At 65.3% G+C, this 57,671-nt stretch carries 46 protein-coding genes and 1 pseudogene (2 of these 47 only partly in view); 21 read left to right on the plus strand and 26 right to left on the minus strand.

The window, feature by feature from the left end:
• Positions 1–127: the beginning of a hypothetical protein gene (locus IFT87_RS16900; RefSeq protein WP_146173412.1), read on the minus strand. 290 nt of this gene lie to the left of the window's left edge; only the first 127 of its 417 coding nucleotides appear in the window; its start codon is at positions 125–127; its stop codon lies beyond the left edge, outside the window.
• Between the two features lie 95 nt (positions 128–222).
• On the opposite strand from IFT87_RS16900, the gene IFT87_RS16905 reads away from it, so the two are divergent.
• Positions 223–465 carry a hypothetical protein gene (locus IFT87_RS16905; RefSeq protein ID WP_192191313.1) on the plus strand — a complete coding sequence of 81 codons (243 nt, stop codon included), beginning with the start codon at positions 223–225 and terminating at the stop codon, positions 463–465.
• Between the two features lie 9 nt (positions 466–474).
• Here the strand turns inward: IFT87_RS16905 and IFT87_RS16910 are convergent, their stop codons facing one another.
• The 3 genes from IFT87_RS16910 to IFT87_RS16920 all read right to left on the minus strand — a co-directional run bounded on the left by IFT87_RS16910 (position 475) and on the right by IFT87_RS16920 (position 4,368).
• On the minus strand, positions 475–1,650 hold the full coding sequence (locus IFT87_RS16910; RefSeq protein WP_192191314.1) for a hypothetical protein: 1,176 nt from the start codon (positions 1,648–1,650) through the stop codon (positions 475–477).
• Positions 1,643–2,647 carry a nucleoid-associated protein gene (locus IFT87_RS16915; protein WP_107955939.1) on the minus strand — a complete coding sequence of 335 codons (1,005 nt, stop codon included), beginning with the start codon at positions 2,645–2,647 and terminating at the stop codon, positions 1,643–1,645. The genes IFT87_RS16910 and IFT87_RS16915 overlap by 8 nt, the downstream gene beginning before the upstream one ends.
• A gap of 506 nt (positions 2,648–3,153) precedes the next feature.
• Positions 3,154–4,368 carry an MFS transporter gene (locus tag IFT87_RS16920; RefSeq protein ID WP_107955938.1) on the minus strand — a complete coding sequence of 405 codons (1,215 nt, stop codon included), beginning with the start codon at positions 4,366–4,368 and terminating at the stop codon, positions 3,154–3,156.
• Between the two features lie 114 nt (positions 4,369–4,482).
• Here IFT87_RS16920 and IFT87_RS16925 point away from each other — a divergent pair, with 114 nt between their 5' ends.
• A complete protein-coding gene (locus IFT87_RS16925) occupies positions 4,483–5,079 on the plus strand; it encodes a TetR/AcrR family transcriptional regulator (protein WP_107955937.1) in 597 nt (198 codons plus the stop codon).
• Positions 5,080–5,294: 215 nt separating this feature from the next.
• On the opposite strand, the gene IFT87_RS20535 is transcribed toward IFT87_RS16925, so the two are convergent.
• From IFT87_RS20535 to IFT87_RS16935, 3 genes and pseudogenes are all read right to left on the minus strand, one after another.
• Positions 5,295–5,598, minus strand: a 304-nt coding sequence (locus IFT87_RS20535; RefSeq protein ID WP_249403406.1) for a M24 family metallopeptidase, incomplete at its 5' end; no start/stop codon positions are given.
• 1 nt (position 5,599) lies between these two features.
• Positions 5,600–5,966 (minus strand): annotated as a pseudogene (locus IFT87_RS20540) (M24 family metallopeptidase); the annotation flags it as partial.
• A gap of 1 nt (position 5,967) precedes the next feature.
• Positions 5,968–6,174, minus strand: coding sequence for a ParD-like family protein (locus IFT87_RS16935; RefSeq protein WP_183935792.1), 207 nt, complete (start codon positions 6,172–6,174; stop codon positions 5,968–5,970).
• 398 nt (positions 6,175–6,572) lie between these two features.
• On the opposite strand from IFT87_RS16935, the gene IFT87_RS16940 reads away from it, so the two are divergent.
• The 4 genes from IFT87_RS16940 to IFT87_RS16955 all read left to right on the plus strand — a co-directional run bounded on the left by IFT87_RS16940 (position 6,573) and on the right by IFT87_RS16955 (position 11,469).
• Positions 6,573–8,024, plus strand: a complete 1,452-nt coding sequence (locus IFT87_RS16940) for a serine hydrolase domain-containing protein (protein ID WP_192191316.1) — start codon at positions 6,573–6,575, stop codon at positions 8,022–8,024.
• Positions 8,025–8,330: 306 nt separating this feature from the next.
• The gene (locus IFT87_RS16945; RefSeq protein ID WP_342211186.1) at positions 8,331–9,470 is read left to right on the plus strand and encodes an acyltransferase family protein; all 1,140 of its coding nucleotides are present in this window, start codon (positions 8,331–8,333) and stop codon (positions 9,468–9,470) included.
• Positions 9,471–9,688: 218 nt separating this feature from the next.
• Positions 9,689–10,006 carry an antibiotic biosynthesis monooxygenase family protein gene (locus tag IFT87_RS16950; RefSeq protein WP_192191318.1) on the plus strand — a complete coding sequence of 106 codons (318 nt, stop codon included), beginning with the start codon at positions 9,689–9,691 and terminating at the stop codon, positions 10,004–10,006.
• Complete coding sequence (locus tag IFT87_RS16955; RefSeq protein ID WP_342211183.1) at positions 10,003–11,469, plus strand: 8'-apo-carotenoid 13,14-cleaving dioxygenase; 1,467 nt, start codon at positions 10,003–10,005, stop codon at positions 11,467–11,469. The genes IFT87_RS16950 and IFT87_RS16955 overlap by 4 nt, the downstream gene beginning before the upstream one ends.
• Positions 11,470–11,565: 96 nt before the next feature.
• Here IFT87_RS16955 and IFT87_RS16960 read toward each other — a convergent pair whose 3' ends face one another.
• The 8 genes from IFT87_RS16960 to IFT87_RS20925 all read right to left on the minus strand — a co-directional run bounded on the left by IFT87_RS16960 (position 11,566) and on the right by IFT87_RS20925 (position 20,857).
• Complete coding sequence (locus IFT87_RS16960; RefSeq protein WP_192191319.1) at positions 11,566–11,766, minus strand: hypothetical protein; 201 nt, start codon at positions 11,764–11,766, stop codon at positions 11,566–11,568.
• Positions 11,763–12,860, minus strand: coding sequence for an aldehyde dehydrogenase family protein (locus IFT87_RS16965; RefSeq protein ID WP_249403421.1), 1,098 nt, complete (start codon positions 12,858–12,860; stop codon positions 11,763–11,765). Before IFT87_RS16965 ends, IFT87_RS16960 begins: the two co-directional genes overlap by 4 nt.
• Positions 12,743–13,165 (minus strand): hypothetical protein, encoded by a 423-nt coding sequence (locus IFT87_RS20545; protein ID WP_249403408.1) that lies wholly within the window; start codon positions 13,163–13,165, stop codon positions 12,743–12,745. The genes IFT87_RS16965 and IFT87_RS20545 overlap by 118 nt, the downstream gene beginning before the upstream one ends.
• A 1-nt stretch (position 13,166) precedes the next feature.
• Positions 13,167–15,974 carry a TonB-dependent receptor gene (locus IFT87_RS16970; RefSeq protein ID WP_192191320.1) on the minus strand — a complete coding sequence of 936 codons (2,808 nt, stop codon included), beginning with the start codon at positions 15,972–15,974 and terminating at the stop codon, positions 13,167–13,169.
• Between the two features lie 123 nt (positions 15,975–16,097).
• Positions 16,098–16,733 (minus strand): TetR/AcrR family transcriptional regulator, encoded by a 636-nt coding sequence (locus IFT87_RS16975; protein ID WP_056022419.1) that lies wholly within the window; start codon positions 16,731–16,733, stop codon positions 16,098–16,100.
• 38 nt (positions 16,734–16,771) lie between these two features.
• Complete coding sequence (locus tag IFT87_RS16980; protein ID WP_192191321.1) at positions 16,772–18,358, minus strand: GMC family oxidoreductase; 1,587 nt, start codon at positions 18,356–18,358, stop codon at positions 16,772–16,774.
• 22 nt (positions 18,359–18,380) lie between these two features.
• Positions 18,381–18,569 (minus strand): alpha/beta fold hydrolase, encoded by a 189-nt coding sequence (locus IFT87_RS20550; protein WP_249403409.1) that lies wholly within the window; start codon positions 18,567–18,569, stop codon positions 18,381–18,383.
• A 2-nt stretch (positions 18,570–18,571) separates the two neighbouring features.
• Positions 18,572–20,857, minus strand: a complete 2,286-nt coding sequence (locus tag IFT87_RS20925) for an alpha/beta fold hydrolase (RefSeq protein WP_342211184.1) — start codon at positions 20,855–20,857, stop codon at positions 18,572–18,574.
• Between the two features lie 64 nt (positions 20,858–20,921).
• Between IFT87_RS20925 and IFT87_RS16995 the strand changes: the two genes are divergently transcribed.
• The 4 genes from IFT87_RS16995 (at position 20,922) to IFT87_RS17010 (ending at position 25,650) form a co-directional block, all read left to right on the plus strand.
• Positions 20,922–21,557 carry a TetR/AcrR family transcriptional regulator gene (locus tag IFT87_RS16995; RefSeq protein WP_192191322.1) on the plus strand — a complete coding sequence of 212 codons (636 nt, stop codon included), beginning with the start codon at positions 20,922–20,924 and terminating at the stop codon, positions 21,555–21,557.
• 691 nt (positions 21,558–22,248) lie between these two features.
• A complete protein-coding gene (gene kdgD / locus IFT87_RS17000; RefSeq protein ID WP_192191323.1) occupies positions 22,249–23,187 on the plus strand; it encodes a 5-dehydro-4-deoxyglucarate dehydratase in 939 nt (312 codons plus the stop codon).
• 31 nt (positions 23,188–23,218) lie between these two features.
• Positions 23,219–24,109 carry a LysR substrate-binding domain-containing protein gene (locus tag IFT87_RS17005; RefSeq protein WP_243645704.1) on the plus strand — a complete coding sequence of 297 codons (891 nt, stop codon included), beginning with the start codon at positions 23,219–23,221 and terminating at the stop codon, positions 24,107–24,109.
• Entirely contained in the window at positions 24,106–25,650 is a 1,545-nt protein-coding gene (locus IFT87_RS17010) for a carboxylesterase family protein (protein WP_192191324.1), read from the plus strand. Before IFT87_RS17005 ends, IFT87_RS17010 begins: the two co-directional genes overlap by 4 nt.
• A gap of 154 nt (positions 25,651–25,804) precedes the next feature.
• On the opposite strand, the gene IFT87_RS17015 is transcribed toward IFT87_RS17010, so the two are convergent.
• Complete coding sequence (locus tag IFT87_RS17015) at positions 25,805–27,640, minus strand: hypothetical protein (RefSeq protein ID WP_192191325.1); 1,836 nt, start codon at positions 27,638–27,640, stop codon at positions 25,805–25,807.
• A complete protein-coding gene (locus IFT87_RS17020; protein WP_192191326.1) occupies positions 27,637–28,989 on the minus strand; it encodes an MFS transporter in 1,353 nt (450 codons plus the stop codon). Before IFT87_RS17020 ends, IFT87_RS17015 begins: the two co-directional genes overlap by 4 nt.
• Before the next feature lie 283 nt (positions 28,990–29,272).
• Between IFT87_RS17020 and IFT87_RS17025 the strand changes: the two genes are divergently transcribed.
• Together IFT87_RS17025 and IFT87_RS17030 are read left to right on the plus strand one after the other, a co-directional pair.
• Entirely contained in the window at positions 29,273–32,152 is a 2,880-nt protein-coding gene (locus tag IFT87_RS17025) for a TonB-dependent receptor (protein WP_192191327.1), read from the plus strand.
• A 112-nt stretch (positions 32,153–32,264) separates the two neighbouring features.
• Positions 32,265–33,878, plus strand: coding sequence for a family 43 glycosylhydrolase (locus IFT87_RS17030; protein ID WP_192191328.1), 1,614 nt, complete (start codon positions 32,265–32,267; stop codon positions 33,876–33,878).
• Between the two features lie 15 nt (positions 33,879–33,893).
• Here the strand turns inward: IFT87_RS17030 and IFT87_RS17035 are convergent, their stop codons facing one another.
• Together IFT87_RS17035 and IFT87_RS17040 are read right to left on the minus strand one after the other, a co-directional pair.
• Positions 33,894–34,886, minus strand: coding sequence for an alpha/beta hydrolase (locus tag IFT87_RS17035; RefSeq protein WP_192191329.1), 993 nt, complete (start codon positions 34,884–34,886; stop codon positions 33,894–33,896).
• Between the two features lie 78 nt (positions 34,887–34,964).
• Positions 34,965–37,967, minus strand: a complete 3,003-nt coding sequence (locus IFT87_RS17040) for a TonB-dependent receptor (protein WP_249403410.1) — start codon at positions 37,965–37,967, stop codon at positions 34,965–34,967.
• Positions 37,968–38,270: 303 nt separating this feature from the next.
• On the opposite strand from IFT87_RS17040, the gene IFT87_RS17045 reads away from it, so the two are divergent.
• The gene (locus tag IFT87_RS17045) at positions 38,271–38,657 is read left to right on the plus strand and encodes a cupin domain-containing protein (RefSeq protein WP_197975336.1); all 387 of its coding nucleotides are present in this window, start codon (positions 38,271–38,273) and stop codon (positions 38,655–38,657) included.
• Here the strand turns inward: IFT87_RS17045 and IFT87_RS17050 are convergent.
• The 6 genes from IFT87_RS17050 to IFT87_RS17075 form a co-directional block, all read right to left on the minus strand.
• Positions 38,654–40,213 (minus strand): carboxylesterase/lipase family protein, encoded by a 1,560-nt coding sequence (locus IFT87_RS17050; protein WP_192191330.1) that lies wholly within the window; start codon positions 40,211–40,213, stop codon positions 38,654–38,656. The two genes, IFT87_RS17045 and IFT87_RS17050, sit on opposite strands and share 4 nt — an antisense overlap.
• Positions 40,200–41,207 carry a sugar kinase gene (locus IFT87_RS17055; protein WP_192191331.1) on the minus strand — a complete coding sequence of 336 codons (1,008 nt, stop codon included), beginning with the start codon at positions 41,205–41,207 and terminating at the stop codon, positions 40,200–40,202. The genes IFT87_RS17050 and IFT87_RS17055 overlap by 14 nt, the downstream gene beginning before the upstream one ends.
• A gap of 142 nt (positions 41,208–41,349) precedes the next feature.
• Positions 41,350–42,105, minus strand: a complete 756-nt coding sequence (gene kduD, locus IFT87_RS17060) for a 2-dehydro-3-deoxy-D-gluconate 5-dehydrogenase KduD (protein WP_192191332.1) — start codon at positions 42,103–42,105, stop codon at positions 41,350–41,352.
• Positions 42,106–42,221: 116 nt separating this feature from the next.
• Positions 42,222–43,064, minus strand: coding sequence for a 5-dehydro-4-deoxy-D-glucuronate isomerase (gene kduI, locus IFT87_RS17065; RefSeq protein ID WP_133032375.1), 843 nt, complete (start codon positions 43,062–43,064; stop codon positions 42,222–42,224).
• 12 nt (positions 43,065–43,076) lie between these two features.
• The gene (gene uxaC / locus IFT87_RS17070; RefSeq protein ID WP_192191333.1) at positions 43,077–44,519 is read right to left on the minus strand and encodes a glucuronate isomerase; all 1,443 of its coding nucleotides are present in this window, start codon (positions 44,517–44,519) and stop codon (positions 43,077–43,079) included.
• A gap of 88 nt (positions 44,520–44,607) precedes the next feature.
• A complete protein-coding gene (locus IFT87_RS17075) occupies positions 44,608–45,645 on the minus strand; it encodes a LacI family DNA-binding transcriptional regulator (protein WP_192191334.1) in 1,038 nt (345 codons plus the stop codon).
• Between the two features lie 94 nt (positions 45,646–45,739).
• Here IFT87_RS17075 and IFT87_RS17080 point away from each other — a divergent pair, with 94 nt between their 5' ends.
• The 6 genes from IFT87_RS17080 to IFT87_RS17105 all read left to right on the plus strand — a co-directional run bounded on the left by IFT87_RS17080 (position 45,740) and on the right by IFT87_RS17105 (position 56,387).
• Complete coding sequence (locus IFT87_RS17080) at positions 45,740–47,218, plus strand: UxaA family hydrolase (RefSeq protein WP_192191335.1); 1,479 nt, start codon at positions 45,740–45,742, stop codon at positions 47,216–47,218.
• Complete coding sequence (locus IFT87_RS17085) at positions 47,215–48,654, plus strand: mannitol dehydrogenase family protein (RefSeq protein ID WP_192191336.1); 1,440 nt, start codon at positions 47,215–47,217, stop codon at positions 48,652–48,654. Before IFT87_RS17080 ends, IFT87_RS17085 begins: the two co-directional genes overlap by 4 nt.
• A gap of 73 nt (positions 48,655–48,727) precedes the next feature.
• Positions 48,728–49,522 carry a 2-keto-4-pentenoate hydratase gene (locus tag IFT87_RS17090; protein WP_243645702.1) on the plus strand — a complete coding sequence of 265 codons (795 nt, stop codon included), beginning with the start codon at positions 48,728–48,730 and terminating at the stop codon, positions 49,520–49,522.
• Between the two features lie 24 nt (positions 49,523–49,546).
• The gene (locus IFT87_RS17095; RefSeq protein WP_192191337.1) at positions 49,547–50,866 is read left to right on the plus strand and encodes an MFS transporter; all 1,320 of its coding nucleotides are present in this window, start codon (positions 49,547–49,549) and stop codon (positions 50,864–50,866) included.
• A 130-nt stretch (positions 50,867–50,996) separates the two neighbouring features.
• Positions 50,997–54,797 carry a LamG domain-containing protein gene (locus IFT87_RS17100; protein ID WP_192191338.1) on the plus strand — a complete coding sequence of 1,267 codons (3,801 nt, stop codon included), beginning with the start codon at positions 50,997–50,999 and terminating at the stop codon, positions 54,795–54,797.
• 150 nt (positions 54,798–54,947) lie between these two features.
• A complete protein-coding gene (locus IFT87_RS17105; protein WP_133032368.1) occupies positions 54,948–56,387 on the plus strand; it encodes a DUF885 family protein in 1,440 nt (479 codons plus the stop codon).
• Between the two features lie 236 nt (positions 56,388–56,623).
• Here the strand turns inward: IFT87_RS17105 and IFT87_RS17110 are convergent, their stop codons facing one another.
• Positions 56,624–57,235 (minus strand): helix-turn-helix domain-containing protein, encoded by a 612-nt coding sequence (locus tag IFT87_RS17110; RefSeq protein WP_192191339.1) that lies wholly within the window; start codon positions 57,233–57,235, stop codon positions 56,624–56,626.
• A 116-nt stretch (positions 57,236–57,351) separates the two neighbouring features.
• On the opposite strand from IFT87_RS17110, the gene IFT87_RS17115 reads away from it, so the two are divergent.
• Positions 57,352–57,546, plus strand: a complete 195-nt coding sequence (locus tag IFT87_RS17115; protein ID WP_192191340.1) for a hypothetical protein — start codon at positions 57,352–57,354, stop codon at positions 57,544–57,546.
• Between the two features lie 28 nt (positions 57,547–57,574).
• Positions 57,575–57,671, plus strand: partial view of a recombinase family protein gene (locus IFT87_RS17120; protein ID WP_192191341.1) — the 5' end (the start) only. 1,622 nt of this gene lie beyond the right edge of the window; the window shows 97 of its 1,719 coding nt (coding positions 1–97); it begins with the start codon at positions 57,575–57,577; its stop codon lies beyond the right edge, outside the window.

Genomic DNA, 57,671 nt, shown 5'->3' on the forward strand with positions numbered 1-57,671 from the left:
CTGGCGTAGTTACTAACGGTTGGCTCGAAACTGGAGATGGCTGTTTGACGACCCGCCGGGATGTTTCCTTTGGGGTATCAAGAGGACGCACACCCTCCATACTCATCATGCGCGCAAACTCATCCATCGCTGTTTCCTTAGTGGTGCCGCTCGGAGCGCATGGGCCTAACCACTAGTTCCTGCCAGTTGAGGGGATCGCTTACGCTCCTCATCGAGCTGTGGATGCCGAAGAACCGCCTCTTTCTCTACGCCCGCACGACGATCGCGATGCACGCTGCGGAAGGCAACGTCTTCACGAGGAAGAGCAAGCGCGCGGTGGGCAGTATGCTGCCTGGTGGACTACCGGACTTCCGTGACGCGGAACGGCAGGACGCGGCAATCGTGGCCAGGCTGCTCACCGACGACGGGAAAGTCTTTCGGACGGCTAAGGAGTTCGCCGCGGCGATCGAGGCGGTCACCGCCTGAGGCTCGGCCTCACAGGCACGCCGTGTAGGCGGACGGGGTCAACCTTAACCATGCGTAAGTGGCTCCGGCCGCTCCGCTTAGCGCCAGGATCAGGACGAACCAAAGCACCCGTCTGTGCCAGGTGATCCGCCCGCCCAGATCATCGAAAACGCCGACGAAGTCGTCTCGGACGGCTGCATAGTCGCGCTCCAGTCGCGAATTCTGACCGTTTATCTCCTTCTCGATGGCAGTGAGCGTGTGCTGCTGGTTGCGGATCGCCAGCCATAGCAGTCCAACAAAGATCCAGGCTCCCAGCACCACGCCCGCGTTCGCCCAGAAGGCGAGGCCGCATCTCTCCGGGGTCTTAAGCTGGGATGCGACGACGATGGTGGCCACGGGGATGCCGAGCAGCTGACCCTGTATATCGACGAGAGTCTTATGGATCTTGCCGACGTACTCGAGGCTTGCCGTCTCGATCTCCTTGCGTATCTTGGAATACGAGAAGCTGGAGACGAAGAGCCTGTAGCCTTTCTCCACCTCGTCACAGAGCTGGTCGAGGTGGCTGATCAAATGGCGGAACCGTTCCGCACGCCGCAGGCTGCGAACCGACTGGATTACGGCGGCCGACACCAGCTCTGTCTTCTCGTCGCCGTGCAGCGGTTCGCCGAAGATGCGGCTCAGTCTGGCGGCATTTTCGACCAAGCCCTCCGACAGATCGGCAGACGAGAAGATGACCGGCACGACCGTCTTCTCGTCGTCGATGAAGACCAATTCACGCTGCAGGTCGCTGACGTAGTTGGCAGCTTCACGAAGCACTGCGGTAACGGTCAACAGCGATCTGTATCTGGCAAGCGCGACCGGAACGGCGGCGTCGCCTCGGGCAAAACGCTCGTCGATTACATAGTAGGCCGGAGGCTCGTTCCACGACGCATCGGGCGCGTTGAAGAGCGCATCGAGATCGCGAACGAGCAATCCGAGTCTGTGATTGGGCGCCCTGATTGTGATCGCGACGTGATCCCCGACCGTGACCGCTCCCGGGGCGACGAGCGCGATCTGTGTGAGATCGTAGAGCGCATCATCGGCTTCGATCGTTCGGATCGCTTCCGCCACGGCGTTGCTCGCCACGTGCAGGACGCCACCACCGGCGCCGTCGAAGACGGTATTGCGGTAGATCACGATGAGGTCGGCGAAGCCGATCTCAGCCATGACCCAGGCCTTCGGCCTGCAACTGCGAGATAAGGTCGTCAGGCAGTCCCGTCAGGGTGATGGTGTTTGCCTCCGGATCGTAGATCACCGCGCGGCTGCTCACCGCGTCGCGGTCGAACTCCACCTTCCATTGCTTGGTCCCGCCCTTGAAGCGCACGAGCGAGGCCAGCGAGCGCTTGTCCGGCACGAACCGGTCGCTCAGTGCGCGGTCGGTGTCCCCAAGATGGTCGGTAAGGCGCTTCGGATTGTTCGGCAGCAGTTCGTTCGCCAACGCCTCGAATTCGAGCTCCTCGCGCTTGTTCGACGACCGCTCGCAGATGGCCTTGGCGCGAGCGAGGAACTCGTTGCCATCCTTCTCCGACATCTTCTCGGCAGTGACGAAATCCTTGAGCGCCGTAACCAGGTTGGACGTGTCCACCCGTGCCTCTACGACGGAGTCGCAGCCGAGGAACAGGCGAAAGTATTCGGACACATCGCCTTTCCCCTTGAGGAAGCTGATGTAACGCTCGGCACCCGCGGCCCAAGCGGTCAGGTTGATGCGGCCGGCGAACCGGAAGCCCTCGAGGTCAAGATGCTTCACGTCCTCCATCTCGTCCTGCGCCTTCAGGATCGCGCTCAGCTTGTCTGATACGATTGCGACGAGGAGGAAGTCCTTCTGGTCGCGCCGGAAGTGCTCGAAAAGAACGTGGCCGCCGGTCGACGCCGTGCGCGCCTGCGCCTGCTGACGGAGCGTCTCCATCATCCGCGTCGTCAGCCGAAGAAAATCCTTCTCCGGATCGCCGATGTAGTCTCGGATCTGCTCCTGCGTGGGATAGCCCTCGCTAGCCGTGAACTTGCCGTAGCTCTTCGACGCCCGCCGGTTGTAGAGGTTGTTTAGTTCGTCGACCACACGCTGCGTGGTGTCAGTGACCGGCAGTGTCTTCGTCGCCGCCTTGATCTGGTAGATGCCATCCTTCCGCTCGAGGTCGTGAACGGCTAACGCGACAATCTCGTTCAAGCCCGTTCCCTCCGCACGATGTCTCGCTCAGCAGAGACCAGTTTGACAGAACACAGTAGCAACTTTGCGTTGCTGAGCGCAACGGCTTCAAATGGCCATGAGGCAACAACGGGGGTTTATTGTCTCATCGTGGCCGGGCGGGTGCTCTACGGCGAGCGCTGACACACGCCGGCCGCCTGCTGATTGGGCACGACCTACCGGACTGTGCGGAATTGGATGGATGGTAGGCTCGCGCAACCGTTATGGGGCGCCTTGCTGCCGTCGGGCCAGGCCTGAACAAACGGCAGCTTCCGCCCAAGGGGTGCCGAAAGTGGCCATTCCGCTATTCCCGAAGCGGCTTCCGCTATTGAGGTTGATCGACCCAATCTCGGACATTCGCGGCGCCTTTACCGCCTCCCAACTTCTGCCGTCCATTCATGTTGGTAGCGGAGGAGTGCTGAACCAATAACAACTCGATGTCCGGCCGGTTTTCTCAATGGGGACGGTAGTCTGAGAGCATTTTAGGGTTAGCTGGCCGATGTTGAGCGGTGACCCGGTGGAAAGGCGAAACGGCGTGCGGCCAGCGCGATGAGGAAGGCGATCAGGGTCAGCGCGACGACAGCGGGCGGCAGCAGCGTGGTCCCTCCCGTCGTGAGGAGCACCCCGCCCAGCGCCCCGCCGACCGCGATCGCTAGGTTCCAGGCCGTGGTCACCATCGCCTGCGCCAGATCTACGCCGTCCCCCGCTGCGTCCGCCGACGCCGTCTGCATCATCGCCCCGGCACCACCGAAGCCAAGGCCCCAAACTATGGCTGCCGCATAGACGGCAAGGCCTTGCCCACCGGCAAACGTCAGAAGAACTGCAACGGCCGCAAACGATCCGATCGCGAGCAATACCAGCATGCGCAGCATCCGATCGACTAGTCGCCCGACGATCCAGATGCCGACGAGCGAGCTGATGCCGAACGCCAGCAGGACGAGATCGACCCGCACGGACGCGGCGGTTGCGAACGGCGCGATGTAAGTGTAGAGGGTGTTGTGGCCTGTCATCCAGGCAAGGATGACGAGCAGGATCGGTATGATACCCGGTGTCGCGACGACGCGGCGCAGAGAAGGACGATCGTCACCCGTCCGCCCGGCGGCATCCGGCACCTTAAAGATAATCCAGCCGATCAGCACGACACTCAGTGCCGAGAGGATCAGGAACGATCCGCGCCACCCAACCAAACCGCCCAGGAAGGTGCCTATGGGAACACCCAGTGAAAGCGCCAGCGGCACGCCGACCATGGCGAGGGCCATTGCCGGGCCGGTCTGATCGGCACGCACGATGCTGCGCGCGTAACCCGCAAGGATTCCCCAGGCGAGACCCGCCGCGCACCCGGCGACGAACCGCGCGACCAGTACGACCGTGATAGATCCGGCCCAAGCGGTCAGCGTGTTGCCGACAACGAAGCAGATGATGGTGGTAAGTAGTACCGGTCTTCTTCGAAGCCCCTGGGTCAGGCTCGTGAGCGGGATCGCTGCCAGCAAGGACCCCAGCGCATAGACGGCAACGAGTTGTCCCGCGATCGCCTCGGAGATCTGCAGGCCGGATGCGATCTGCGGGAGTAGGCCAGCAGGAAGCGTTTCGGTCACGATGCACAGAAAGCCACTGGCGGCGAGACCAGCAAGGGCCGCGGTCGGGAGTTTGGAGCGTGGAGCTACGCTCGCTTTAACGCGGCGTTTGTTGGAGGATGAAGGCATAACTGTCCTTGTGCATCGTTGATACCACCTCTGCGCCGTGACGAACCTGAGGCGTGGTCATTTCTATGAATGGCCACTATACAAATATGACTGACACAGGCAAGCGGTTGTGTAATGACCATTAACGAAAATAAGCGGCCACGGGGGCGGCCCCGGGGATTCGCGCTTGGAGCTGCGGTCGAAGCCGGGCAGCACCTGTTTCACGAGCATGGCTATGAAAACGTCAGCGTGGCGGCGCTGACCGAGGCGATCGGGATTACCCCGCCGAGCTTTTATGCAGCGTTCGGCAGCAAAGCCGCGTTCTTCAAAGAGACGCTTCGGCTCTACTCAGCTACCGTTGTGCCGCTGGATCGCTTTCTCACGCCAGGTGCAGCGCCGATGGCGGCGCTTGGCGACATGCTGCGAGCTGCGGCGCACGCTTATACCACTAGTCCGCAGCGGCGTGGTTGCCTGATCCTTGAACACGCAAAAGCGGGCACAACGGATTGGGGCATCGCAGCCAAACAAATTGCGGGAGAAAATCGCAGTAGGGTGGCGCAATTTTTGGACGATGCGGAAATTAAAGCTTCCGGACGTGTCGCAGATTACGTTGCTACGACAATGCTCGGCCTATCGGCTGCAGCGCGAGAGGGATGGGACCAGCCAAGACTGCTTGCCGTCGCCGACACGGCAGCCGAGGCTCTACTTTGTCGCTCAGCTCTTGAGGAGTGAACAGGTTTCTGCTTGGGCCGGCTTTCCCAGCTGGGGACCTGTGACCCAGTTCCGGACGTTCGAGAGGCCATCGCAGTCTCCCAACTTCCGCCACTTGTTCATCTCGTTAGACGGCAGCTTTCCGCGACGGGATCAGCTGTCTGCACGTCCTGAAAAGGGAGAGATGGGGTCTGGCCACACTTGGGAAGACAGCAGCAAAAGCAGACGTTCCGGGGTCAAGCCACGCCCGCTGCCATCGGCCTCTCGTCTTGCCGAAGCGTCAGAACCTCAACCCCATCCTTAGTAACCGCAACCGTATGCTCGAATTGGGCCGACAGCTTTTGATCGTTGGTCACGACCGTCCACCCGTCTTCCTGAGTAGAGACCTTCCGGGTGCCTTGGTTGACCATGGGTTCGATCGTGAAAACCATGCCTTCGCGCAGCCGCACCCCCGTTCCCGGACGCCCGAAATTCATGACTTGCGGCTCCTCGTGCATCTCGCGACCGATGCCGTGCCCGCAAAATTCGCGCACGACCGAGNCCAGCCGCTTCGCAGCGGGCGGCGCGTCGCCAACCATATACGTCTTGCTCGAGTCCGCGATGAAGCCGTTCTTCTCCAGTGTGATGTCGAGATTGATGATGTCCCCGTCGCGAACGATCTCGTCGTCCTTCGGCACGCCGTGGCAAACGACATGATTGATCGAACAGTTCAGGACGAACTTGAAGCCGTACTGCCCTTTGCTCGCAGGGCGTGCCGCGAGCTCAACGGTGATGAAGTCCTCGACTAGATCGTTGATCTGCAGCGTCGACATTCCGTCTAGGTCCTGCCCGTCGAGCATCTCGAAGACCGAGGCTAGCAGTTTGCCGGAGACGCGCATGAGCGCAAGTTCGTCAGAGGTCTTCACCATGTCAGGCAGCTTCCGCTTCGATCAGGTGAACATGAACGGTGGCCAACTGTGCCTTGACGAGTTCGTTAAACGACAGGGTCGGGTTCGTTTCGGCAAGCATACCGATCTTCATCCAGAACTCAGCCTGCGCATTGATGGAGCGGCACATCACGGCGCTGGCCTTGCGAGCTTCTTCGTGTAGCGCGCCGTCAATCTTCACAATGCCCATAACCGCTCTTTCACACCGACCATACGAAGCATATACGTATCGTATGCTGCATGGTCAATTGGGCGTGATGAACGAACGACTGAGTTAGGGCTGCGGTTGGCTGGAAAAGATGACAAGTTCTGGGGGACGTGCCCGTGCTCCACGGCTTCCGGCCAGACCCAAACCTGGTCATTTGCCGCCTCTTTTCGGCCCACCACCTTCTGCCATTCATTCATGTTGGCTGCGTAGGAAGTACTAAGCGTCGGCCCTGCCTGCTGCCATGCCAGCCTTCTCAAAGAGGATGGCAGAATGAATCTCGGCGCAGGAAACCATTCAAAAGAAACCAAAACACTCGGAGGACACTTGCTACGGGATAGCATCATGCGTATTGCCAATGTAATACACTTGGTGGTGAGGCTATGAGCAAGTTCGTTCGAGTGGCGTACATGATGGCCCTGCTGCCCATGCCCGCAGCAGCCAAAGAGGCTGCTCCCACGCCATCTAAAATCGCTGTGGTCGAGCAGGGGCTGACGTCGGCTGTTGTGCTGGCGGGTGCACCGGCACCGCGCCGCACGATCGAAGCGGAGATGCGACGTCTGAATGTGCCTGGGGTCAGCGTTGCCGTTCTGCATGGCGGTGCCGTAGAATGGTCTAAGGGATACGGGATCACGCGAGTAGGTGGCTCAGCCGTAACGCCATCTACGCTGTTCCAGGCGGGCTCGATCAGCAAACCGATCACGGCGCTCGCTGCGTTGCGCCTCGTCCAGCAGCACCGCTTGACGCTGGACGAAGATGTTAACGCGCACCTCAAAAGATGGAAGCTGCCGACGCGGCCCGGTGAACAGGTCACGCTGCGCGAATTGCTGTCGCATACGGCGGGAACCACGGTGCATGGCTTCCCCGGCTACGCTGCCGGGGTCGCGGTACCGAGCGTCGACGACGTGCTTGCCGGCCATGCCCCCGCAAACACCAAACCGGTTGTCGTGGATACAAAACCCGGGACGATGTGGCGCTACTCCGGCGGTGGCTACACGGTTATTCAGAAGCTGATCGGCGATGTGACGGGCAGACCATTCGCCGAGGTTCTCCAAGACGAGGTGCTTCAGCCCGCCGGCATGACGCGCAGCAGCTTTGCCCAGCCGCTCGACGCCGCTTCGCTGGCGACCGCCGCATGGCCGCATGACGGGTCGGGCAAGCCCATACCCCGCGGACCATACACTTATCCGGAATTGGCCGCCGCTGGTCTGTGGAGCACGCCAAGTGATTTGCTGCGTTTCACTATCGCCGTGCGAGACAGTGCGCGCGGTGAGAAGGGCAGCATTCTCGATCAATCGCTAGCAACAGCAATGCTGACGCCCGGCAAGGGGGAGTGGGGCCTCGGCCTTGAAGTCCACCCGACCCCTGCCGATCGCGCCTTCGCGCATGGCGGCAGCAACGAGGGATATGAGAACTTCGTGGTCGCCTATACGGGGTCGGGCGACGGGGTGGCGGTCATGACGAACGGTGCCCAGGGAGGCGAGATTGGATCGGAAATTACCCGCAGCGTGGCCGCCGCCTACGGCTGGCCGAGCTACCACAGCATCGAGCGCGCGAGCGTGCCGATCCCGGCCGACATCCGCGCTCGTCTGATCGGAACCTACACCGTCTCCGATCTCGGCTCCTTTTCGATCACCGCGAACGGTACGGGCTTGGCTATCTCACTCAAGGAGGGTGTCAGCGAACCTCTCTATGCTTCGGCACCGGACAGCTACTTCGTCCTTTCAACCGACTTGGTGCTGCGTATGAAGGGCGGTGAGCCTAAGGCCACTGGGCGGCTCGTTATGGGATCTTTCGACTGGCCGTTCGCGCGAGAAACGGATGCCAAACCCTGAATTTTGACCTTCCCTACTGGGAACGTTGAGCTGGACAATTCCTTCTCGACACGGATCCTGCTCCGGGCATCATCGGGTTTGGTCAAAAGGGGGCCGCCCTGCCCTATTGCCCCCCACGACCCACAACCGGTCATTCAGCCCCGTTTGTTGCGTATCCAACTCTCGCCGTTCGTTTATCTGCCAGATGCGCTAACCTGGGGGCCTTCCGCTGGCTGCGATCCATAGTTGTGGTCAAACGGTCCATCGGCCAGCGTAGCGTTCAGGTACGACGGGAGAACAAGCTTGGCGGGAGTGGCGCGATTGGCAGTGGCGGATACATCAACATCGCCGCCCGGCGTTCCAGATGCGGCACCGGACCAGACAGCGACGGGCAAGGAGCATTTCGAGGTGCTCGACGGTCTACGCGGCACCGCTGCCATGCTCGTTGTGCTGTTCCACATTCAGGGCATCACGGTGATGTGGGATGCCTCCAAGGTCATTCTTCACCACGCGGTTCTGGCCGTCGACTTCTTTTTCCTGCTATCGGGTTTCGTGATCGGTTACGCCTATGACGATCGCTGGGACCGTATGTCGGTCCGCCATTTTCTGACCTTGCGACTGATTCGGCTGCACCCGCTCGTGCTCTTCGGCGTCGTGCTGGGCTTCGTAAGCTATCTGTTCGACCCATTTGCCGGGAGCGCGCAAGCCGTACCGCTGGGCAAGTTGCTTGGCGCGTTTGCTCTTGGGCTGTTGCTGCTGCCTGCCGGACCGCTCCCTAATCGTTGGAGCGACACGCACCCGTTCAACGGGCCGTGCTGGAGTCTGCTTCAGGAATATATCGGCAATGTCGCCTACGCGCTGCTGCTTCGTCGCTTGTCCGCGCGCGCGCTGCTTGCGATCGCGATCGCAAGCGGGCTCGGCCTCGTCGCCTGCGGGCTCCGACTTGGCAGTATGGATCAGGGCTCGGCCTGGGATAGCTTATGGATGGCACCCGTCCGGCTGTGCTTCCCGTTCGTCATGGGGCTTTGGCTTTTTCGTATACGAGGCCGACTGCCGTTCTTCCGCCTTAACTATCTGTCGCTGACGGTCGTCCTGATCGCGGTGGCCGCGTTCCCGACGCTCTCGAACGTAGGCCCGGTCAAGCTCAACGGTCTATACGAGACGGGGTGCATCGTCGTCGTATTCCCGGTCGTCATTTTGGCCGGCAGCCACTCAGAAGCGGGCCGCGGCATGATGGGGCTGTGCAAGTTCGCTGGACGCATGTCCTACCCGATCTACATGACGCATTTCCCATTCCTGTATGTCTGGATGAACTTCGTAGCGAACGACCATCCGACCCAAGAGATGCTGGCAGTCATCGGGCTGGCGCTCGTTCCCTTCCTTATCGCAGTTGCATGGGCGTCGTATACATTCTGGGACGAGCCGATCCGTGCTCGGCTCCGTATCGCACTTGGCGGTCATCGTTAATTCGTGCTGGACAACAAATTCGATTCCGGTCTGTCGCCCGGTTTCCCACCAGTACGATAAACGACCTACATCCGGCCATTCAGCTATTCTGATCGCCTTCCCCTTTTCGGACATTCGTTCAGTTGAGGCTTTCATCTCTCATAGGGCGTCATCGCCCTCGCATCCCGTCCTGCTACACCCCACCTTAGCCCTGCCCAGTCGACGCAGGAGCTTGCCCCATGTTCATCGCTATGAACCGATTTCAGGTGATCCCTGGCGAAGAGGAGGCGTTCGAGCAGGTCTGGCTGTCGCGCGACTCTTACCTTGCCGGCGTCCCGGGGTTCGTTGAGTTCCACATGCTGCGCGGGCCGGCGGCTGACGATCACGTCCTCTATTCGTCGCATACTGTGTGGCTGTCGCGCGGGGACTTTGAGAATTGGACCAGGTCCGAGGCGTTTCGCGCGGTCCATCGAGGCGCGGGCGACCACAAGCTGTTGTACCTGGCGCCGCCTCGCTTCGAAGGCTTCGACGTCATCCAGACCGTGACGCCATCGTGACGGTCACTCGGCGTCCGACGTTCGCCAGCCGGGTCGAGCAGTCGATCGACAAGGTCATCGGCGCAATCGCATCGCCGATCGTTACAGGCATCGCCGCGTTCAACAAGAGCCGCCTGCCGCCCCGCGATGCGCCGCATCCGCTGCTTACGGGCATCCACGAGCCGATGACTGAGGAGCTGACCCTCACAGACCTCGATGTCGAGGGTATCATCCCGTCCGAGCTCGACGGCCGCTACGTTCGCATCGGACCAAACCCCGCCGACGCCGACCCACGCTCCTACCACTTCTTCACCGGCGACGGGATGTTGCACGGCATCCGCCTCCAGAACGGGCGAGCCCGGTGGTATCGGAATCGCTGGATCCGATCGACCGATGTCGCGGCAGCCAGGCTTGTGCCGGCGGCACCAGGGCCACGGCACATCTTCGATACCGTCAACACTAGCGTACTGGACCATGCCGGCAGCGGCTGGGCGCTGGTCGAAGCCGGCAGCACGCCGGTCCGCTTCGACGAGCATCTGGAGACGCAGCGCTACGATGATTTCGGCGGCACCCTGCCCGGCTCCTTCACCGCCCATCCGCGCCGCGACCCAGCGACCGGCGAGTTGCACGCACTGTGTTACGAGGCGACCGATCCCAAGCGCATTCGCTACAACGTCGTCGATGTCGCCGGCCGGGTACGACGATCAGTGACGATCCCGGTGTCGCACGGGCCGCTGATCCACGACTGCGCGATCACGCAGCGCTACGTCGTCGTCATGGACCTGCCCCTTACCCTGTCGATGCGCACGGTGCTGGCGGGGCACGGTTTTCCCTATCGGTGGAACGAGAAGCATCCGGCCCGGATCGGGCTGCTGCCGCGCGACGGCGAGGCGGAGGATATACGGTGGTTCCCGCTCGATCCCTGCTTCGTGTTCCACACCGCCAACGCTCATGATCTGCCAGACGGAAGCGTGGCGCTCGACGTGGTCGCGTACGATCGCATGTTCGCCGGCGACAACCTGGCACCGGACGAGCAGCCGCGCGGCCTCGAGCGATGGACGATCGACCCCATGACCGGATCGGTGGTCCAGCGCGCGATCGACCCCTCGCCACAGGAACTGCCGACGATAGACGAGCGGCGCACCGGCCGCCCCTACCGCTATATCTATGCGCTCGGCCTGCCCGAACAGATGACGGAAACGCTGGTTGGAGAGGCGCCGCTCATCAGGCACGATTTGGAGGATGACGCGCGACGGCTTCACGAATTCGGACCGGGACGCATCGCGGGCGAGTTCGTGTTCGTGCCGCGCTCGCCGGATGCTGGCGAGGGTGATGGCTGGCTCATCGGGCTCGTGATCGACGCCGGGGGGCACACCACCGCGCTGGAGATACTGGATGCCCGGAACTTTGAGGCACCGCCCGTGGCATCTGTCCGCATCCCACACCGCGTGCCGCCCGGCATCCATGGCGCATGGCTGAGGTAACGTGATTCACGCAGCAGCCGCACATTCTTCCCGCCTTACACTCGACCGATAGTCGGCTGTCCGGGTGGGGCTACAAAGCCGAGTAGGCTAGAGACGTTAACGATCCGTGCGCTGTTGCTCGCCCGGGGCATTGGCGACGTCGAGCGGGTGTCCGCTGATCGTCGGGCCAGCGCGGCAGAACGCCGCCGTCTCGCCGAGCTCGCGTTCTGACAGCCCGATCGTCAGCGCGGGACCGATGGCACTCGCGACGCCGGTGATTAGCGCGGTGCAACCCCGGATCGTGGACGCCAACGTCATTTTCCCCGTGGCAGCAGCGATGCCAGCACGCGCGCGACGCCGCGGCCATATGACGGGCCGAGCCGTTCCAGCAGGTTGAAGCGACCGGCGCGGAAGAAGGCGCGTGCGTGACTGAACCGCTGGAAGCCGGCGTGACCGTGATAGGCGCCGACGCCGCTTTCCCCGACGCCGCCGAAGGGCAGCTGTTCCTGGGCGATATGGAGAAGCGTGCCGTTGATCGTGACGCCTCCCGACTGGGTCCGCGACAGAACCGCGTCGATCTCCGCGCGGACGTCGCCGAAGCAGTACAGGGCCAGCGGGTGCTCTCCGTCGCCGACCAGCGCGATCGCCTGATCAAGCGTGCGATAAGGAATTATCGGCAAAACGGGCCCGAAGATCTCGTCGGCAGCGAGCAGGCCCGCGGTGGGCGGCGCCAGCACGATCGTCGGCGGGTAGCGCCCTCCAGCACCGCTGTCGGGGTGGCGGAGCACGATCGCGCCGGCCTCCTCTGCCTGCTTCACCGCGTCGTCCAGCCGGCTGCGGGCAGAGCGCGGCAGAAGCGCGGTATAGTCTGGATTGTCGCCAATGCGCGGATAGGCGCGCACCGCCTCCGCCAGCACCGCCTCGGCAAGCGGGCGGGCGAGATGCTCGGGCGCGAGGACGTAGTCGGGCGCGATGCAGGTCTGGCCGGCGTTGACGAACTTGCCGAAGGCGATGCTGCGCGCAGCGCGCGCGACGTCAACGATGGGGCACAGGATTGCCGGCGACTTGCCGCCGAGCTCCAGCGTTACCGGCGTCATCGACGCCGCCGCCGCCTTCGCGACCTCGCGGCCGACGCGCGTCGAGCCGGTGAACAGCAGATGGTCGAAGCGTAGCCGTGTGAACGCGGCCGCAACGTCAGGGCCTCCGGTGACGACCGCCACCTCCTCTTCGGCGAATGCGTCGGCGATCGCACGTGCCAGGAGTTCGGAGAAGTGCGGCGTCAGCTCCGACGGCTTCAGGATCGCGCGATTGCCCGCAGCGAGAATGTCGACGAGCGGCGAGAGCGCGAGCTGAAGCGGGTAGTTCCAGGACTGACGATGCCGACGACGCCGAGTGGCTGGTAGCGAACCCAGGCGCTGCCGGGCTGGAAAGTCAGCGCGATCCGGCGTTTTTCGGGTTTCATCCAGCCCTTCAGGTGGCGCCGGGCGTGGCGGATCGCGCCGCGCACGGGGGTTGCCTCCATCAGCCCCGTCTCGATGCGCGAGCGGCCGCCGAAATCTTCGTCGATCGCCACCGCGAACGCGCGGTGGTGCGCGAGGACGAGGCTGTCCAGCCGCGCCAGCCGATCCAGCCGCTTGGCGAGATCGGGCGCGCCGTCCCGGCGGAAGCTCGCGCGCTGCACATCGAGCAGGCGCGCGGCGTGATCCTTGCCTTCCATCTCAGAACCGCTTGGTGACGGATACGCCATAGACGCGCGGATCGTTGATGAACGCTTCTCGCGTCAGGCCGACCGCGTCCGACTGGACGGAAAAGCCGGTGATGACGTCGCGATTGGTCAGGTTCTTGGCAAATCCCTGCACCTGGAGGCCGAGCGGCTCACTGTCGAAGGTGAGCGTGACGTTGACGTTCTCATACCCGCGCAGCCGGTCGGAGGGCGAATTGAAGAAGCGCGCGAACGACCGCGTGGTGCGGTAATAGTCGCCTCGCAGCGTCAACAGATTACCGGCCGAAAACTCGATCCCGTATTCTGCACCGCCGCCGAACGTCCAGTGTGGCGAGTTGGGCAGTTCTTTGCCGTCGAGATCGACGGGTACGCCCGCCGAAGTCGGCACCGATATGCCAAGCGCCGCCAGCGGATTGCCTGCACCCGCGAACAGCCCGTCGCCATCCGTCGCTGTCGGACAGGCGCCGATCAACGCCTGCGGCCCCAGACCCGGGATGCCGAGCTGGGTCGCCCGGACCAGCGCAGCGACGCCAGCGGTGGCCCCAACGCATGCGGTTTGCGGCGTCTTTAGCAGCGTCAGGGCGGCATTGCCCTGCGTCCGGTCGAACGGATCGACCGTGCTGCCACCGGTGATCTTGGTGTGGAGATAGCCGACCGTGCCGTTGAAGCGCAGGTTGCGGACGGGCTCGACCACCGTCTCCAGCTCGGCGCCCCAGATCTTGGCGTCGGTATTGGTCGTGGACGAGGTCAGCGCATTGATCTGGCTGATCTGATATCCCTTATAATCGTAGTGGAAGGCCGACGCGTTCAGCGTCAATGCGTTGCCGAAGAACCGGTTCTTGGTGCCGATCTCGAACGCGTCCACGACTTCGGGCGCGTAGGTGGGTGTGGTGGCGATGATATCGGGCGGATTGAACCCGCCGCTCTTGTAGCCGCGTGAATAGGACGCGTAGAGTAATGAGCTCTGGGTCACCTGCCAGTCGGCCGTGGCGCGCCACGTTAGCTTGTTGAACGTGGCCTGCTGGCGCAGGCGGGCGGGGAAGCCCGAACCCGGCGAGAGCAGCTGCGTCGAGAGCACGTCGAACTTCTTGTTGTCGCTGGTGTAGCGCGCGCCGCCGGTCAGTCGAATGTCGGGCGTGATCTGGACGTACACCTCACCGAATGCGGCGAGCGAGTCGAGCACGTAGGGGTTGCGGCTGAGGAAGTAATTGTGCCCGATGCCGGTCGGCACCGCATTGGGGTCGATGCCGATCTGCGCGGCCGGATTGGCGGCGTTGATCGTGTTCTGGATCACCGCGTACAGCGTGTTGCCGTTGCTCGGGAAGTAAACGTCGTTGAGGCGTTTCGAGTTGAGATAGATCCCACCAAGGCTGAAGTTGACCGGGCCGGCGAAGCTCGACTGGAGGCGAATCTCCTCACTCAGCTGCTTGGTCGACAGGTCATCGATCCGCTCGCCCTGGAAAAAGCGCGACGCGCCCAGCTGCGGATCGGTGAAGACCCCGCCGGGGGTGAAGGGCGTGGTGTTGAACGGCACGACCGAAGCGACGCTATCGCCGATGCGGCTGAACACGCGGTCGTTCGCATAACTAAACAGCGACGACAGCTGGAGCGTCGGTGTCAGATCGCCCTCGACGTTCAGCTGCACGAGGTCGTTGGTCGCCTCGTACTGTGGCCGACGGCGAAACTGGACGTCGCGCAGGCCACCCGTCGTCCCCTGCGGATAGACGTCGCCGGGCAGCACGCCGGAGAGCAGGAGCAACGTACCTGGCAAGGTCGCACTGCTGTTGACCGCGCCGTTGGCATTGGCGTCGAAGACCGAACCGAGCCCGCAGCCACGTGACAGCAGCTGCTGCTGGAGCGCGGTGGTCGGCACCCCGCCGACCGACGTCGGCCCCCGGTCCTTGATGCACAATTGCTTCAGCCCGCCGGTGCGGTCGCTGTCTTCGTGGAACCGATCGTACATCAGCGCCATGCGGAAGTCGTCGGAGGGGCGGATCGCGACCGTGCCGCGCAGGGAATAGAGATCGCGACCGTCGGTCCGCTCGCCGGACACCGTGTTGCGCTGGAACCCGTCGCGCTTCAGGTAGCTGCCCGCAACGCGCACAGCGACCACGTCACCGAGCGGCACGTTGATGAAGCCCTTCAGCTTGCGAGTATCGTAGCTACCGTATTCGGCATTGAGCGAGCCGGCGACTTTGTCGAACTTGGGTTGCGCCGTCAGCACGTTGATGACGCCGCCGGTGGCGTTGCGGCCGTACAGCGTACCCTGCGGCCCGCGCAGCACCTCGACGCGCTCGATGTCGTAGAATTCGGCGTCGGACAGGCGGTTCACCGCGATTGGCGCGTTGTTGACGTGGAAGCTGACCCCCGCCTCGCCCGTGGTCGAGACGATCTGATAGCCGATGCCGCGGATCTGGAAATTGTTGGCGCCGAAGCCTGCGCGAGACACCGAGAGGTTGGGAACCACGCGCTGCAGGTCGTAGCCGCCGTCGATGCGCTGCTGCTCCAGCGCCTCGTTTGAAAAGGCGGAGACGGCGATCGGGACACGCTGGAGCGACTCCGAGCGGCGCTGCGCGGTGACGATGATGTCGTTGCTCGCTGGATAACCGGTCGGATCGGCAAAGCGCACGCCGGCGGGTGCCGGCGCGGTGGAGTCAGGCGCTGTCGCAGGCGACGCGGGCGCGGTGGTCGGGGCTCCGTCCTGCGCCGCGCCCGTGGTCTGGGCCGCCGCCGGTGAGGCCATAGCCGCGGCGAGCGCCACGATGCTGGCGGTGCTGACGAAAGCGTGGCTCTGGCGTGTCATGTCGATCCTCTCCTGTCGCGGCCTTCATGGCCGGTCGCTCGGCGGATCGCCTCCGTGGGGCGGTTCCTTGTCCGAGGGAGGATCAGACAGTGTTTACAATCGGCGGTCAAGCATGATTGCCGATCATCGGTCCTGTGCGATCAGCGATGCCGCCGAAGCCGAGCAGAGCCGCTTCATGCGTTCGAAACCGCGCAGGACGCTGTGCCGATCGCCGGTGAACATCAACTCGATGACGAAACCGTTCAACGCCGCAGTATCGTGCTCGACGATCTCCTCCACCGCCGCGCGATCGTCGATCCCGGCTTCCTGCGCGATCGCGAAGATCAGGTCGTGGCGGCGGCGCTTCAACGCCATCGCCACCGGCTGGATGCGCTCCGCCAACGACGGATGGCTGCGCGTCGCCAGCTGGATCTCCAGGAAGGTGATGGCGGCAGGGCTCTGCGAGTCGCCCCACACCACGTCGGGCAGCGCGAGCCAGCGCTCGACGCCGGCGGGAATGTCGAGCAGACGCGCCGTGCGTGGCGCGTCGATGACGTCGGCGAGATGTTCGATAAGGCCGACGACGAGGGCCTCCTTGGTCGGAAACTGCTGCTGCAGCGCGCCACGGCTGACCCCCGCCTCTTCGGCGGCGCGCGTCGTCGTCAGCGCAGCGTAGCCGTGGCGGTAGATGACGTCGGTCGCGGCCGCGAACACGCGCGCGCGGGTCGCCTCGCGGCGTTCGGCATGACTACCGCGTCGGACCAGCTCGCTCCTATCCATCGCCGCAGACTATCGCGATGCCGCGGCGATGTCAGCCCTCAGCGCAGATCCTCGGCGATGAAGCGGGCGCAGCGCTCGGCGATCATGATGGTGGGCGCGTTGGTGTTGCCCGATACCAGCCGCGGCATCACCGAAGCGTCGGCGACGTAGAGGCCGGCGACGCCGTTCACGCGAAGCCGAGGATCGCACACCGCGGCCGTGTCCGAACCCATCCGGCACGTGCCGACAGGATGGTAGACGGTGTCGGCCCGCGATCGGATCAGCGCGTCGAGCGCCGCGTCGTCGCGCAGGTCGACGGGGGTGCGATCCACCGGCGTCCACGGCGACAACGCGGCCGCCGTGCAGATGCGATGGGTCAGGCGTACGCCTTCACGCAGGGTCGCGATGTCGCGCGGATCCTGCAGGAAGGCGGGATCGATCAGCGGGGCGACCGCGGCATCGTCGCTCGCCAGCCGCACCGTGCCGCGGCTCTCCGGCCGCAGCACGCAGACATGCGCCGAAAAGCCGTGTCCCTTTACCGCGACGCGACCGTGATCCTCCAGGATGGCGGGGACGAAATGCCACTGGATGTCAGCGGCCGGCGCGTCCGGGTCGATCCGCCAGAAGCCGCCGGCCTCGGCATAGGGCGTCGTCATGGCACCCGTCCGGCGGCGCCGATGCTCGACGATCGCCTTCAGCGTTCGCCAATAGCCGCCGAGCGAACGGCCGAACAGGTCGCCGCGCGGGGACGCGAAGGTCGAGACATAGTCGGGATGGTCCTGCAGGTCGCTGCCGACCGCGGGCCGATCGATCGCCACGTCGATACCATGGTCGCGCAGGTGGGCGCCGGGGCCGAGGCCCGACAGCATCAGTGTCTGCGGCGTACCGAACGCGCCGCCCGCCATCACCACCGCGCCCCGCGCGCGCAAGGTGCGGGAACCACGACGGTCGCGCACGACGACGCCGGTGGCACGGCCATGCTCGACGACGAGGCGCTCGACCATTGCCCCGGTGCGGATGTCGAGGTTCGGCCGGCTGCGGGCGGGATTGAGAAAGGCGCGCGCCGCGCTCCACCGCTCGCCGCCGCGCTGGGTGACCTGATACAGGCCGACGCCGTCCTGCCGCGGGCCGTTGAAGTCGGCATTGGCGGCGATCTGCAGGCTTTCCGCCGCGGCGACGAAGGCGCGGCTCGCCGGATTGACGTGACGCTGGTTCGATACCGACAGCGGCCCGCCCACGCCGTGATACTCGTCCGTGCCCTCCTCATTGTCCTCCGTTGCGCGGAAGAACGGTAGCACGTCCGCATAGGACCAGTCCGTACAGCCCAGCGCCGCCCAATTGTCATAATCCCAGCGGTTGCCGCGGACGTAGAGCATCGCGTTGATCGCGCTCGACCCGCCAAGGCCCCGGCCGCGCGGCTGGAACCCGCGGCGCCCGCCGAGCCCGGCTTGCGCGACGGTCTCGAACGCCCAGTTCGAGGCTTTCGGCGCCGCCGCCATCATGCCGGGCGTAGTGATCCGCCAGTCGGCGTTGGTGCCGCCCGCCTCGATCAGGCAGACCGTCAGTCCCGGGTCCGCGCTCAACAGGCCAGCGACCGCGCTGCCCCCCGATCCGCCACCGACCACGATCACGTCGAACTCGTCCATGCGCTTTTCTCCAGTGAGCCGGTCAGCGCCGGATGGTCGCGCCCTGCGTCCGGATCCAGGCGGCGGTCTCGTCGGGCCTCGTCACCGGGATCATATGGCCACCGTCGATTAGCGTCAGCGTCGCTGCCGGCACCGCGTCGGCGAAGCGCCGGCCATGGACCTGCGGGTCGAGGATCCGGTCGTCCCGGCCGTAGAGGATGCCGACCGGCACGGTCAGGTTTGGCGCGCAACCATGGCGGGCAGGTCGTCATTGGCAGCGACGAGGTCGGCAGAGGCAGCCTCGAAGTTGCCCGGCCGCGCGACCAGCGCGCCACCGCCGCGAACCGCGAAGTCGGAGGGGACGGGCTCGGGCGAGAAGGCGGCCTTGGCCCCCTTCTCGCCAGCGAGGAGCGCAGCGGGTGTGGCGAGCGTCCAGGCGACGGCCCTGCGCGCGACGGGGGACATAATGGCCAGCGGATCGAACGCCGACGGCACAGTGTCCATCGGCTGGGTCAGCGGCGCGATCAAGGCCAGGCCGCTCACGGCTTCCGGATGGTCGAGCGCCAGCGCCAGCGCGACGGCGCCACCGAGCGAGTGGCCGACCACCAGTGGCCGCTCCAGCCCCAACGCCTCGATGAAGCGTGCGACCTGCGCCGCCTGTGCGCGGACGTTTGCTGTAGCGCCCGGGGCTGAATAGCCGGAGCCCGGTCGGTCGAGCAGGATCACGCGGTGATCGGTCGCAAGCCGCTCGAGCAGCGCGTAGCTGAAGTTGCGCATCTGTCCGGCCAGCCCGTGAATCATCAGCAGCGTCGGCCCCTGTCCCTGGTCCAGATAGTGCATCCGGCGCCCGTCCACTTCGACGAAGCGACCGTCGGCCGGCACCATCCGCTCGATACGCCGTTCGGTCAGCTTGGCGAAAAGCGCCAGGCCGCCGACGGTGGCGACCGCCGCCGCCGCGGCCATCGTTCCGACCCGTACGGCGGAACGCGGCGCAGGGGAGGCCGGCAGCGGCAGGGCCGCGGTGTTCGCGCTAGCGCCCTGCCCCACTCTGCCGAAGTGCATCGTGCCGTCCTCGAGCTTGCCGAATTTTAGCGCAGCGAGGTCCAGCGCGTAGTTCTGGTGGACCTTCCACGGCGCCTTCGATCCTTGGTTCGGCAGGATGGCATTGGCGCGCTGGACGTAGCCGGAGGTGAAGCCGAGCATCGGCTCGGCAGTGACCGACGGATCATCGAGCGTCGGCGTGCAGGCCGTGTAGCCGTGCGTGTCCATGTGGCGGATCAGCCGACAGAAATAGCGCGCCGACAGGTCGCATTTCAGCGTCCACGACGCGTTGGTATAGCCAAAGGCGAGCGCCAGATTTGGCACGCCGCTGAGGCTCATGCCCTTGTAGATCAGCCGGTCGGCGGGATCGACGACCTTGCCGTCGACGACCAGCTCGACCCCGCCCATCAGGCGCATGACGAGGCCGGTGGCGGTGACTACGATGTCCGCAGGCAGTTCACGTCCCGACTCCAGCGCGATGCCGCCTTCAGTGAAGCGCGTGATATGGTCGGTGACGATCGCCGCCTTGCCGCCGCGCATCGCCTCGAACAGGTCGGCGTCGGGGACGAGGCAGATGCGCTGGTCCCACGGCGCGTAGCGGGGCTCGAAGTCGCGTTCAATCTCGTAATTGTCGGGCAGCTGCGCCCGCACGCCCTTCAGGATGAGCGCCTTCATCCGATCGGGTTTCTTGCGGGCATAGGCGTAGGTGGCGATGCCCAGGCCGACGCTCTTCCACTTTGTAGCGGCGTCGGCGAGCGATTTGGGCAGCACACGGTGCGCGGCACGCGCGAAGCCGTCCTGCGACGGGCGCGACACGATGTACGTGGGTGATCGCTGCAGCATCGTCACATGGGCCGCCTTCTCCGCCAGCGACGGGACGAGCGTCACCGCGGTCGCGCCGCTGCCGATCACCACCACGCGCTTGCCCGTCCAGTCGAGGTCGTCAGGCCAGTGCTGCGGGTGCACGACCCGGCCGGTAAACTCCGCCAGCCCTGCAAAGGAGGGCGTGAAGCCGGCTGCATAGTCGTAATAGCCGCTGCCCATATACAAGAAGCGGCAGGTCATGCGCTCGGCCCGGCCGGCGCGCTCGACCTCAACCGTCCAGCGTGCTTCAGCGGAGGACCAGGCGGCGCGGACGACGCGGGTCTGGAAGCGGATATGGCGGTCGATGCCGAACTCGGCCGCGGTATCGACGATATAGTCGCGGATCGCCTCGCCCCCCGCGATCGCCTGGTCGCCCTGCCAGGGGCGGAAGGGGAAACCGAGCGTGTACATGTCGGAATCGGAGCGGATCCCGGGATAACGGAACAGGTCCCAGGTGCCACCGATCGCGTCGCGTGCCTCAAGCACCGCGTAGCTCTTGCCCGGACAGTCGGTCTGTATCCGGTAGGCGGCGTCGACGCCCGACAGGCCGGCGCCGACAATCAGCACGTCGAACGTCTCGGCCGCGCTGTGGGTTGACGCTGCACTGGTTGCCATGCGGGGATGCTCCGATAGAATGACGCGACGATGATCGCGCTGATCTGGAAACGGAAGTTATCACTTGAAGTTGGAGACAGCAAGCCGCGACGGTCGGCGATATGGCGGCGCATCGGCGGTCGAGCGCCACGCCGATCGACGCGAGCGTTTGATCCGCGCAGCGATCATGCTCTATGGCGAACAGGGCTACCGCCGCACGACAGTGAACGCGGTCTGCCGCGCAGCCGGGCTGACGCCGCGCTATTTCTACGAGGCGTTCGACAACAGCGAGGCGCTGCTGTTGGCGACGTTCGGCGAGGTGACGCACTTCGTGACCCAGCGCGTCGCCGCGGCCGCCGACGCGGCAGGGGGCACGCCAGAGGACCGGCTGGCAGCCCTTCTCACCGCCTATTACGACCTGCTGCGTGACGATCCGGCAAGCGCCCGTGTGTTTCTGCTGGAGCTGTCCGGCATAGATCCGCGGGTCGACGCCCTGTTCGCCGGATCGATGGCCGCCTTTGCCGACCTGATCGCCGATACGCTGGCGCCAGGGCAGGCCAGCGATGCGACCGAGCCGCTTTGTCAGGCGGGCGCGATGCACGGCCTTTTGGCGGTGGCGCGCGACTGGGTGGCACGGGGCTGCAAAGAGCCGATCGTGGAGGTCGTGCGCATCGCGGAGCCGCTTTGTCGCATGCTCGTGAAAAGTGACAGCGTTGCCTAGCTTCGACATCCACAGCAGCGCGAACTTTTCGACCGGTAGAATCGCGGCTCTAACCATCAGCAAAAATCGCGCTGACAACATATGTTAAAAGTGTAACAGCGTTCACGATACGGCCAGGCAAATCTCCGAGCTTACCGTGCGGGGATCGATCGCGGTTCAGTCGCTAACTGCAACGAATTGACCAACCTGCCCTTTGCCGCGCCTCCTGAACGAACGTCCGCTTATGCCGGTCGCGGCCTGAAACCGGACAGGCCGCTTTCCACCAGAAGGGCGGCAGCGGTCCTTAAAAGACAAGATTAACCCGACATTCGCGCGCTCTTTCCCGCTTCCCTACGTTGGCCGTTCGTTCATTTGGTTGGACGTCAACTCGCTCCGCTTTCTGTGCGGTACACATGGAAGGCAAGCAGCCATGGCAGTCGTGGGGCGACATATTTGGGAACGCCGATTGCCGACCATCGGTGGATTGTCGTCCAATCTCGATCCCACCGATGAATAGCGTCAAGATTGCGTTCGAATTCACATGCTGCCAGGCGCCGTGCGGAAGAAGCGCTGATGCCTCAACGAGATTGAGCTACCAGACGCATCGATCGAGCGCGCCTTTGGTTTGGACCCGCACGGCCCCGCAACCTACCAAGATCCTCGACATGGCCGCGACACGAACGCGGACCAGACGATCGAGGGGATGCACGTTATGACGACCATGAGCCCGACCGAGATGGCGCAGCGCCTTGGCGGCGGATTGCTGTCGTTTCCCGTCACGCATTTCGATGCGGACGGCGCATTCGTCGAGGACGCGTATCGCAAGCATTGCGCGTGGATGCTCGAACACGAACTGTCCGGCCTGTTCGCGGCTGGCGGCACGGGCGAGTTCTTCTCGTTGACGCCAGCCGAAGTGGCGCAGGCCGTTGGCGCCGCCGTGGCCGAAGCCGGCGGGCGTCTGCCGGTGATCTCAGGCTGCGGCTACGGCACCGGGATCGCGACCGGGATCGCGCGCGATGCGGAGAAGGCAGGCGCCGACGGCCTGTTGCTGCTGCCGCCCTATCTGGTCGGATCAAAGCAGGAAGGGCTTGCCGCGCATGTCGAGGCGGTCTGCAAGGCGACCGGGCTCGGCGTGATCGTCTACAACCGCGACAATGCGATCATCGACGATGAGACGCTGGCGGGCTTGTGCGACCGCAATCCCAATCTGGTCGGCTTCAAGGACGGCGTCGGCGACATCGAGCTGATGACGCGCGTCTATGCGCGGATGGGCGACCGGCTGACCTATATCGGCGGCCTGCCGACCGCGGAGACGTTCGCGACGCCGTATCTGACGATGGGCGTCACGACCTATTCGTCGGCGATCTTCAACTTCCTGCCGGAATGGGCGCTGGCCTTCTACAAGGCGGTGCGGGCCGACGACCGGGTCGAGGTGCTGAACCAGTTGCGCGATTTCGTGCTGCCCTACATCACGCTGCGCAACCAGGGCCGCGGCTACGCGGTGTCGATCGTCAAGGCGGGCATGCGCGTCGTCGGACGCGATGCCGGACCGGTACGTTCGCCGCTGACCGATCTGTCGGCAGCCGAGGACGAGCGGTTGCGGGTGCTGATCGAGAAGGTCGCCCCCGCTGCACTTGCCAAGGCGGCGTGACAGCGGGCGAAAACCAACGGATAGTCCGGCGATGATGTTCGAACTGAGCCAGCTTCGCTGTTTCGTCGCCGCCGCCGAGGAACTCCATTTCGGGCGCGCAGCCCAGCGCCTGAACATGACGCAGTCGCCGCTGAGCCGGCAGATCCAGTTGCTCGAGCGGATCCTCGACGTGACGTTGCTCGAACGCACCAGCCGGCAGGTAAGCCTGACGCCTGCCGGTCGCGTGTTCCTTATCGAGGCGCGGCGCATTGTCCGGCTGTCGGAAAGCGCGGCGCTGTCGGCGCGGCGAGTGGCGAAGGGCGATGCCGGGCGGGTCGCGATCGGCTTCACCGCGGTCTCGGGGTATAATCTGGTGCCGCAGATCGTCGCGCAGGCGAGAGCGAGTCTGCCCAATATCGACCTCGAGCTGCGCGAGATGGTGACGACCGACCAAGTCGATGCGTTGTTGACCGGGCTGATCGACATCGGCTTCGTCCGGCCGCCGCTCGATCGCCACGAGTTCGACACCGCGTGCGTGCAGGTCGAGCCGCTCGTCGTCGCGCTGCCTGCCGGTGATCCGCGACAGGCGAAGGCGGTCCTCGAACTCAGCGATTTCGATGGCTTGCCGCTGATCATGTATGCGCGGCAGGGCGCGGGGTATTTCCACCAGATGCTTATCGGGCTGTTCGACGGTGCGGGGGTGTCGCCACACTATGTCCAACACGTGACGCAGATCCATTCGATGCTGGGGCTCGTACATGCGGGACTGGCTGCTGCGATCGTGCCGGAATCCGCATCGGGGCTGCACATGATCGACGTACAGTTCCGCCGGCTTGCGACCGAGCCCGAAAAGCCTGTCGAGCTGCACATGGCGTGGCGGCGCGACAACAGTAACCCGGCGCTGGAGCCGATGCGGCGGCTGTGCGCTGAAACCGCGGCGTGATCGATCGGCGCGCAGTGCTCGCCGGTATCGCGGCGACACCGGCGCTGGTTGCGGCGCGCACACCGGGCGATCCGGTGGCGACGACGCGCTACGGTCGAGTGCGCGGGACGGTCGACCGCGACGTGCTGGTCTTTCGCGGGGTGCGCTATGGGGCGGATACGCGCGCGCGCCGGTTTGCGCGCGCGGTGCCGCCGACGCCTTGGACCGACATTGCCGATGCCACGCGGTACGGCGCCGCCTCCCCACAGACGAAGGTGACCGAGCCGACCAGCGAGGATTGCCTGTTCCTCAACGTCTGGACGCCCGCCCTTGACGCGGCGCGGCGGCCGGTCATGGTCTATATCCACGGTGGCGCGCACGCGCATGGGTCGGGGTCCGATCCGCTGTATGACGGCGGCGCTCTGGTGCGGCGCGGCGACGTGGTGGTCGTTACGCTGAACCACCGGCTGGCGGCGCTGGGCTATGCGTATCTCGCGCAACTGAGCGGGCCGGCGGAATCAGGCAATGTCGGCAATATCGACATCATCCTTGCGCTGCAATGGGTGCGCGACAATGTCGCCGCGTTCGGTGGCGATCCGGGGCGGGTGATGCTGTTCGGCCAGTCGGGCGGCGGCGCCAAGATCGTGACTCTGATGGCGATGGCTGAGGCGCGGCCGCTGTTCCACGCAGCTGCGACGATGAGCGGCCAGCACGTCACGGCCGCCGGGCCGAACCACGCGACGATCCGCTCGCGTGCGCTGATGGCGAAGGCCGGCGCTGGCGATTTTGCGGCGCTCAAGGCACTGCCGGTCGAGCGGCTCGTCGAGGCGATGGCGATGACCGACCCGATCGAGGGCAAGGGCGAACTCAGCTTCACCTCCACGCTCGATCATCATGTCCTGACGCGTCATCCCTTCTATCCCGACGCCCCTGGCGAGGCGGCGCATATCCCGCTGATCGTCGGCAACACGCATGACGAAACCGGGTTGTGGATCGGCGAGATCCTGAAGCGTGGCGACACGAGTTGGGAGAATCTTCCCGAGCGGCTCGTGCGCGAGATGACCAAGGACCTCGCGCCCGATCACGTGATCGCGCGCTATCGCGAACTCTATCCCGATCGAACGCCGGGGCAGATCCTGCTGGCGGCGTCGACTGCGGGGCGGTCGTGGCCCGGGCATCTGATCCAGGCGGAGGAGCGCGCGAAGATCGGCGCGCCCACCTGGATGTATCAGCTCGACTTTCCCTCACCGGAAGCGGGCGGCGTGCTCGGTGCGTTCCATTCGCTCGATATCGGGCTGGTGTTCGATAATACGCGAGAGCCGAGCGCGCGTACGGGTGATGGCCCGGAGGCGCGGCGACTTGCCGGGCGGATGGCGGATGCGTTCATCGCGATGGCACGCACGGGTGATCCGAACTGCGCGAGCGTGCCGGCTTGGCGGCGCTATGACCTAGCGCGGCGCTCGACGATGATCTTCGATCGGACGGTGCGGATTGAGGACGATCCCCGGCGTGAGGAGCGGCTGCTGTTCGCGGTTGCGCAGTATATCAAGCCGGGCGGATAATCTTCGATCCTCCCCTCCAAAGGGGGGGGTGGCACCGAAGGTGACGGAGGGGAAAGACACGGAACCTCTGTTTCGCTTACCTCCCCCTCCGTCTGGCAAGGGTCTGACACCTCCCCCCCCCCCGGCGGGGGAGAATTATAGAATGCGGCGATTATTACCGATCCCACGGAAACGCGAGCGTCGGGCGGTTGGCATAACGCCGCATGCGCAACGCGAGCCGCGCGCCACAACCGGGTTCGAGCCTCAGCATGAACGCCGCGCCGGCGATATCGACCGTGCGGCCGTCGATGTTCACGGCGTCGATCCGGTGCTCGGCATAGGCACCACCTTGGACCACCACAGTCCGCGGATGCGAAGTGCTCAGGTTCACTAACGTCACCTCCGCCGTCGTGTCGCCCAGCATATGCACCAGCGCCGCGACGTCTTCCGGCACACCCGCACGTTTGCGGTCCGCGTCGAAATAGCGGAGCCGGCAGTGGAGCGGCACGCCGCCCTGCGAGGGCGAGGTCTTCGACCAGGGCGGACGGGCGATGTGCAGACCGCCGGTCATCAACTGGACGAGGCTGGTGACATTGGCGGGGTTGATGTCGATCGGCCAGTCGGCAAGCCGGGTTTCGGGTGTCGTCGGATCGGCGAGGCGCGCAGCGACGCGGTCGGCGACATTTTTCAGATCGGCACGCAATGCGGTCACGGCGTAACTGGGGTTCGAACCTTCCAGGAAGCTGACCCACGGATGATCGCCGGCTGCGGCCCGATCGGCCGGCGCTTGCGACACGTACCAGATCTCGAAGCCATTGGTCTTGAACGGACCGGGCTGCCAGCCATACCAGCCATCCGCACCGTGCATCGTCGGCGTCGACAGGACCCCGTCGATCGTCTTTGCCTGCCCATTGATCCGCGCGGTCTGGCGGCGCCAGACGTCGATATACCCCTGATCGCCGGTCAGCAGGGTGCCGGTCATGAACGCGGTGATCGAACGGGGCACACGGTTGCGGTTTTCGCGCTTGCCGGTTTGCGGCACGATCGGCGAGAAGCCCCAGCCATAGACGCCGCTCCACCAGTCGCGCGGCACGACACCGTCGAGACCGACCCGGCTGGGGATGATGTCGCCGTTCGCCTTGGCGCGGCCGACCCAGGCGTCGAGATAGTCAAGTGCCCAAGTCCGGTATCGCTCCCCTGCCCCCAGCGCATACGCGTTGAGCCCGAGCGCCGTCGCCTGCAGGTTGAGCGGGTTGTCGCCGACGACGTCGCCATATTCGGCATAATGCGCGAGCGTCTGCGCGTAGGTCGTTTCGCCGTGCTCCATGTGGAAGCGTTCGCCGGCTGCGAACGGATCGCCGGCCCAGTCGAGTTCGGTCGCGCGGCGCAGCATCGGGCCCCGGCTGCCGTTCATCAGGCTGCGCATGATCCGCAGCTTCGGATCGTAATTGCGCGTGGTCAGATCGCGGCCGGTGTAGAAATCGGCGTAACGACGCGTCCGCTCGATCAGCTTCAGATCACGCGGGCCGGACAGCCCCATCAGGTTGAAGGTCGTCAGCCCCTCCGCATTGTGCTGCCAATCCATCTGGACGGGAAACTCGCGGAAATACATACCCGCGCGAGCGATCGGCACGTCGACCGTTCGCGCGGCGGTAAACTGCTTGAGATGCCCTTCCCACGCCCGTGCATACAGATCGCGGATGCTATCGGGGCCGCCGAGCGCGTGCAGGATCGCCCAGTCATTCGTTGCTTCCGCCGCATCGTCGGGACCATCGTTCGCACCCCATCGCTCGAACACGCGCAGCCACCCGCGGTTATCGACATACTTTGCGTAGAACGCCTCGCACGCCTCCGCATTGGCGGCGAGCAGCCGGCGTTGCAGAATCGCCCATTCCGGCGCTGCCATCGGTGTCTTGACCCGCAACGTCGCAGACGCTGCTCGGGCGACGGCAGGGAGCGTGGCGAGCGCGGCGGCGGCACCACCGAGCAGCGTGCGGCGATCGACGGTCATGCGGCCAGCTCGACACGGCGGATCGGGCCGACGATCACCAGGAACGAGAAGATCGTCAGCAGGCAATGCGCGCCGACGAACACCAGCGCCCAGTCGAACGATCCCGTGGCGCCGACGATGAAGCCGATCACGATCGGCGTGACGATCCCGGCGACGTTGCCGAACATGTTGAACACACCGCTGGTCAGCCCGGCGAGCTGCTTCGGCGCGACATCCGACATCACCGCCCAGCCGAGCGACGCGACTCCCTTGCCGAAGAACGCGACCGCCATCAGCGTGACGACCAGCCATTCCGCCTCGACGAACACGCACGCGATGATCAGCGTCGCCAGCAGCATCCCGAACACCAGCGGCACTTTCCGCGCGATGTCGATCGACCCGGTACGCTTGAGCAGCAGGTCGGACGTGTAGCCGCCGACCAGCCCGCCGACGAACCCGCAGAGGGCCGGCGCCGCGGCAGCGAAGCCGGCCTCCATGATGTTCAACCCGCGCTCCTTCACCAGGTAGATCGGAAACCAGGTGACGAAGAAATAGGTCAGCACGTTAATGCAATATTGGCCGAGATAGATGCCGAGCAGCATCCGGTTCGCCAGCAGCTGGCGCAGGTTCATCCACGAAAACGCCTGTGGGCGATTGGCGGCATCCTCCATCCGGATCAGCCCGCCGCCCGCCTCGATATGCGCGAGCTCGGCGGCATTGATCTTCGGGTGGCGGACCGGGCTGTGGATGTAGCGGACGAACAGCGCGGTCGCGGCGAGCCCGATCGCGCCCATCACCCAGAACACCGCGCGCCAGCCATAGCTGTGCACCAGCCAACCCATCAGCGGGGCGAAGGCGACGAGCGAGAAATACTGCGCCGAATTGAAGATCGCTGACGCGGTGCCACGTTCTGCGCCAGGAAACCAGGCGGCGACGAGGCGAGCATTGCCCGGAAACGACGGCGCCTCGGCGAGACCGACGAGGAAGCGCAGCGCGAACAGCATCACGACCGCGGACACGCCCGCGATCAACCCGGTCAGCCCCTGCGTGGCCGTGAACAGCGACCAGGCCAGGATCGCGCCGGCATAAACGCGCTTCGTACCGAAATTGTCGAGCAGCAGCCCGCCGGGAATCTGCGCAAGGACATAGGCCCAGGCGAAGGCGGACAAGATGAAGCCGGTTTGCACCGACGACAGCCCGAGTTCGGTCGATGCGGCCGAGCCAGCGATCGAGAATGTCGCACGGTCGGCATAGTTGATCGACGTGATCAGGAAGATCAGCGCGATCACGCGGTAGCGCACCGCGGTCGGGCGCGCGGCCACGCCTCCTGCAACCGCTTCTTCGGCGGGGGCTGCTGCGGCGATCGTCATGCTTCGCTCTCCTGTCCGGCACTCGATCTACGCGAGTGTTCCAGTCCGGTGTATCGAGCAGAACGGGGGCGGTCCAAGTCCGAAAACGGGTTGATCCAGCCAAACCACGACTTGATCGGATGACTGAGCAAGATGCCGGTGCCGCATCAGTGCATCGTTCGCATCGATCGATGTCGGAATGAGATTGGCTTAGGCGGCCGCACCCGGCCTAACACAGATTGCGACAGACCGGCTCCAACGAAGCCGGCAGCAGGCACATTGTGCCGGATTTAGGGGAGTGAGTATGACCGGGATTCGCAGGTTCAAATCCGTGCTGGCCGTGTCGAGTGCGATCGTCGCCTGCTCGCTGGCAACGATGGCCCATGCCCAGAGCGTACCGGAAACGACCGCGCAGAAAGAGGCGCGTGCCGCCGGCAGCACCACCGATACCGACGCGCCTCCCGCCTCCCCTGCCCTGCCGCCCGAGCAGAGCGTGACCGATGCGCCGCTGGCCGCGGATGCGCCGGATATCGTCGTCACCGGGTTTCGCGCAAGCCTCAACAGCGCGATCAACATCAAGCGCACGCAGACCGCGACCGTCGATGTCATCAAGGCCGAGGACATCGCCGAATTCCCCGACCTGAACCTCGCGGAATCGCTGCAGCGCATCCCCGGCGTCTCGATCAGCCGCGTCAACGGCGAAGGCCGCAACATCTCGGTCCGCGGCCTAGGGCCCGATTACACGCGCGTGCGGATCAACGGGATGGAGGCGATCGGGACTACCGGCGGCACCGACAATTCGGGTGGCGTGAATCGTGGCCGCGGCTTCGATTTCAACATCTTCTCATCCGACCTGTTCAACAGCATCGCGGTCCGCAAGACCGCCACCGCCGACGTCGAGGAGGGCTCGCTGGGCGGCACCGTCGACCTGCAGTCGTCGCGCCCGTTCGACTACAAGAAGGCGACCGCGGTCGTCTCGGCGAGCGCCAGCTACAACGATCTGCGCGAGAAGGTGACGCCGAAGATCTCGGGGTTGATCACCAAAACCACGGATGACGGCCGGTTCGGCGTGCTGCTGTCGGTCGCGTACGAAGAGCGTGCGATCAAGGAAGAGGGCGCGAACATTACGCGCTGGACTTATGGCGGGTTCAACGCCGGGTTCAACGCGGCCTCGACCTTGCCGGGCAAGACGCTCGGCCAGATCAACGATCCCAACCCCGCGACCGGGCTGTACCATCCGCGCATTCCCGGGCTCGTCAGCTACGACATCTTCCAGAAGCGGCTGGGCGCTGCTGGATCGGTCCAGTTCCAGCCGACGCCCAAGACCTTGATCTCGCTCGACGCGCTGTATTCGCGGCTCGACGGCACGCGCAAGGAATCGCAGTTGCAGGCGATCAGCTTCAGTCGGTCGGGGACGGGCAAGCCGCAGACGATCATCCGCGACGGCGTGGTCGACGGCGACAACAACATCATCAGCGGCACGTTCGACAATGTCGATCTGCGCACCCAGTCGCGCTACGACAAGCTGGTCACCGATTTCTATCAGGTGACCGGCACGCTCGACCAGAAGTTCGGCGAGAACTTCAAGGTCGGTGCGGTCGTCGGCTACGCGGATTCGGCGTTCAGCAACCCGATCCAGTCGACCGTAACGATCGATGCCGCCAACACGCCTAATTTCTTCTACGATTTCAGCACCCGGTTTCCGACGATCAAGCCGGGCGTCGACCTGACCAACCCGAACAGCTTCGCCTTCACCAGCGGCACGTCGGAAGTCCGCATCCGCCCGCAGACCGTCAACAACAGCTTCACCAACGCGAAAACGTTTGCGGAATGGACGGTCAATCCGTTGCTGAAGCTGAAGGTCGGCGTCGACTGGCGCCGGTTCGATTACAGCTCGACCGAGCAGCGGCGTCTGTCCGGGGAGTCCGTCGTGCAGACCCTGACGCCCGCGCAGCTCGCCGCCGCGACGACGCTGTTCTCGGGCTTCGGCAAGGGGCTCGACACGCCGGCCGGTACGCCAACGGCATGGGTCGTCCCCGATCTCGCCAAGTTCGCCGAACTCTACGGCATCTATTCGAACCCGCTCTACGCGACCGGTGGCGTGACCAACGCGAGTGCGCGCGGATCGTACATCACCGTTCGTGAGGACGATATCGGCGGCTGGGGCATGGCGGAGTTCAACTTCGCCGATCGAGGCCTGCCGATCCGCGGCGATGTCGGCGTGCGCTACGCCAATACCGACCAGCGCTCGACCGGCTATGCGGGACAAGGCGTCGCGACCAACCTGGTCGTCGCAGACCGCAGCTATCATCGCTGGCTGCCGTCGGGGAACCTGGTGATGGACGTTACCGATACGCTGCTGGTCCGGTTCGCCGCCGCCAAGACGCTCGCGCGTGCCGGCATTTCGGCTATCGCGCCGGGCGGCAATCTCAGCGTTTCGGGTGGCAATCGCTCCTTCAGCAGCGGCAACCCCGATCTGAAGCCGACGGAATCGGACAATCTCGACGTCTCGGTCGAATGGTATCCGACGCGCGGCGCGATCTATGCGGTGTCGGCGTTCCAGAAGGACATCGGCACGTTCGTCCAGTCGCTCAGCACCACCGTTCCGTTCAGCAGCCTGGGACTGCCTGATTCGCTTCTTGCCGGCACGAGCGCATCGCCGACCGATCTGTTCATCGTCAGCCAACCGGTCAATTCGAGCGGCGGCCGGCTGAAGGGCTTCGAGGTGAACGTGCAACAGCCCTTCAGCTTCCTGCCGGGGTTCCTGTCCAATTTCGGCGTGCTGGCGAACTACACGCACGTGACGTCGAACATCCAATATCTGACGTCCGCGACCGGTGGAGCGTCGGTGACCGCGCCGCTGATTGGGCTGTCGAAGCATGCCGCCAACGGCACGCTGTATTTTGAAACGGCCAAGTTCCAGATCCGCGGGTCGATCGCCTATCGCTCGCGCTATCTCACCGCCGTACCCGGGACCGAGGGAAATTCGTATAACGGCACGAGCGGCACGACCAACGTCGATGCGCAGATGTCCTACAACCTCACCGATAATCTGAAGTTCAGCATCGAGGCGATCAACCTTACGGATCAGGTCAACGACCAGTTCGTCGACGAGTCCAACCGCCTGAACGTGCTGACGCATAGCGGTCGCCAGTTCACGGCGGGAATGCGGTTCTCGTTCTGACGGTTCAGCGATCTCCGCTGCACCTCGGCAATCATCGACCTCTGGAGCATCATGCTGGTACGACAGGTTTCGACATTCCGGTCACGACGCCAAATCAGGACAGGACATGCGCATGACCTATAACCGCCGCGAGACCTTCGGACTGGCATTGGCGGGCGGTGCGGTCGCACTCGTGCCGCCCACCCCCGCGGTCGCGGAGCCTCCCAAGCCCGATACGTGCGTACAGCGGTTCGAGGACGACTGGCGGCGTGGCTTCGACGGCCAGCGGGTGGCCGATCTTGGCGACGGTCGCTTTCTCAATCCGCTGATCGCCGGAGACCATCCCGATCCCGCCATCCTGAAGGACGGCGCGGACTATTACATGACCTTCTCCAGCTTCGATTCCTATCCGGGCTTGACGATCTGGCACAGCCGCGACCTGGTGAACTGGCAACCGCGCAAGGCCGCATTGACGAAGAACATCGGCTCGGTCTGGGCGGTCAGCCTCGAGAAACACGACGGCCGCTACTTCCTGTATATCCCGGTCAAGGCCAAGCCGAACGCGATCCACGTGATCTGGGCCGATCATATCGACGGCCCGTGGTCCGACCCGATCGACCTCGGGCTGCCCGACCATATCGATCCCTGCCACGCGGTCGGCGAAGACGGATCGCGCTGGCTGTTCCTGTCGGGCGGCGACCGGATCCGGCTCGCCGCCGACGGCCTGTCGACGGTCGGCAAGGTCGAGCATGTCTACGATCCGTGGCGCTATCCCGACACTTGGGACGTCGAGGGCTTCAGTCCCGAAGGACCGAAGATCGTCCGCCACGGCGGCTGGTTCTACATGATCACCGCGGTCGGCGGCACCGCCGGGCCACCGACCGGGCACATGGTGATCGTCGCCCGCTCGCGCTCGATCCACGGTCCCTGGACGAACGATCCCGCCAACCCGGTGGTGCGAACCGTGAGCACCGACGAGAAATGGTGGTCGCGCGGTCATGCCAGCCTTGTCGAGGCGCCCGACGGCAGCTGGTGGTCGATCTATCACGGCTTCGAGAACGGCTATTGGACACTCGGTCGGCAGGCGCTGCTCGATCCGATCCGCTGGACCGCGGATGGCTGGTTCGCGATGACCGGTGGCGATCTGTCGAAGCCGCTTGCGAAGCCGAAAGGCGGCGCCGCGCTACCCCACGGCCAACCGCTCTCCGACGACTTTCGCACGCTACAAATCGGCAGCAAATGGAATTTCTTTCGACCAGGGCCTGACGAACGCAACCGGGCACGGGCCGAAGGCGGTGCGTTGATCCTGAAAGCCACCGGCACCGCGCCGGTGGATTCGTCGCCGCTGATGCTGATCGCCGGCGACCAGGCCTACCGGTTCGAATGCGATGTCGAGATCGCCCCCGGCGGTACCGCAGGACTCGTGCTGTTCTACGACGACAAGCTGTATTGTGGGCTCGGCTTCGACGAGCGCCGGTTCGTCACGCACCAATATGGCAACGAGCGTGGGCGTCCCGCCAATCCGCACGGACGCCGCATGCGGATCCGGATCACGAACACGCGTCACATCGTTGCGATCCATACCAGCGGCGATGCGGGCAAGAGCTGGCACCGCTTCGACCGCGGCATGGAGGTTTCGGGCTATCATCACAATGTCCGCGGCGGGTTCCTGATGCTGCGCCCCGGCCTGTATTCGGCCGGCAGCGGCGAGGCCCGTTTTCGCCACTTCCGGTACCAGGCGCTCTGACCGCGGCGCGCTTGGCTACCCAAGGCCTTGCGCGCGCGCCCATTCCTCGAACAGCGTCGGCCAAAAAGCTGCCGGCTTGCCGACCGCTTTGCTCAGGCCGAAACCATGTCCCCCGGTCGCGAACAGATGCGTTTCCACCGCCACGCCGGCCTTGATCGCAGCCGCTCGAAACGCCAGCGTATTGTCGACGACGACGCTCCGATCGTCTTCGGCGTGGACGAGGAAGCAGGGCGGCGTCGCCGACGTGACGTTCGAAGCGGTCGAATGCGCGTACTCCAGGGCGGGCGTCGGCGACGGTCCGAGCAGCAGCGTACGTGACCCGGGATGCGCGAGCGGCAAGGTCATCGATTGCACGGCGTACATCAGCGCAGCGATGTCGGGCCGTGGGCTGCCTCGATCTGTGCTATCGACCGGCGGGTAGGTATTCTGCGCGAACCGGGTCGCCAAATCGCCACAGACATGGCCGCCCGCCGAGAAGCCCATCGCAGCAACGCGGTCGGGCTTGATTCCGTATGTGCCAGCGCGTGCACGGATTAGCCGCATCGCCCGTTGCGCATCGGACAAGGGAACGTCGGGCCCGGCCGCCCAGCCATCGCCGGGCAGCCGATAGAACAGCACGAACACCGTCCAGCCACGATCCGCCAGCCAGCGCGCGATCTCATACCCCTCGCGGTCGACGACGATCCGGACATAACCGCCGCCCGGCATCACCAGCACCGCCGATCCGTTCGGCTTGGCGGGCCGGAACACGACCATGCGCGGACGGGCGATACCGTGGACGGCGCGATCGGTAGCCGCGGCACCGGTCGCCCGGTCCTCGACAATCTCGACTGGCAGTCTCGATGGCGCACCCGGCGCTCCGGCTGGCCATAGGTCGATCGTTTCGGTCGGGTCCGGCTGCTTCGGCCCTCGCCCCCCGACCTGCTCGGGCGGTGGAGTCTGCGCATCGACGCCGGTCGACAGACCGACGGCCAGCGTCCCCAGGATTGCACTCCGACGATCGATCATGCGCTTCGGCCCATCAAAAAAATGGGCGCACTCCGTGAGGAATGCGCCCGAGGAGAGGAGAAACTATGCCCGGTGCGCCTACATCTTGAAGCGCGCGCCGACGAGGAAGGTGCGGCCGAAGTGGTTGTTCTCGTAGTTCCGATTGGCGTCGAGATCGACGTAGCGGCTGCGATAATTGTCGGTCAGGTTGGTCCCTTCGAGCGATACCTCAAGTGCCGGCGTCAGCTTGTAGCGCATCGACGCATCGACGTTGGTCGTCGCGCCATAACCCTCGAACAGATTGCCGGTCGCCGACGCACCGTCGATATACGGGCTGCGATAGCTGATCGATCCGCGCGCGCTGAATTTCGCATCCTCGTAATACAGCGTGCCGTTATAGGCGCGCTTCGACAGGCCGTAGAGCGTCGCCGAGCGGGTCGTGTTCGGCAGCGCGCCGAGCGTGCCCGCAGGCGTGACGATCGTCGTCGCCGGACCACCTTGCGAATAACCGGCGCTGGAGTCGACGAAGGTCGCGTTGGCCAAGGCGCCGAAGTTGCGCAGGAAACCGGGCAGGAAGCGGAAGGTCGTCTGGAGCGAGATTTCCGCCCCCTTCAACGACGCGCCCGTGCCGTTGATCGGCGAGGTGATCTGCCACAACTGGCCCTCCGGAGCCCCCGCGGCAGGCGAGCTTGCCGGGATCACCGAAAGCGGCAGGCCGGTCGACGCGAACGTCCCGCTGCGCGTCGCCGAGACCGGGAAGCTCTCAACATTCTTCTTGAACAGCGCGACCGAGAAGATCGACTGCGGTGCGAAATACCATTCCGCCGAGATATCGAACGCGGTCGCGCGGAACGGATCGAGCTGCGGATTGCCGAACGTCACGCGGTAGTTGAAGCCATCGACCGAACCGCCCGGCGTCAGGCTGCCGAGGCTCGGCCGGGTCAGCACCTTGGCGATCGCACCGCGGATGATGACGTCTTCGGCCGGGAAAAGCGCGACGTTGATCGCGGGCAACCAATCGTCATAGGTGCGCTCGACCGTCGCGGGGGTATTGACGGTTACACCAGCGACGGTCGCCGAGGACAGCCCGGTCGAGCGCTGCTTGGTGTGGACGTAACGGATGCCGGCATTGGCAGCATACCGCAGCCCGAGGATATCACCCTTAACGTCGAACTCCGTGTAGCCGCCGGTCACCTGCTCGGAGACGCTGCGGGTGTCACCGACCAGCACGGTCGCGGGCCGGTTGTAGAGCCCGGTATACGCCGCCGACGCATCGATGTTCGGGATCAGGAAGCTAGTCGTCGTCCCCGCAGGCTGGCCGGCCTTTCCGAGATTGAAGATCTCGCCAAGGTTTCCGGCTGGGAACCCGTACACCGCGGTCGGTCCGAACAGCGTGTTCGGCGAGCAGGTCAGCGTCCCCAGCACGACATCGCGACCGCCGGCGTTGGGGCAGACGACGGCATCGCGCGAGAAGCCCTGCGTATCGAAGGTGAACTTGCGGTACAGCCCGCCCGCCTTGATCTGGAAGCCTTCCGTGACGTCCCACTCGGTCCGCAACTGCGCGGTGCGGAACTTGTTGACCGTTTCCGACGGCCGATCGCGAATTTCCGCCAACTGGAAGTTCGCGGGATCGGTGACGCTGGTGCCGAAGGTCAGCTTCGGGCTCTTCATGTCGGTATAGTCGTAGCTATACCCCTGCGCGTCGCGGTCGTCGAACACGAAGGTCGTCTCGACCGGGATCGTCGCATCGGACTTCGAGATGCCGCCCATCAACGTGAAGCGCAGCTTGTCCGTGACATCCTGATCCCAGCTGCCGCCGATCTGGTAGAATTCGGTCTGCGACTTGCGCAGATAATGCTCGGTACGGACCCAGGCGTCGTTGAGCGTCGCCTTGATCAGGTTGTTGTTCGAATCGATCGTATAGTTGCTGAGATCGATCGACCGCTCGTTGGAACGCAGCAGGACTTCGCCCCATTTCTCCTCGCGGGTTTCCTTGAAGCGCGAATAGAGGCCGTCGATCGACACCTTGGTGGCATCGCTTGGCGACCATTGCACGCTGCCGGTGATCCCCAGCCGCTCGCGCTCGTGCCGGACCGAGCCGTAGCGCGGGATACGCGGATGGAAGGCGAGCGCGGCCGCGGTGCATGCGGTGCTCGGTACATAGACGCCGCCGCGGTTCTGCGTGGTGTAGCAGCGCGTACCGTTGACCGAATCGAACGGGGCCTGTGCCCAGCGCACCGTGTTGTTGCCGAGCTCAAAATTGTTGGTCTTCGAATAGGCGGCGGACGCCGCGACGCCGAAGCTGCCATCGGCCGATTTCCACGACAGCAGTCCGGCAAGGCGCGGCCCGGTATTCTTGCTCAGATCATTGTAGCTGGCCTGGGCAGACCCGACCGCGGTGAAGCCGGTCTTGCCGCCAAGCGGGTTGCCCGTGTTGAGATCGACGACCGCCCCCAGCGAGCCTTCGTCGAGCGAAGCCTCCGCGGTCTTGTGGACGACGATCGAGTTGAACAGCTCGGATGCGAAGACGTTGAAATCGAACGCGCGATCGCGGTTCGAACTGGCGCCGTCGGTCGAGGTGGCGACCGTCTCCATACCGTTGACGCGCACGCGCGTGAACTGCGCGCCGAGACCGCGCACCGTGATCGCGCGACCTTCGCCGGCATCGCGCTGGATCGAAATACCCGGGATACGCTGGAGTGATTCGGCAAGGTTCTGATCGGGAAACTTGGCGATGTCCTCGGCGACGATCGCGTCGACCGCGGCGACCGACTGGCGCTTGACGTTGAGCGCAGCGTCGAGCGACTTGCGGAAGCCGGTGACGATGATCTCGGCGGTCTCGCCTTCCGCCTGCACCGTCTCCGGGGCGGTCTGCGGTGCGGTGGTCGCGGCCTGATCCACGGTCTGGCCCTGCGGCACGACGGCCGTCTGTGCGGGCGACGGATCGACCTGCGCCGGCGTTCCCGGCGATACGCTGTTGGGGATCTGTGCAGCCTGCGCCGCTGCGATCGAAGGCATCGCGAGCGCCAGAACCAGACTGCCCGCAGACACGCCGCCCAGCCAGCCCATCCGTCGAACCGCAACCGTTGCTTGAACTTCCATTGCATCCACTCCCCGTTCGGCGATCACCGATGACACCGGTTGCGCTATCGGCGGCTCGCCGTTGCGCTTCCGACCTGACTATCTTGGAGAGTTCGAACCGTTACTGACCACGGTGGCGCCCGATCCTCTCCCGAAAAGCCAGCTCTTGCTGGTCCTCCCACCCGTCCCTTGTCTGCCTAGGTAACCGGTGTCACAACAATGTCGAAGGATCTTTGGCGTGTCAACATGCCGCGTCACACATCGTATCAAGCAGGAGATGCATCGATGAAATTGTTGCGAATTATCGCCCCCGCGCTCGCCGTCATGCTGTCCACGACGGCACCGGCACAGCAGCGCGCCTCGCGACCGATGGTCATCGTCGACGAGGTTGACACGATCCGTAACGAACCGCCCCCACACGGCGCGATCGGCTCCAGCACCGCCTATCGGATCAGCGACGCCGTACCCGGTCGGACGATGGAGTTCCGCAAGCGTATCCTGCACCCCGGCAGCGCGATCGGCCTGCACCGCATCGCGCATGACGAGGTGTATTACGTGATTTCGGGCACCGGCGCAGTCTCGTCCGACGGTGTGACGCTACCGGTACGGACGGGTATCGCGGCCTATCTGTTCGACGGCGAGACGGTCGGCATCCGCCAGACCGGCAGCGACCCGCTCGTGCTGATCATCGCCTATCCGATCCCGCGCTAGGTTCCGGGCTGGATATACGGGACGCGCGCGAACAGTTCGCGTTCCCATCTACGCGGATCGTTCTCGACCCTGGACCGGGCGTCGAAGATCATCGTCGCTCGCGTCGCCCGATCGTACCGCGGCCAGTGCGGTGCGCCGGCATGACCGGGATCGCCGGTAATCGCGAACGCGACGAAACTGTCCTGCATCGCCTTGGACGCCGCCTGCGCATCCGCCGCGGTGCCGGTCTGCGAGCCGGTCGCCCCCAGCGTGCCGAACACCAGCGGAATATCCATGGTATGGAACGCACCACGCCGCGGGTCCGTCCGCGACGCGAAATCGACCTGATAGACCCAGGTCGGCGTTCCCGTATCGGCGCGCGCCTCGGCCTCGATCACCTGCCCGCGCCAGCTCCGCCCTGCCGTGGTCGCGCCGTAGAAGACGTCGGTCGGCGACCAGTCCGGATAGCGCGCGCGGTACTGCGCCACGACCCATTCCGGCAGGATGTCGATCTTCAGCTCGGGCGCCATCCGCGCGGCGACGTTGCTCCAGTCGAGCCCCCTCACCTTCGGCGAATCAAGCCCGATGAACGCCCGCGTCTCGTCATGCGTGTTGCCGAGCAACATCGGGATGCGGTTGCCGAGCGGGTTTGCGTCCGGCCAAAACGGGTGCCGCGTGAGCCACTTCATGTCGAGCACCGGCCCGAAATACACCCCGCCACCCATGATCGGATCGGTCGCCGACAGCGCCTCGACCAGCTTTTCGACCGGCATCGTCAGCAACGGCGACAGGTCGCTTTCGGCCACCCCCAGCTTCGTCAGATATGCCCTGGCACGCGCCGTCGCGTTGAGGGGCCCCGATGCGGTCACCTGCTGCCCGCTCATAGTCGCCGCCCGGTGGAACAGCCCCGTAGCGGCGGGCATCCCCATCATCGTCGCGATCTTCGCGCCGCCGCCGGACTGACCTAACACCATTATGCGGGCCGGATCGCCGCCGAACGCCGCGATATTGTCGCGCACCCATTTCAGCGCGAGGATCAGGTCGAGCTGCCCTGCATTGCCACTGTCAGGAAAGCGTGGGTCGAGCCGCGCCAGATACAGATAGCCGAGCGCGTTGAGCCGGTGGTTCACCGTCACGACCACGACATCGCCGCGCGCCGCCAGCGCCTGCCCATCGTTCTGCGGATCGGTGACGCTGCCGTTCGAATACGCGCCACCGTGGATATAGACCATCACCGGCTTCTTCGCGCGGTGGTCGGCGTCTGCGGTCCAGACGTTCAGGAACAGGCAGTCTTCGGATTGCGGAGCGTAAGGGCCCGACTGCGGACAGACCGGCCCGAAATCGCGTGCCGGTCGGGTCTGTCCGGGCATCGCCACGGCTACCGGCGCCCGAAACCGTTCGGAGCGACCGTAGCGTATCCCCTTGAACGCGAGAATTTTCCGGTCCAAGGATCCGACGAAATTGCCAGCTGGAGCACGAACCGTGAGCGACGTCGCCGCGCCAGCGCCGGACGCCAGGATCAGCGCAGCGGCCCCGCTCAGGGTGCCGCGGCGCGTCCAGCCGTCAGCGGCGGACATCGAGCCCGCCCGACAGATACGCATCGATATCGGCTTGGCGGAACAGGCTCGCATCACCCGGCAGCGAATGCTTGAGCGCGGCGAGCGCTAAACCGATCCGCGCAACGTCTGCGATATCCTCGCCCGAGCGCAACCCGTGCAACACGCCCGCCGCAAACGCATCGCCGCCGCCGATCCGGTCCACGATCCCGGCAAGCACGACCTCCTCGGTCTGGACATGCTTCGCGCGCGTGTCGATCCGTGCGGACAACCGGTGGAGATCGACATGCTCAACGTGCCGCGCGGTCGAGGCGATCGTCTGCAACCGGGGGAACGCCGCGAACGCCGCTTCCGCTGCCTCGCGCCGCCGGTCTTCCGCATCGCCGGAAAAATCGCGGCCCAGCAGGAGGGCGATGTCGCGGTGGTTGCCGAACATCAGGTCGGCATGCGCGACGAGGTCCGTCAGGATCGCACGCGGGTTCGAATCCCAGCGCTCCCACAATTTGCCGCGCCAATTGCCGTCGAACGAGACGGGAATCCCGCGACCGGTGGCCGCCTTGGCAGCGGCAAGTGCGGCTTCCGCCGGGACCGGCCCGAGCGCCGGGGTGATGCCGGACAGATGGAGGCGGTCGACGCCCGCCAGCAGCGTATCCCAGTTCCACGCGCTCACTGGCGCCTCGGCAAACGAGGACCAGGCGCGATCGTAGACTACTTCGGTCGCGCGCAGGCCGGCGCCCGAGGTGACGAAATACAGCCCCATCCGCTCGCCGCCGAACACGATGGTCGATGTGTCGACGCCGTGCCCGCGCAGCGTCGTAATCGCTGCGCGGCCGAGATCGTTGTCGGGCACCCTCGTCGCCATGCCGACGTCGTGGCCCAGACGCGCAAGCTGCGTAACGACGTTCGCCTCCGCGCCGGCGACCCATACGTCGAGCTTGGGCGTCTGCAACAGCAGTTCGCGCCCCGGTGGCGAAAGCCGCAGCATGATCTCACCGAACGCCAGGAATTTGCTCATATCGCCCTCTCTAGTTCCTCCCCGGCGCGGGGAGGGGGACCGCCGCCGAAGGCGGGGATGGAGGGGGGCCTCCACGACCGCTACGCCCGTGGAAGCCCCCCACCGTCAGCCTGTAGCTCTCACCTCCCGTGCCGGGGAGGATTTACCGCGCCAGCCAGCCGCCATCGACCGCCAGGATATGGCCCTGGACATACTTCGCCGCTGCCGACGACAGGAACACCGCCGCGCCGCCAAGATCGCTCGGATCGCCCCATGCGCCAGCCGGGATGCGGTCCATGATCGACTTGTTGCGCACTTCGTCGGCCTGCAACGCCGCGGTGTTGTTGGTCGCGATATAGCCCGGTGCGATCGCGTTGACGTTGATGCCCTTGCTCGCCCACTCGTTCGCCAGCAGCTTGGTCAGCCCGCCGATCCCCGACTTGGACGCGGTATAGCTCGGCACGCGGATGCCGCCCTGGAACGTCAGCATCGAGGCGATGTTGACGATCTTGCCGCCACCATTTGTGATCATGTGTCTCCCGGCCGCCTGGCACAGGAAGAACACCGACTTCAAATTGGTATCGATCACCGCATCCCAGTCCGCCTCGGTGAAGTCGACCGCATCGGCGCGACGAATGATGCCGGCGTTGTTAATCAAGATATCGAGCCCGCCGAGCTTCGCCACGGTCTCGTCGACGACGCGCTGAACCGGTTCGATCGTCGACAGGTCCGCGGAGACGATCTCCGCTTTCCGCCCAAGCGCGCGGATCTGCGCGACGGTATCCTCGGCAGGTGTCCGGCCGACGCACGCGACGTCAGTCCCGGCCGCAGCAAGCGCAACCGCGATCGCTTGGCCGATACCTGTGTTAGCGCCGGTCACGATGGCGACCTTGCCGGTGAGGTCGAAGGGATTTGTCATGCTTTCTCTCTCATTCCCCTCCCGCTTGCGGGAGGGGTTAGGGGAGGGGAAATGCGGACCAACGCTCGTGACCACGCCCTCCCCCGACCCCTCCCGTGAACGGGAGGGGAGAAGATTTACGCCAGCTGGCAGATATCCAGCACGTTCATGTCGGTATAATCCTGGTTCTCGCCGGCCATCGCCCAGATGAACGCGTACGCCTTGGTGCCCGAGCCCATGTGGATCGACCACGGCGGGCTGATCACCGCTTCCTCGTTCGCCATGACGATGTGGCGGGTCGCCTCGCCCTCGCCCATGTAATGGAACACGCGATCCTTCTCGAGGTCGTCGAGCTCGAAGTAGAAATAGATCTCGCTGCGACGCTCGTGGATGTGCGGCGGCATCGTGTTCCACACCGACCCGGGCTTCAGAACGGTGAGGCCCATCACCAGTTGCGCGCTGTCGCAGATGCCCGGGATGACCATCTGGTAGATCGTCCGTTCGTTCGACTCTTCGAGCGAACCGCGCTCCAGCGTGGTCGCATCACCGACCGAGATTACCCGCGTCGTGAACGCCTTGTGCGCAGGGCACGACGCCAGATAGAAGCGCGCACCGTCGCCCGAGAACTGCACATCCTTCGCGCCCATCGTCACGTACAGGCAATCCTTGTTGCCGAGCGTGAACGTCTCGCCGTCGACGGTGACGGTGCCGCCGACCTTGCCGACGTTGACGACTGCAAGCTCGCGGCGTTCGAGGAACGGGTGCCCCGCTGCCGACGCCGGCTCGGCCTGATTGGGCAGCTTGACGCTACCGCTGGAGACCGCGACGCCGCCGATCACAAAGCGCTCAGCATGCGTGTAGTTGAGCACGCATTCGCCGTCGCGGAACAGGTCCTGGATCAGGTAACGGTCGCGCAGTTCGTCGTTGGAAACGCATTCCATCATGTCGGGGTGCGTGGCATAGTAGGTGCGGTCGTACATGATAGGCTCCGGTCAGGCCGCTTGCGCAGCACAATGGGGTTCGTCGATACGGTAAGCGCGGCGGACGAGGCCGCTGGTAAGTTCGTGGGCAAGGTCGGCCGCTTCCCAGTCGGCAAGCCGGTGTTCCGCCACCAGCCGCGCGAGGAATCCACAGTCGATCCGCCGCGCGACATCGTGCCGCGCGGGAATGGAGAGGAACGCCCGCGTGTCGTCGTTGAAGCCGACGGTGTTGTAGAACCCGGCGGTCTCGGTCGTCATCTCGCGGAACCGGCGCATGCCCTCGGGACTGTCGTGAAACCACCAGGACGGCCCGAGCTTCAGGCAGGGGTAGTGGCCAGCGAGCGGTGCCAGTTCGCGCGCGTACGTGCTTTCGTCGAGCGTGAATAGGATGATCGACAGCCGGGTGCTCGTCCCGAACCGATCAAGCAGCGGTTTCAGCGCATGCACGTAATCGGCCCCCGTCGGGATATCGGCGCCCTTGTCGCGGCCATGGCTCGCGAACAGCCCGGCATTGTGGTTGCGCGACGAGCCGGGGTGAATCTGCATCACCATCCCGTCGTCGACCGACATCGCCGCCATCTCGGTCAGCATCTGCGCCCGAAACAGTTCGGCGTCGGCCGGCGTCCAGTCGCCGCGCGTCACCTTGGCGAACAGTGCCTCGGCCTCGACGCGCGACAGGTTCGCAGTCGCAGCGGTCGGATGTCCGTGATCGGTCGCGGTCGCGCCTGCCGCACGAAAGTCCGCACGACGCTTGCGGTGCGCCGCAAGATAGCCCTTCCAGTCGTACACGTCCTCACCGGTCAGTTCGGCGAAGCGCATCATCGCCGGCTTGAACGCCTCGTGCTCGACGTCGATCACGCCGTCCGGGCGATAGGTCGTCACGACGCGCCCGTTCCAGCCCGACTGGCGGATCCGGCGATGCGCGGCGAGATCGTCATGCGCGCCCTCGGTGGTCGCGAGAAACTCGATCCCGAACCGGTCGAACAATGCGCGCGGACGGAACGCGTCGGAGGCAAGCATCTGGCCGATGAGGTCGAAATACCGGTCCGCGGTCGATGCCTCCAGCGCGACGTCGATCCCGAACACGTCGCTAAATACATGATCGAGCCACAGCCGCGACGGCGTGCCGCGGAACAGCGTGTAATGCTCGGCGAACAGCTTCCACGCCGTCCGCGGATCGGTCGCGGGCATGCCGCTCAGCCGCGGGATCGCCAGCGCGTCCAGGTCCACGCCCTGACTATAGAGCATCCGATAGAGATAATGGTCTGGCGCGAGAAGCAGCGAAGTCGCGTCAGTCCAGTTGGCGTTCTCTGCGAACCAGGTCGGATCGGTATGCCCGTGCGGGCTGACGATCGGCAGCGTCGCCACCTCGGCGTACAACGCCCGCGCAATCGCGCGCGTCGCCGGTTCCGCCGGGAAAAGGCGGTCCGGATGCAGTTCCAGAGCCCTTGCCATCGTCCATCCTCCTTGCCGCTTCGCGCGATCCTCTGACAATCTGGTAACCGGTGTCACAGGGTCGCGCAACCACGAATTCGGCCCGATACTACGTCTCGATGTCGACCGGCGGCGAAACCGACGCGCGCCGGATCAGCGTCGAGAGGAACAACGACGGCTCCTCGACCAGATCGCTGACGTCATCGACGCCTGCGATCAACTTCAACGCGGCCGAGCGCGCCATCGATGCGATCGGCCATCGCACCGTGGTCAGCGGCGGCCAGACATGCGCGGCGATCGGCGTGTCATCGAACCCGATGATCGACAGGTCGCGCGGGATGTCGAGCCCGCGTTGCCGCGCGGCATGAATGATCCCCGCCGCCATCTCGTCGTTGGACGAGAAGATCGCGGTTGGTCGCGGCATCACGTCGAGCAACCGCTCCGCCGCGACCAGCCCAGACTCGAACGTGTAATTGCCATCCGCGATCATGCTCCGCGGCAAGGCAATCCCCGCTGCGGCCAAGGCGTCCTCGAACCCCAGACGCCGCTCGCGCGCCGAGCGGAACCCGTGCGGTCCTGCGACCAGTCCGATCCGGCGATGCCCCTGCTCGATCAAATACTCGGTCGCGGTCCGCACCGCCTCGCGGTCGTTCGATGCGACCATATGCTCGGTATCGTCGATCACCGCCGAACCCATGCGGACGTACCGACACCCGATCGAATCGCAGAGCTTGGCGACCGAATCATTCTCGCTGACCGGCGGCATCAGCAGCACGCCGAATAGTCGCTGCCGCTCCAGAAAGTGCCGAAGATCGTCGAGCATCGTCGCGGAGCCGCGATCGAGCGGGCGCACCACCATCTCGAACTCGGTCCCCTGCAACGCCTCCAACATGCCCTGCTGCACGTTCAGCACGGTCTGCGCATTGGGGTTGTCGTGGACCAGCCCAATCAGGAAATTGCGGCGAAGCGCCAGCGCCCGCGCCTGCGGGTTGGGGATATAGCCGAGCTCGCCGATCACGTCCTCGACCCGCTTTCGGGTGTCGTCGTTGAGCAACGGCGACCGATTGATCACCCGGCTCACCGTCTTCTTGGAGACCCCGGCGATCCGGGCAACGTCGTTGATCGTCGGCTGACCGGTCTTCTGCATAACAACGACATAGCCGGACCAGACCAAGTCGTCTTGCGGAAAAGCCATCGCCGCCGCATAATGCTGACACCGGTTACCGATATAAGAGGATGCGATGGCCAAGGCTCTGAGGGTCGATCCGCGTGACTGCGTGGCGACGCTGCTGCACGATGCGCTGGCGGGCGAAGTCGTGACGATCGACGAAGACGCTTTGGTCCTGAACGCCGATATCAGGCGCGGTCACAAGGTCGCGCTGGCACCCATCGCGGCGGGCGAACCTGTGGTTAAATACGGCTTCCCGATCGGCACCGCGACGCAGCCGATCGCCCCCGGCACGCACGTCCATTCGCACAATCTCAAGACCGGCCTCGAAGGCACGCTCGCCTATCGGTTCGACCCGGTCGATACCGCGTCTGCCCCCGGCGCATCGGCCGCGACGTTCGAAGGCTATGTCCGCGCCGATGGCAGCGTCGGCACGCGCAACGAGATCTGGATCCTGTCGACCGTCGGCTGCGTCGCGCGCACCGCCGAACGGATCGCCACCAAGGCCGCGGCGCTGGTCATCGATAGCGTCGACGGCGTCCACGCCTTCACGCACCCACATGGTTGCTCTCAGCTCGGCCAGGACCTGGAGGGCACGCGCACGATCATGGCGAGCCTCGCCTGCCATCCCAATGCCGGCGGCGTACTGATCGTCGGGCTGGGCTGCGAGGAGAACCAGATCGAGGCGTTGCTCGCTACGATCCCGGAGTCGCGCCACGGCATGATCCGCACCTTGACGACGCAGGTCAGCGGCGACGAGATCGCGGAAGGCTGCGCGCTGGTCGCCGAACTCGCCGCGCTGGCAAAGGCATCGCGCCAGACGGTCGGTGTCGACAAGCTCGTCCTCGGCGTCAAATGCGGGGGGTCGGATGGCCTGTCGGGCCTCACCGCCAACCCATTGGTCGGCCGGATGAGCGACCGCGTCACCGCGGCGGGCGGCCGCGTCCTCGTGACCGAAATCCCCGAGATCTTCGGCGCCGAGCAGATGCTGATGAACCGCGCAGCGAGCGAGCCCGTGTTCGACCGCATCGTCGCAGTCGTGAACGATTTCAAACGCTACTTCCTCGATCACGGCGAGACGGTGTCGGAGAACCCCTCGCCCGGCAACGTCGTCGGCGGCATCACCACGCTCGAGGAAAAGTCGCTCGGCGCCGTCCAGAAGGCGGGTCGTGCCGCGGTAGCCGACGTGATCGATTATGGCGCGCGGGTTCGGATTGACGGCCTCACGTTGCTGGAGGCGCCGGGCAACGACGCGGTCTCGTCGACCGCGCTGGCGGCGGCGGGCGCGACCGCAATCCTGTTCACCACCGGACGCGGCACGCCACTCGGCTTCCCTGTGCCGACGATCAAGATCGCGTCGAACACCGATCTCGCCACGCGCAAGCCCGGCTGGATCGACTTCGATGCGGGCGCGGTACTTGAAGACGGTTTTCCGGCCACGGAAGAGGCGTTGTTTACGCGGATTATGCAGATCGCGTCTGGTGCCGAGACCGCTGCCGAACGCAACGGCGAACGCGAGATCGCGATCTGGAAACGAGGCGTAACGCTGTGAACCGACTGTCTTTCGCCAGCCTCTCCACCCTGCCCGGCTCCGTACAAAGCCCGAAAGGGCGCCCAGCCGGCGGCGTCGGCATCGTCCATTTCGGCCCCGGCGCATTTCACCGCGCGCACCAGGCGGCCTATGTCGACGACGTCCTTTCGCACGATGCTCGCTGGGGGATCGCCGCGGTATCGATGCGGACGCGCGGCACGATCGACGCGCTGGCAGAGCAGGACGGGCTTTATACGCTTGCGATCCGCGACGCCGAACCATCGCTGCGCGTGATCGGCGCGCACCGCCGCTTCCTGGGGCCTGAGGACGCGGCAGAGACCCACGCGCTGCTTGCCGACCCGTCAGTTGCGCTGGTGACGACGACCGTGACCGAGAAGGGCTATTGCCTCGCAGGCGATGGCACGCTCGACCTGAGCCATCCCGATATCGTCCACGACCTCGCCGGAACGACGGTTCCGCGAAGCGTCGTCGGCTGGATCGTCGCCGGCCTCGCCGCGCGCCGGGCCGCCGGCATTGCGCCCTTCGTACCGATGCCGTGCGACAATCTCGCGAGCAACGGCGCCAAGTTGCATGCCGCACTGGTCGCCTTTGCGGGACGGACCGATGCATCACTGGCGGACTGGATCGCGGGCGAGGTCCGGGTGCCCTCGACGATGGTCGATTCGATCACCCCGGCAAGCGACGCCGCGCTCTACGCCGATGTCGCCGCAGCACTCGGGATCGAGGATCGCGCTGCGGTCCAGCGGGAATCGTTCACGCAATGGGTCATCGAGGACATCGGGCGGCCGCTCGGCCCCGACCTCGCCAGCGTCGGCGCGACCATCACCACCGACGTCGGCGGCTACGAAAAGGCCAAGCTGCGGATCCTCAACGGCGCGCATTCCACGCTTGCCTATGCCGGCCTGTTGCGCGGATCGACCAGCGTCGCCGACGCGATGCGCGACCCGGAACTGGCCGCGTTCGTAGACGCGATGATCGTCCGCGACATCATCCCGATGCTGCCCCCCGTCCACGGCCTCGACATCCAGGACTATCGCGCAGCCGTACTGCGACGCTTCCGCAACCCGGTGATCGTCCACCGGCTCGACCAGATCGCGCAGGACGGTTCGCAGAAGCTCCCCTATCGCCTCGGCGATACGCTGATCGCCAATCGCCGCGCGGGACGCATGCCGACGCACGTCGTCGCGGCGTTCGGCGCCTGGACCGCGTTCCTGATCCGCCGATCGCGCGGTGGACAGCCGATCGTCGACCCCGCCGGCAACAGGCTGGCCATACTCGCATCCGCGGGCAGCCCGGCGGATATCGTCGCGCGCTTGACAGACGAAGGCCTCGGCATTTCTCGCGAAGTGCTTGAGGACGCTGCACTAATGGCAGCGCTCGGCCGTGCCGCGACCGATGCTCACGACGAAAACTGGGGCTCATTGTTCGCGGGCTGAGCAAGTCGGCTTGTCAATGACACCGGTTTCCCATACGCTTCGAAAAAATAGAACGACATCACAGGAGGGGTTCTTGGCGGCACAGCCGAACACGACCAACACGACACGGATCGCCCAGACCTTCGTGGACGCGCGCCGCGACGGTGGCGTCGTTCCCGAATTTCCCGGCGACGTGCCGGTCACGCTCGACGAGGGCTATGCCGTGCAGGACGCGGCGCTGCTGCTCGCGGACGGCGTCGTGGCGGGCTGGAAGGTCGGCCGGATCAACCCGCCGCTCGACGGTATCGACCGCCTGACCGGCCCCATCTTCGCCGATCAAATCGTCATGGCCAGCGCCGATCCGGTCGCTATGCCAGTGTTCGCGCAAGGGTTTGCCGCGGCAGAGGCCGAATTTCTGCTCAGGATCGGCACCGCGCCCCACCCTGCCAAGTCGACCTATACGATCGACGAAGCCCGCGCGATGATCGACGCGGTGCATGTCGGGATCGAGATCGCGAGTTCGCCCTTCCCCGGCATCAACGCGCTCGGACCGACCGTCACCGTCTCCGATTTCGGCAATAACAACGGCCTCGTCGTCGGCGCCGATGCCAAGGGCTGGCGCGATGGCGACATCAACGACTGGCCGGTCGAGCTGTGGATCAACGGCGCCTTGATCGGTGCGGCCACGAGTGCGACCATGCTCGACGGCCCGTTCGGCGCGGTGCGCTATCTGCTCGAACACCTAGCCGCACGCGGGATCGCGCTGTCGCCGGGACAATGGGTTTCGACCGGCGCGGTCACCGGCGTCCATCCGGTGGCGATCGGCGACCGGGTCGAGGCGCGCTTCGACGGACGGTTAGCCGTCCACTGCACCATCAAGGCCCGCTAGAGGCTGTCTTTAGGAGAGAAGCCAATGGCGAGCATGAACATGCCGGAGGTCGCGGGCGCTCCCGGCGCGAACGGGGTGGGCGAGGCTGGAATTGGCGGCAATATCGGCCGGTATCGCTGGCTGATCTGCAGCCTGTTGTTTGCCGCGACCGCAATCAACTATGTCGACCGGCAGATGATCGGTGTCCTGAAGCCGACCATCTCCGCCGAACTCGGCTGGAACGAGACGACCTATGCCGATGTCATCTTCTGGTTCCAGGCGGCCTATGCGATCGGTTATCTGAGCTTCGGCCGGATCGTCGACGTGCTCGGCGCGCGGATCGGTTATTCGGTCGCGTTCGTGATCTGGACGCTCGGCCACACGCTGTGCGGGTTCGCCGGCAATGCGTTCCAGTTCTCCGCGGCGCGCGTCGTGCTCGGCCTAGGCGAGGCGGGCAACTTCCCCGCGGGCATCAAGGCGGTCTCGGAGTGGTTTCCTGCCAAGGAGCGCGCGTTCGCGACCGGCGTATTCAATGCGGGCGCGAACATCGGCGCGGTGATCACCCCGCTGATCGTGCCGATCATCACGATCGCATTCGGCTGGCGGATGGCGTTCATCATCACCGGCGCGATCAGCCTGATCTGGCTGGTTGCCTGGATCGCGATCTATCGCCGGCCGCGCGAGGTGGTCAAGCTGTCGCCCGCCGAACTCGCGCATATCGAAAGCGATCCCGCAGACCCCGCGAAGAAGATCGGCTGGCTCAAGCTGCTCGGCTACCGCGAGACCTGGGCGTATGCGCTGGGCAAATTCCTGATCGATCCGATCTGGTGGCTGTTCCTGTTCTGGACGCCCGATTTCCTCGCCAAGACCTATCATCTCGATCTCAAGAGCTTCGGTCCACCGCTGGTCGTGATCTACCTGCTCTCGGACGTCGGCAGCGTCGCGGGCGGCTGGTCGTCGTCCAAGCTGATGAAGCGCGGTTACTCCGCCAATTTCGCGCGGAAGATCACGATGCTGGCCTGCGCGTTCTTGGTGATGCCGATTTTCTTCGCGCAATATGTCGACAACCTCTGGCTCGCGGTCGGGATCGTCGGGCTGGCGACGGCGGCGCACCAAGCGTTCTCGGCGAACCTGTACACGATCCCGTCGGACATGTTTCCGCGCGGCGCAGTCGGGTCGGTGGTCGGCATTGGCGGCACGGTCGGTGCGATCGGCGGCATGATGATGGCCAAGTTCACCGGCTACGTCCTGCAGACCACGGGGAGCTACACGCTAATCTTCGCGGTCGCCGGGAGCACGTACCTGATCGCGATCACCGTCGTGCACCTGCTCTCGCCGAGGCTGGCGAGAGTGGACGCGGGCTAGGTCTGCCCTTCCTTGTTCTCCCGCGAAAACGGGAGTCCAGTCTGGGCTCCCGCCTTCGCGGGAGAACAAGCTTCTGACGACGAACATTTGGCCAAATCGCTCAACGCTGATTGGCACCAGGGAGAGAGCAGTGAAGCGTTCCACCACGGCGTCCGTCCTAGCATTAGCCGTTGCGAGCATCGCTCCGGCACAAGCGCAGGACGCGACCGGCCTCCTCTTCCGCGCCTCCGCCGACAAGAGCCTCACCGCCGACTACGCCACCGGCGACCCCGTCCCCAATTTCCGCAGCGGCGTCGACGTAACCCCGGACGGCACGATCGGCGGCGCCGTGCGCTGGGCGGACGACGGCTACGTAGCGTGGAAAGCCCCCGGCAACATCCGCGCGGACCGTGGTACGCTCGCTTTCTTCTGGCGCGCCCGCACCCCCGTCGGCGAAGCCCCGTTCGTGATCTTCCGCACCGGGTTCGCGGACCATTCGAGCTGGGACATGGCGTTCCTACGGATCGACTGGAACGGCCACGGCTTCGACGCCTTCGTCACCGACGCGAACCTCTCGCGCATCCGGGTGTCGTGGACGATCCCCCAAGCCCCCGCCGCCGACGCCTGGTCGCACATCGCCTTCACTTGGGACGAAACCATCGGTGTGCAGCTCTATATCGACGGTAAGCTGGTCGTGCGGAAGGACCAGAAGGCCGACCTCGACAGCGGCCTCGACCAGTTCGGCCTCGCCGGCCGCGTCATGTCCCCCCACCAAGTCCAGAGCCGCTACAATTTCATGCGCGGATCGGACCTCGACGAGATCCGTGTCTACGACCGCATCCTCCCCGCCTCCGATGTCGCAGCGCTCGCCGATAAGCGCGAACCGGCCCCCGCCCCCGCGACCGATCCGGCAGCCAGACGCACGGCGTGGCTCCACCGCTACGGCTGGGACAAGTCCGCGCCACCCGTCCTTGACGCCCCTGTCACCCGCGTCCGGAAAGTCGAATTCGCCGACGCGAAGGACCTGAAGGAATGGATGTGGAAAGGCGTCGACGGAATCGCAGAGACGACCTGGCCCGGCGTCTACAACCGCTCCCGCCTGCCCGGCCGCGACGATTATTTTGAGCTGCCCGACTGGAACACCTATGTCGAAGGCGGCAAGCGCTACGACCTGACGATCCCGCCGAACGAACGCGTCAACCGCGTCGAGATCCGCGGCGCGGCCTATGGTCGCCTGGACTGGAGCAACGGCACCAAGCCCGCCCTGATCGCCACCCGCGCCCGAGGCACAGTCCGCAGCGTAAACCAGTTCGCCCCCCGCACCGGCGGCACGCTGAGCTTCACCAACACGATGCAGGAGCAGCCGATCCAGGAGCTCTGGGCCTATGACGTCGGCGCAGGCGCGGAACCCGCCGGCAGCTTCAAGCTCTCTTACACCATCGACGCCGCCGCCTCCCCTAACCTCGCCGCGCTCGCACCGCTCAACACGTACATCGCCGGCCGGTTCGCGCCCAACGAACGCAGCACAGTCGTCGCGATGCCCTCCGCCGGTCTCAAAGCCGCGGTCGGGGCAGGCACCGGTGGCGCATCCGGCGCGCCCGTCCGCCGCAAGGACGCCGCCCCGATCGTCCACATCCTGATCCCGGCAAGCTTCGGCGACGCGCTCCCCGACCGCCCGCTCGCCCGCGCGTTCGATTACGGCTGGCAGAACCTCAACGACGGTCTCGACGGCATCGCGATTGATATCCCCGCGCTGAACGCCAAGACCGACGCCGCCGGCCTGATCGCTCTCAACATCTGCGTGAAGGACCCGATCTGGCCCGGCCGCGACATGATCGACCTCTCCGTCTCGGTCCGCCCGAACGAAGCGCGCACCCTCTGGCTTGACCTGCGCGACCGCATCCTCCCCAATGACAGCCTCTATCTGACGATCGCCAGCGCCGCCCCCGACTTCGACGCCACCGCGCTGAACGGCGCCAAGATTCGCTTAGTATTAAAGTCTCGCGCCGCAGCCCTGCCCGAGCACATCGCCGACCGCATGGCGCAGGTGAAAGACAATTGGGGCTTCCTCGTCGAGGAACACACCGCCTCGAAACGCGCCGGCCTCTACCAGCGCCTGTTCGCCGACATCTCCGACCTGCTCCGCGTCGACGCCGACAACGCGCGCGCCCGCGCCTATTGGGCCGACATCAATTACCGCCCCGAGAACCTGCCAGCCTTCGTCCAGCCGGTCGCCCCCGCAGGCGTTCCCCTATGGGCCTTCCGCCAGCTCGAAGACCTCAAGCGCGTCCGCCAATTCGTCACCTGGTGGATCGACGATCGGCAAGTCCCCTACGGCGATTTCGGCGGTGGCATTTCCGACGACACCGATCTGACCCAGCAATGGCCTGGCTTGGCGCTGATGGGAGTCGAGCCCGACAAGATCAACGCCTCGCTCCGCGCGCTGTCCGACGCGGTCTACAAGAACGGCATGATCGTGAACGGCCTCGGCTACATTACCGCCGACGAACTCCACGCGTACGAAGAGGGCCTGAACAGCAACGCCGAACGCCTGTACCTCAACTGGGGCGAGCCCAAGGCGGTCGAGCGCCTGATGGACAACACGCGCGCCCTCCAGACCGTGATCCTCAAGAACCCCGCCGGCCACATGCACTTCGCCAGCAACTGGTATGGCGGGCGAAAGATGTACCGCGAAGGTGCGTGGGAATGGCAGAAACCCTATGCCTTCACCGTCATGCACGGCCCGATGCTGGTCGGCCTCTACAACGCCAATCCACTCGCCCGCGGCCTCGTCACCGGCGTGATCGACGGCTGGATGGCGCACGGCAAGCAGGCACCCGACGGCAGCTGGAGCTATCCCAACGAGATCAACTGGCGCACCGATGCCGAGCGCACCGGCGACGGCGGCGGCATCACGACCTCGTTGCAGGCGACCTGGGCCGCGTGGCGCTACACCGGCGACGCCAAATACCTTCGCCCGATCGAAGCGCGGCTCGCCAAGGCCGGTCCGGCCGCGCTGGCCGAATTCAACGAGAACGCGTTCGACGCACTCCCCGGTGGCGCCGCGGCCCGCACCAAACTTGCCACGGCCAAGTCCGAAGACCCGTTCGCCCGCTACACTGCCTGGGCCGCGACCGGCGACACCGCACCCCTGGAAGCGCTCCATGCCGACGCGATCGCCGACAAGTCGCTGCACATGGACATGTACACCGAAGGCCATTGGTGGAGCGACCGCGTCGACCAGCCAAGCGAGATCCTTCAACGCGAGCGCCTCGGTGGGATCGCGCTGCGCCGCAACCAGAGCTGGCCCGGCAACACCGTAAGCTGGCGCTTCGCCGAGCCGGGCGCGGCGACACGGGTCGCGCTCCTGCTGCCCGGCGCGACGCCGACCAGGTTCCGGGTGATCGCCTACAACACCACCGACCACGCCCAGCGCGCGACGATGTCGACCTGGACCGTCACCGCCGGCCGCTGGTCGATGCAGGCGTCTAGCAGCACCGACGGCGGCAAGACGCTCGCAGCGATCGGCGCTGCGCAGACCATGACGCTCGAACGCAGCGCCAGCACCGACGTGACGTTCGCGCCCGGCACCACGGTGTTCGACTTCGCGCTGATCGAGCCGGGCACCCCGGTAGACGAGCGCGCGGACCTCGGCATCGGTACCGACGATGTGGTCGTGAAGGGCCGCACCGTGACGGTCATGGTTCACAGCCTCGGTGCAAAGGACGCGAAAGGCGGCCGTGCGGAACTGATCGACGCGATGGGTAGAGTGGTGGCAACCAAGAGCATCCCGCCGCTGGCCGCTCCGCTGGATCTGCGACCGAGGACCACGACCGTGACGCTGGCGATACCGGCCCGCGTAAACCCCGCAACGCTGACCGTTCACGTCGCGCTTGCTGGGGACGAGCCCGAGATCACGCAGGCGAACAACCGCGTCTCGCTACAGCGATGATGCGCCCTCGATGACGGTTCCTGTATCCCGCAATGCCTTCTCCGCCCAGAGCCAGAGTAAGACCGCCTCCACCCCGTTCGTGCTGAGCGAAGTCGAAGCACACGCGTCCCAGGGTTCACCGTTCGCTCAAGACGCACGGAGGGGCATAGAATGACGCCAACCCGCAGAAGCATACTCGTCGGACTGGCTTCAACAGCCTTCGCCTCCGCAAACGCCCGCGCCCAATCCGTCCCGCTTCTACGCCAAGCCCTGAACAATGCCGCCGCAACCAACCCGGACGAAGCGCTCCGCCTGCTGACGCCGTTCGACGCAAGCTCCCTGCAACCGAGCGACCGCCTCGACCTGATCACCGCCCGCGCCGGTCTGGCAATCGACGCCGCCATCGCACGGTCCACGTTCGGCCGCACCGGACGCAGCCCCTACCGCGTCACCCCTGCGACCGGCGCCTGGAAGGCAGCACGTCCGGATCAAGCCAGGATCGACGCAGACACCACCGCGATCTTCGCCGACGCCGAAGCCGGCATCGTCCTTCCCCGCCTGTCGCTCGACCGCACGGTCGACGCGCTTCGAACCGCCCCCACAAACCCCGCGATCGACCGACAGATCGCCGCGCTCGAAAGTCTCCGCGATATCGCCCCGTCCGCGCCCGGAGTCGGACGGTTCAGGGGCGGCGCGGACTGGTATGCTCTCCAACTGCAACGCCCGCTCGGCGCCATGACGCCAGCCTATGCGGAAGGCCGGCTCTTCGTCGAACTGAACCGCCTTCACGCCCGCGCCACACACCTGTTCGACCGGATCGGCGCATCCAAGGGGACCGTCGCAGCCCGCTATGCCACACTCTGGCGGGACGAACGCTTTCTCTATCCTGACACCGACGCTGGCCGCGCAGAGGCAATTGGCGACATGAACCGCATGCTCGCCACCGCGCGAGCCAAAATCCCGACGGCGTTCGGCGCGCTCCCTCCATGGTGCCTGAACGCCAGCGCCCGCGCGTTATCTGCGCAAGACATCGCCGCCGGCCGCGGCGGCTATCGAGAGGTCCCGACTCCGACCCGCGCCGGCGCCTATGTCGTCGACCTCAAGGACATCCGCTGCCGTCCATGCTGGACGCTCCCGAGCGTCGTCGCGCACGAACTCCTCCCCGGCCACATGATCCAGCTGGGTCTGGAGAGCGCCACCCCGCCCCACCCGCTCCGCATCGAATACGCGTCGGCCTTCGTCGAAGGCTGGGGCATCTACGCCGAGCAACTTGCCGAAAAAGCCGGTGCCTATACCGACCCGCACGATGCGCTCGGCCACATTCACTGGCTTCTGTTCCGCGTCGCCCGCGCGCTCGTCGATCTTGGTATCCACCTCCACGGCTGGTCGATCGAGCAGGCCCGCGAGCGCTTTACCGAATGGCAGGGCGAACCCGCCTATTTTGCACCGTTCGGCACCGAGCTGGCCCGGATCCCGCTCGAACCGGGCACGCGCGTTGCAGAGGCAATGGCGTGGCTGGCGATCGTCGACCAAAGCCGCAGTAGATCGCCTACTGTATATCATAGGGGGCTATTGCTCCCCGGACGAAAACAAATTCTATCTCCTGGATAATCAAGTCGATATTCGACGATCAAATATAATCTATTTGGAAAAGGTTATTCTTTACTTATTGAGATAAGTCCCCCCGTTTTGACCCAAGCCGTCTCTACTCTTAAATATGAACGTACGTCCGCTGATCCGCGAGTGGCGTCCGAAAGCGGCCATTCCGCTTTCCACCCAAAGAATGCAAAGCGGACCGGCTGCTCTGCGTGGCCACCGACCGCATCGCGGCCGGGGCTGCGCAGCGTTTAATCTCCTTCCTCGTCGCCGCCGTCACAAAGCCGCGCGATCCACGGATTGCAGATCACCAGTACCGGCGGGTCGCGTAGGTCAGTTCCGGGAATAAACTTGAACACGTTGGACCGCCGAAGCTGCCCCCGCTCGAGGCGTGAGAGCAGCGCGGCAGAAATCCCGGCGGCCTGGGCCGCTCCCACCAGCGTCATCTCCTTTTGCCGTCGCGCGAATCTGATCCGCTCGCCGAGCGCGATGATCTGGTTTCCTTTGACGCCTTCAAGGAAGGTGCGGTGCCGTCGCGGCGCCTCCTCCGCCGGCACGCTGGCGAGCCGCCCCCCTCCCGGCATGTCGTTGACGAAGTTGCGGGGGTCGGCGTCCGTCTCGACGGCATGGGCGACATGCTCCCAACCAAGCTCGAGGATGTCAAGCAAGGCGTCGAGCGTGGCAGGCCCCGGCCACGCGGCACCACGCTCGATGTCGGACAGCGCCCCTCGCGTGATACCGGCACGTGCAGCGACCTGGGCCTGAGTCCCGAATGCCGCACCCTCCAGCTTGCCCTGGCGATGACGCTTCAGGAACCCACCAAAATCGGCCCGCAGCCGGACAGCGCCTCGCGGCAGCAACATGCGGCTGGGACGATCCGGCTGGGACACCGCGCCACACCTATACGCGGCTTAAATAGTTGAACAGCCGAATGTCGAGTTTTTGCACACAGCCTTGAAGCCTCTCCCAAAACGCCGTCATGGCCGTTCCCGCCACCTCCTCGAACAACAGCACCGCCGAGCCGCGGCTATGTTTGTCTGCGGTCGACGAGGCGCTGCTGCTCCTGCTGGCGAGGCGGCTTGCACGTGCGCTGTTGCTGGAAGCGGAAGCCGATATGGCGACGGAGATCACACAACCACGGCTTGATTCCGCGCAGTCGGATTCGCACTCTTGATCCTCCGTCCGCTGCAAGGTGCCGACCGATGACCCACGCCGCCGTCGCTTATGGCCGTAAGAGCTTCGACGACCCCGACGAGCGGACGTCGTCGGTCGACGACCAGCAGCTGTTCGCGCAAGGCT

Origin of the sequence: Sphingomonas sp. CFBP 8765, from assembly GCF_014841445.1 — a bacterium.
GTDB lineage: Bacteria > Pseudomonadota > Alphaproteobacteria > Sphingomonadales > Sphingomonadaceae > Sphingomonas > Sphingomonas aerolata.

Excerpts from the sequence above, each read along its gene's own strand:
- IFT87_RS17080 (WP_192191335.1), top strand. The coding sequence starts at position 45,740 with ATGGCCAAGGCTCTGAGGGTCGATCCGCGTGACTGCGTGGCGACGCTG.
- IFT87_RS16980 (WP_192191321.1), bottom strand. The coding sequence starts at position 18,358 with ATGGACGAGTTCGACGTGATCGTGGTCGGTGGCGGATCGGGGGGCAGC.
- IFT87_RS16950 (WP_192191318.1), top strand. The coding sequence starts at position 9,689 with ATGTTCATCGCTATGAACCGATTTCAGGTGATCCCTGGCGAAGAGGAG.
- IFT87_RS17050 (WP_192191330.1), bottom strand. The coding sequence starts at position 40,213 with ATGTCCGCCGCTGACGGCTGGACGCGCCGCGGCACCCTGAGCGGGGCC.
- IFT87_RS17025 (WP_192191327.1), top strand. The coding sequence starts at position 29,273 with ATGACCGGGATTCGCAGGTTCAAATCCGTGCTGGCCGTGTCGAGTGCG.
- IFT87_RS17110 (WP_192191339.1), bottom strand. The coding sequence starts at position 57,235 with ATGTTGCTGCCGCGAGGCGCTGTCCGGCTGCGGGCCGATTTTGGTGGG.
- IFT87_RS16940 (WP_192191316.1), top strand. The coding sequence starts at position 6,573 with ATGAGCAAGTTCGTTCGAGTGGCGTACATGATGGCCCTGCTGCCCATG.
- IFT87_RS17115 (WP_192191340.1), top strand. The coding sequence starts at position 57,352 with ATGGCCGTTCCCGCCACCTCCTCGAACAACAGCACCGCCGAGCCGCGG.
- IFT87_RS16960 (WP_192191319.1), bottom strand. The coding sequence starts at position 11,766 with ATGACGTTGGCGTCCACGATCCGGGGTTGCACCGCGCTAATCACCGGC.
- IFT87_RS16970 (WP_192191320.1), bottom strand. The coding sequence starts at position 15,974 with ATGACACGCCAGAGCCACGCTTTCGTCAGCACCGCCAGCATCGTGGCG.
- IFT87_RS17095 (WP_192191337.1), top strand. The coding sequence starts at position 49,547 with ATGGCGAGCATGAACATGCCGGAGGTCGCGGGCGCTCCCGGCGCGAAC.
- IFT87_RS16935 (WP_183935792.1), bottom strand. The coding sequence starts at position 6,174 with ATGGGCATTGTGAAGATTGACGGCGCGCTACACGAAGAAGCTCGCAAG.
- IFT87_RS17005 (WP_243645704.1), top strand. The coding sequence starts at position 23,219 with ATGATGTTCGAACTGAGCCAGCTTCGCTGTTTCGTCGCCGCCGCCGAG.
- IFT87_RS17045 (WP_197975336.1), top strand. The coding sequence starts at position 38,271 with ATGCTGTCCACGACGGCACCGGCACAGCAGCGCGCCTCGCGACCGATG.
- IFT87_RS17055 (WP_192191331.1), bottom strand. The coding sequence starts at position 41,207 with ATGAGCAAATTCCTGGCGTTCGGTGAGATCATGCTGCGGCTTTCGCCA.
- IFT87_RS17030 (WP_192191328.1), top strand. The coding sequence starts at position 32,265 with ATGACCTATAACCGCCGCGAGACCTTCGGACTGGCATTGGCGGGCGGT.
- IFT87_RS16920 (WP_107955938.1), bottom strand. The coding sequence starts at position 4,368 with ATGCCTTCATCCTCCAACAAACGCCGCGTTAAAGCGAGCGTAGCTCCA.
- IFT87_RS20925 (WP_342211184.1), bottom strand. The coding sequence starts at position 20,857 with ATGGCAACCAGTGCAGCGTCAACCCACAGCGCGGCCGAGACGTTCGAC.
- IFT87_RS16910 (WP_192191314.1), bottom strand. The coding sequence starts at position 1,650 with ATGGCTGAGATCGGCTTCGCCGACCTCATCGTGATCTACCGCAATACC.
- IFT87_RS20545 (WP_249403408.1), bottom strand. The coding sequence starts at position 13,165 with ATGGAAGGCAAGGATCACGCCGCGCGCCTGCTCGATGTGCAGCGCGCG.
- IFT87_RS17040 (WP_249403410.1), bottom strand. The coding sequence starts at position 37,967 with ATGGAAGTTCAAGCAACGGTTGCGGTTCGACGGATGGGCTGGCTGGGC.
- IFT87_RS16975 (WP_056022419.1), bottom strand. The coding sequence starts at position 16,733 with ATGGATAGGAGCGAGCTGGTCCGACGCGGTAGTCATGCCGAACGCCGC.
- IFT87_RS16905 (WP_192191313.1), top strand. The coding sequence starts at position 223 with ATGCCGAAGAACCGCCTCTTTCTCTACGCCCGCACGACGATCGCGATG.
- IFT87_RS16925 (WP_107955937.1), top strand. The coding sequence starts at position 4,483 with ATGACCATTAACGAAAATAAGCGGCCACGGGGGCGGCCCCGGGGATTC.
- IFT87_RS17020 (WP_192191326.1), bottom strand. The coding sequence starts at position 28,989 with ATGACGATCGCCGCAGCAGCCCCCGCCGAAGAAGCGGTTGCAGGAGGC.
- kduI (WP_133032375.1), bottom strand. The coding sequence starts at position 43,064 with ATGTACGACCGCACCTACTATGCCACGCACCCCGACATGATGGAATGC.
- IFT87_RS17035 (WP_192191329.1), bottom strand. The coding sequence starts at position 34,886 with ATGATCGATCGTCGGAGTGCAATCCTGGGGACGCTGGCCGTCGGTCTG.
- kduD (WP_192191332.1), bottom strand. The coding sequence starts at position 42,105 with ATGACAAATCCCTTCGACCTCACCGGCAAGGTCGCCATCGTGACCGGC.
- IFT87_RS17105 (WP_133032368.1), top strand. The coding sequence starts at position 54,948 with ATGACGCCAACCCGCAGAAGCATACTCGTCGGACTGGCTTCAACAGCC.
- IFT87_RS17075 (WP_192191334.1), bottom strand. The coding sequence starts at position 45,645 with ATGCAGAAGACCGGTCAGCCGACGATCAACGACGTTGCCCGGATCGCC.
- kdgD (WP_192191323.1), top strand. The coding sequence starts at position 22,249 with ATGACGACCATGAGCCCGACCGAGATGGCGCAGCGCCTTGGCGGCGGA.
- uxaC (WP_192191333.1), bottom strand. The coding sequence starts at position 44,519 with ATGGCAAGGGCTCTGGAACTGCATCCGGACCGCCTTTTCCCGGCGGAA.
- IFT87_RS17015 (WP_192191325.1), bottom strand. The coding sequence starts at position 27,640 with ATGACCGTCGATCGCCGCACGCTGCTCGGTGGTGCCGCCGCCGCGCTC.